59 protein-coding genes and 1 tRNA gene (1 of these 60 running past the window's edge) are annotated in these 55,691 nt (G+C 56.5%); 25 read left to right on the top strand and 35 right to left on the bottom strand.

What is annotated here, in order from left to right:
- On the bottom strand, positions 1-853 hold the 5' portion of the coding sequence (locus B7444_RS11755; RefSeq protein WP_035730018.1) for a deoxyguanosinetriphosphate triphosphohydrolase. The gene continues 311 nt to the left of window position 1, outside the view; 853 of the gene's 1,164 nt are visible here — the first part of the coding sequence; it begins with the start codon at positions 851-853; its stop codon lies beyond the left edge, outside the window.
- A gap of 185 nt (positions 854-1,038) precedes the next feature.
- Here B7444_RS11755 and B7444_RS11750 point away from each other — a divergent pair, with 185 nt between their 5' ends.
- Together B7444_RS11750 and B7444_RS11745 are read left to right on the top strand one after the other, a co-directional pair.
- Positions 1,039-1,383 (top strand): HesB/IscA family protein, encoded by a 345-nt coding sequence (locus B7444_RS11750; protein WP_035730015.1) that lies wholly within the window; start codon positions 1,039-1,041, stop codon positions 1,381-1,383.
- Positions 1,384-1,387: 4 nt separating this feature from the next.
- Positions 1,388-2,158 (top strand): exodeoxyribonuclease III, encoded by a 771-nt coding sequence (locus tag B7444_RS11745; protein ID WP_007283677.1) that lies wholly within the window; start codon positions 1,388-1,390, stop codon positions 2,156-2,158.
- 35 nt (positions 2,159-2,193) lie between these two features.
- Here B7444_RS11745 and B7444_RS11740 read toward each other — a convergent pair whose 3' ends face one another.
- The 6 genes from B7444_RS11740 to ftrA form a co-directional block, all read right to left on the bottom strand.
- Positions 2,194-2,490 (bottom strand): YXWGXW repeat-containing protein, encoded by a 297-nt coding sequence (locus B7444_RS11740; RefSeq protein WP_007283678.1) that lies wholly within the window; start codon positions 2,488-2,490, stop codon positions 2,194-2,196.
- A 423-nt stretch (positions 2,491-2,913) separates the two neighbouring features.
- On the bottom strand, positions 2,914-3,603 hold the full coding sequence (locus B7444_RS11735; protein ID WP_252365384.1) for a CPBP family intramembrane glutamic endopeptidase: 690 nt from the start codon (positions 3,601-3,603) through the stop codon (positions 2,914-2,916).
- Positions 3,604-3,693: 90 nt separating this feature from the next.
- Positions 3,694-5,490: an aspartate--tRNA ligase gene (gene aspS, locus B7444_RS11730; RefSeq protein WP_007283682.1), complete on the bottom strand. Its 1,797-nt coding sequence runs from the start codon at positions 5,488-5,490 to the stop codon at positions 3,694-3,696.
- Between the two features lie 81 nt (positions 5,491-5,571).
- Positions 5,572-7,095, bottom strand: coding sequence for an FAD-dependent oxidoreductase (locus B7444_RS11725; protein WP_007283683.1), 1,524 nt, complete (start codon positions 7,093-7,095; stop codon positions 5,572-5,574).
- Between the two features lie 162 nt (positions 7,096-7,257).
- Positions 7,258-7,998: a DUF2076 domain-containing protein gene (locus B7444_RS11720; protein ID WP_007283684.1), complete on the bottom strand. Its 741-nt coding sequence runs from the start codon at positions 7,996-7,998 to the stop codon at positions 7,258-7,260.
- A 207-nt stretch (positions 7,999-8,205) separates the two neighbouring features.
- Complete coding sequence (ftrA, locus tag B7444_RS11715; RefSeq protein ID WP_007283685.1) at positions 8,206-9,177, bottom strand: transcriptional regulator FtrA; 972 nt, start codon at positions 9,175-9,177, stop codon at positions 8,206-8,208.
- A gap of 97 nt (positions 9,178-9,274) precedes the next feature.
- On the opposite strand from ftrA, the gene B7444_RS11710 reads away from it, so the two are divergent.
- The 5 genes from B7444_RS11710 to B7444_RS11690 all read left to right on the top strand — a co-directional run bounded on the left by B7444_RS11710 (position 9,275) and on the right by B7444_RS11690 (position 16,131).
- On the top strand, positions 9,275-9,889 hold the full coding sequence (locus tag B7444_RS11710; RefSeq protein ID WP_007283686.1) for a glutathione S-transferase family protein: 615 nt from the start codon (positions 9,275-9,277) through the stop codon (positions 9,887-9,889).
- Positions 9,890-10,025: 136 nt separating this feature from the next.
- Positions 10,026-10,904, top strand: a complete 879-nt coding sequence (locus B7444_RS11705; protein WP_007283687.1) for a glycine--tRNA ligase subunit alpha — start codon at positions 10,026-10,028, stop codon at positions 10,902-10,904.
- Entirely contained in the window at positions 10,897-12,951 is a 2,055-nt protein-coding gene (gene glyS / locus B7444_RS11700) for a glycine--tRNA ligase subunit beta (protein ID WP_007283688.1), read from the top strand. The genes B7444_RS11705 and glyS overlap by 8 nt, the downstream gene beginning before the upstream one ends.
- A 5-nt stretch (positions 12,952-12,956) precedes the next feature.
- Entirely contained in the window at positions 12,957-14,978 is a 2,022-nt protein-coding gene (locus B7444_RS11695; RefSeq protein WP_007283689.1) for a DUF2075 domain-containing protein, read from the top strand.
- A gap of 112 nt (positions 14,979-15,090) precedes the next feature.
- The gene (locus B7444_RS11690) at positions 15,091-16,131 is read left to right on the top strand and encodes an L-idonate 5-dehydrogenase (RefSeq protein WP_007283690.1); all 1,041 of its coding nucleotides are present in this window, start codon (positions 15,091-15,093) and stop codon (positions 16,129-16,131) included.
- A 4-nt stretch (positions 16,132-16,135) separates the two neighbouring features.
- Here the strand turns inward: B7444_RS11690 and rodA are convergent, their stop codons facing one another.
- From rodA to B7444_RS11665, 5 genes are all read right to left on the bottom strand, one after another.
- Positions 16,136-17,323: a rod shape-determining protein RodA gene (rodA, locus tag B7444_RS11685; RefSeq protein WP_035730009.1), complete on the bottom strand. Its 1,188-nt coding sequence runs from the start codon at positions 17,321-17,323 to the stop codon at positions 16,136-16,138.
- Entirely contained in the window at positions 17,320-19,245 is a 1,926-nt protein-coding gene (mrdA, locus tag B7444_RS11680; protein WP_007283692.1) for a penicillin-binding protein 2, read from the bottom strand. The genes rodA and mrdA overlap by 4 nt, the downstream gene beginning before the upstream one ends.
- 65 nt (positions 19,246-19,310) lie before the next feature.
- Positions 19,311-19,877 (bottom strand): hypothetical protein, encoded by a 567-nt coding sequence (locus tag B7444_RS11675; protein ID WP_007283693.1) that lies wholly within the window; start codon positions 19,875-19,877, stop codon positions 19,311-19,313.
- A 3-nt stretch (positions 19,878-19,880) separates the two neighbouring features.
- Positions 19,881-20,813 (bottom strand): rod shape-determining protein MreC, encoded by a 933-nt coding sequence (mreC, locus tag B7444_RS11670; protein ID WP_007283694.1) that lies wholly within the window; start codon positions 20,811-20,813, stop codon positions 19,881-19,883.
- 16 nt (positions 20,814-20,829) lie between these two features.
- Positions 20,830-21,879, bottom strand: a complete 1,050-nt coding sequence (locus B7444_RS11665) for a rod shape-determining protein (protein ID WP_007283695.1) — start codon at positions 21,877-21,879, stop codon at positions 20,830-20,832.
- Positions 21,880-22,173: 294 nt separating this feature from the next.
- On the opposite strand from B7444_RS11665, the gene B7444_RS11660 reads away from it, so the two are divergent.
- Both B7444_RS11660 and B7444_RS11655 read left to right on the top strand, forming a co-directional pair.
- The gene (locus B7444_RS11660; protein ID WP_007283697.1) at positions 22,174-22,431 is read left to right on the top strand and encodes a hypothetical protein; all 258 of its coding nucleotides are present in this window, start codon (positions 22,174-22,176) and stop codon (positions 22,429-22,431) included.
- Positions 22,432-22,476: 45 nt separating this feature from the next.
- Entirely contained in the window at positions 22,477-22,932 is a 456-nt protein-coding gene (locus B7444_RS11655) for a hypothetical protein (protein ID WP_007283698.1), read from the top strand.
- Between the two features lie 20 nt (positions 22,933-22,952).
- Here B7444_RS11655 and B7444_RS11650 read toward each other — a convergent pair whose 3' ends face one another.
- From B7444_RS11650 to B7444_RS11640, 3 genes are all read right to left on the bottom strand, one after another.
- A complete protein-coding gene (locus B7444_RS11650; protein WP_081603783.1) occupies positions 22,953-23,720 on the bottom strand; it encodes a sulfite exporter TauE/SafE family protein in 768 nt (255 codons plus the stop codon).
- A 113-nt stretch (positions 23,721-23,833) separates the two neighbouring features.
- Positions 23,834-25,402, bottom strand: coding sequence for a 2-isopropylmalate synthase (locus B7444_RS11645; protein ID WP_007283700.1), 1,569 nt, complete (start codon positions 25,400-25,402; stop codon positions 23,834-23,836).
- Positions 25,403-25,608: 206 nt separating this feature from the next.
- Positions 25,609-26,454 (bottom strand): N-acetylmuramoyl-L-alanine amidase family protein, encoded by an 846-nt coding sequence (locus B7444_RS11640; RefSeq protein WP_231502910.1) that lies wholly within the window; start codon positions 26,452-26,454, stop codon positions 25,609-25,611.
- A 545-nt stretch (positions 26,455-26,999) separates the two neighbouring features.
- Between B7444_RS11640 and B7444_RS11635 the strand changes: the two genes are divergently transcribed.
- The gene (locus B7444_RS11635) at positions 27,000-29,726 is read left to right on the top strand and encodes an Rne/Rng family ribonuclease (RefSeq protein WP_231502909.1); all 2,727 of its coding nucleotides are present in this window, start codon (positions 27,000-27,002) and stop codon (positions 29,724-29,726) included.
- A gap of 142 nt (positions 29,727-29,868) precedes the next feature.
- Here the strand turns inward: B7444_RS11635 and B7444_RS11630 are convergent, their stop codons facing one another.
- From B7444_RS11630 to xseA, 4 genes are all read right to left on the bottom strand, one after another.
- Positions 29,869-30,648 carry an NmrA family NAD(P)-binding protein gene (locus B7444_RS11630; protein ID WP_007283704.1) on the bottom strand — a complete coding sequence of 260 codons (780 nt, stop codon included), beginning with the start codon at positions 30,646-30,648 and terminating at the stop codon, positions 29,869-29,871.
- Positions 30,649-30,747: 99 nt separating this feature from the next.
- Complete coding sequence (locus B7444_RS11625) at positions 30,748-31,101, bottom strand: zinc ribbon domain-containing protein YjdM (RefSeq protein ID WP_035730005.1); 354 nt, start codon at positions 31,099-31,101, stop codon at positions 30,748-30,750.
- Between the two features lie 85 nt (positions 31,102-31,186).
- Positions 31,187-31,549 (bottom strand): hypothetical protein, encoded by a 363-nt coding sequence (locus B7444_RS11620; protein ID WP_007283706.1) that lies wholly within the window; start codon positions 31,547-31,549, stop codon positions 31,187-31,189.
- A 45-nt stretch (positions 31,550-31,594) separates the two neighbouring features.
- On the bottom strand, positions 31,595-33,088 hold the full coding sequence (gene xseA, locus B7444_RS11615; RefSeq protein ID WP_007283707.1) for an exodeoxyribonuclease VII large subunit: 1,494 nt from the start codon (positions 33,086-33,088) through the stop codon (positions 31,595-31,597).
- Between the two features lie 76 nt (positions 33,089-33,164).
- Here xseA and purD point away from each other — a divergent pair, with 76 nt between their 5' ends.
- Positions 33,165-34,394: a phosphoribosylamine--glycine ligase gene (gene purD / locus B7444_RS11610; protein WP_035730003.1), complete on the top strand. Its 1,230-nt coding sequence runs from the start codon at positions 33,165-33,167 to the stop codon at positions 34,392-34,394.
- A gap of 41 nt (positions 34,395-34,435) precedes the next feature.
- On the opposite strand, the gene B7444_RS11605 is transcribed toward purD, so the two are convergent.
- The 4 genes from B7444_RS11605 to polA all read right to left on the bottom strand — a co-directional run bounded on the left by B7444_RS11605 (position 34,436) and on the right by polA (position 40,596).
- Positions 34,436-35,452 (bottom strand): hypothetical protein, encoded by a 1,017-nt coding sequence (locus tag B7444_RS11605; protein ID WP_035730001.1) that lies wholly within the window; start codon positions 35,450-35,452, stop codon positions 34,436-34,438.
- An 81-nt stretch (positions 35,453-35,533) separates the two neighbouring features.
- Positions 35,534-37,177 carry an ABC transporter substrate-binding protein gene (locus tag B7444_RS11600; protein WP_035729999.1) on the bottom strand — a complete coding sequence of 548 codons (1,644 nt, stop codon included), beginning with the start codon at positions 37,175-37,177 and terminating at the stop codon, positions 35,534-35,536.
- A gap of 6 nt (positions 37,178-37,183) precedes the next feature.
- Complete coding sequence (locus B7444_RS11595; protein WP_007283711.1) at positions 37,184-37,792, bottom strand: SCO family protein; 609 nt, start codon at positions 37,790-37,792, stop codon at positions 37,184-37,186.
- A gap of 14 nt (positions 37,793-37,806) precedes the next feature.
- Positions 37,807-40,596 (bottom strand): DNA polymerase I, encoded by a 2,790-nt coding sequence (gene polA, locus B7444_RS11590; RefSeq protein WP_007283712.1) that lies wholly within the window; start codon positions 40,594-40,596, stop codon positions 37,807-37,809.
- Between the two features lie 146 nt (positions 40,597-40,742).
- On the opposite strand from polA, the gene B7444_RS11585 reads away from it, so the two are divergent.
- From B7444_RS11585 to B7444_RS11570, 4 genes are all read left to right on the top strand, one after another.
- Entirely contained in the window at positions 40,743-41,657 is a 915-nt protein-coding gene (locus tag B7444_RS11585; RefSeq protein WP_007283714.1) for an alpha/beta hydrolase, read from the top strand.
- Positions 41,658-41,719: 62 nt separating this feature from the next.
- Positions 41,720-41,796, top strand: a tRNA-Arg gene (locus tag B7444_RS11580).
- Between the two features lie 256 nt (positions 41,797-42,052).
- Entirely contained in the window at positions 42,053-42,934 is an 882-nt protein-coding gene (locus B7444_RS11575) for a sce7726 family protein (RefSeq protein WP_231502908.1), read from the top strand.
- Between the two features lie 3 nt (positions 42,935-42,937).
- Entirely contained in the window at positions 42,938-43,882 is a 945-nt protein-coding gene (locus B7444_RS11570; protein WP_007283715.1) for a sce7725 family protein, read from the top strand.
- On the opposite strand, the gene B7444_RS11565 is transcribed toward B7444_RS11570, so the two are convergent.
- From B7444_RS11565 to B7444_RS11545, 6 genes are all read right to left on the bottom strand, one after another.
- Positions 43,879-44,913, bottom strand: a complete 1,035-nt coding sequence (locus tag B7444_RS11565) for a site-specific integrase (protein WP_007283716.1) — start codon at positions 44,911-44,913, stop codon at positions 43,879-43,881. The two genes, B7444_RS11570 and B7444_RS11565, sit on opposite strands and share 4 nt — an antisense overlap.
- Positions 44,910-45,152, bottom strand: coding sequence for a MerR family transcriptional regulator (locus B7444_RS11560; RefSeq protein ID WP_007283717.1), 243 nt, complete (start codon positions 45,150-45,152; stop codon positions 44,910-44,912). The genes B7444_RS11565 and B7444_RS11560 overlap by 4 nt, the downstream gene beginning before the upstream one ends.
- On the bottom strand, positions 45,149-45,397 hold the full coding sequence (locus tag B7444_RS11555; RefSeq protein ID WP_035729993.1) for a hypothetical protein: 249 nt from the start codon (positions 45,395-45,397) through the stop codon (positions 45,149-45,151). Before B7444_RS11555 ends, B7444_RS11560 begins: the two co-directional genes overlap by 4 nt.
- Positions 45,394-45,531: a hypothetical protein gene (locus tag B7444_RS16630; RefSeq protein WP_007283719.1), complete on the bottom strand. Its 138-nt coding sequence runs from the start codon at positions 45,529-45,531 to the stop codon at positions 45,394-45,396. The genes B7444_RS11555 and B7444_RS16630 overlap by 4 nt, the downstream gene beginning before the upstream one ends.
- Complete coding sequence (locus tag B7444_RS11550) at positions 45,521-45,982, bottom strand: hypothetical protein (RefSeq protein WP_231502906.1); 462 nt, start codon at positions 45,980-45,982, stop codon at positions 45,521-45,523. Before B7444_RS11550 ends, B7444_RS16630 begins: the two co-directional genes overlap by 11 nt.
- Positions 45,983-46,078: 96 nt before the next feature.
- Positions 46,079-46,426, bottom strand: a complete 348-nt coding sequence (locus B7444_RS11545; protein ID WP_007283721.1) for a helix-turn-helix domain-containing protein — start codon at positions 46,424-46,426, stop codon at positions 46,079-46,081.
- Positions 46,427-46,721: 295 nt separating this feature from the next.
- On the opposite strand from B7444_RS11545, the gene B7444_RS11535 reads away from it, so the two are divergent.
- Positions 46,722-47,144: a hypothetical protein gene (locus B7444_RS11535; protein WP_035729989.1), complete on the top strand. Its 423-nt coding sequence runs from the start codon at positions 46,722-46,724 to the stop codon at positions 47,142-47,144.
- A gap of 46 nt (positions 47,145-47,190) precedes the next feature.
- Here B7444_RS11535 and B7444_RS11530 read toward each other — a convergent pair whose 3' ends face one another.
- Entirely contained in the window at positions 47,191-47,454 is a 264-nt protein-coding gene (locus B7444_RS11530; RefSeq protein WP_035729987.1) for a hypothetical protein, read from the bottom strand.
- A gap of 172 nt (positions 47,455-47,626) precedes the next feature.
- Positions 47,627-47,878: a hypothetical protein gene (locus B7444_RS11525; RefSeq protein WP_007283724.1), complete on the bottom strand. Its 252-nt coding sequence runs from the start codon at positions 47,876-47,878 to the stop codon at positions 47,627-47,629.
- Between the two features lie 64 nt (positions 47,879-47,942).
- On the opposite strand from B7444_RS11525, the gene B7444_RS11520 reads away from it, so the two are divergent.
- From B7444_RS11520 to B7444_RS11505, 4 genes are read left to right on the top strand one after another with little or no spacing between them, the layout of a single operon-like run.
- Positions 47,943-48,392: a hypothetical protein gene (locus tag B7444_RS11520; protein WP_099181154.1), complete on the top strand. Its 450-nt coding sequence runs from the start codon at positions 47,943-47,945 to the stop codon at positions 48,390-48,392.
- A complete protein-coding gene (locus tag B7444_RS11515; RefSeq protein WP_007283726.1) occupies positions 48,389-49,591 on the top strand; it encodes a hypothetical protein in 1,203 nt (400 codons plus the stop codon). Before B7444_RS11520 ends, B7444_RS11515 begins: the two co-directional genes overlap by 4 nt.
- Positions 49,592-49,638: 47 nt before the next feature.
- Positions 49,639-49,800, top strand: coding sequence for a hypothetical protein (locus B7444_RS11510; protein ID WP_155830633.1), 162 nt, complete (start codon positions 49,639-49,641; stop codon positions 49,798-49,800).
- Between the two features lie 13 nt (positions 49,801-49,813).
- Positions 49,814-50,305, top strand: a complete 492-nt coding sequence (locus tag B7444_RS11505; protein WP_035730027.1) for a hypothetical protein — start codon at positions 49,814-49,816, stop codon at positions 50,303-50,305.
- Here B7444_RS11505 and B7444_RS16390 read toward each other — a convergent pair.
- Genes B7444_RS16390 through B7444_RS16385 form a run of 3 tightly spaced genes read right to left on the bottom strand, consistent with a single transcriptional unit; the run spans position 50,302 to position 51,618 of the window.
- Complete coding sequence (locus tag B7444_RS16390; RefSeq protein ID WP_146911324.1) at positions 50,302-50,769, bottom strand: hypothetical protein; 468 nt, start codon at positions 50,767-50,769, stop codon at positions 50,302-50,304. The genes B7444_RS11505 and B7444_RS16390 overlap by 4 nt on opposite strands.
- The gene (locus B7444_RS11500) at positions 50,769-51,149 is read right to left on the bottom strand and encodes a helix-turn-helix domain-containing protein (RefSeq protein ID WP_048855176.1); all 381 of its coding nucleotides are present in this window, start codon (positions 51,147-51,149) and stop codon (positions 50,769-50,771) included. The genes B7444_RS16390 and B7444_RS11500 overlap by 1 nt, the downstream gene beginning before the upstream one ends.
- Positions 51,139-51,618 (bottom strand): hypothetical protein, encoded by a 480-nt coding sequence (locus B7444_RS16385; RefSeq protein ID WP_146911319.1) that lies wholly within the window; start codon positions 51,616-51,618, stop codon positions 51,139-51,141. The genes B7444_RS11500 and B7444_RS16385 overlap by 11 nt, the downstream gene beginning before the upstream one ends.
- A gap of 279 nt (positions 51,619-51,897) precedes the next feature.
- Between B7444_RS16385 and B7444_RS11495 the strand changes: the two genes are divergently transcribed.
- The 5 genes from B7444_RS11495 to B7444_RS11475 all read left to right on the top strand — a co-directional run bounded on the left by B7444_RS11495 (position 51,898) and on the right by B7444_RS11475 (position 55,136).
- Positions 51,898-52,311: a hypothetical protein gene (locus tag B7444_RS11495; protein ID WP_231502902.1), complete on the top strand. Its 414-nt coding sequence runs from the start codon at positions 51,898-51,900 to the stop codon at positions 52,309-52,311.
- A gap of 242 nt (positions 52,312-52,553) precedes the next feature.
- The gene (locus B7444_RS11490; RefSeq protein ID WP_007283731.1) at positions 52,554-53,345 is read left to right on the top strand and encodes a tyrosine-type recombinase/integrase; all 792 of its coding nucleotides are present in this window, start codon (positions 52,554-52,556) and stop codon (positions 53,343-53,345) included.
- Positions 53,346-53,387: 42 nt separating this feature from the next.
- The gene (locus B7444_RS11485; protein ID WP_007283732.1) at positions 53,388-53,585 is read left to right on the top strand and encodes a hypothetical protein; all 198 of its coding nucleotides are present in this window, start codon (positions 53,388-53,390) and stop codon (positions 53,583-53,585) included.
- Complete coding sequence (locus tag B7444_RS11480; protein WP_007283733.1) at positions 53,582-54,193, top strand: DUF3164 family protein; 612 nt, start codon at positions 53,582-53,584, stop codon at positions 54,191-54,193. Before B7444_RS11485 ends, B7444_RS11480 begins: the two co-directional genes overlap by 4 nt.
- Before the next feature lie 139 nt (positions 54,194-54,332).
- Positions 54,333-55,136 carry a DNA adenine methylase gene (locus B7444_RS11475; protein WP_007283734.1) on the top strand — a complete coding sequence of 268 codons (804 nt, stop codon included), beginning with the start codon at positions 54,333-54,335 and terminating at the stop codon, positions 55,134-55,136.
- Positions 55,137-55,178: 42 nt separating this feature from the next.
- Here B7444_RS11475 and B7444_RS11470 read toward each other — a convergent pair whose 3' ends face one another.
- Entirely contained in the window at positions 55,179-55,568 is a 390-nt protein-coding gene (locus B7444_RS11470) for a type II toxin-antitoxin system HicB family antitoxin (RefSeq protein WP_035729981.1), read from the bottom strand.
- Positions 55,569-55,691 lie beyond the last annotated feature (123 nt).

Below are 55,691 nucleotides of genomic sequence, written 5' to 3'. Positions count from 1 at the left end.
CGGCATGGCGGATATCATCCGCTGACTGCGGGTTGAGAGCCTCCAGATTCCGGCGCGTCTGCTCTGTCAGATCCGTCGCCAGCGCATTGATGACCACGCGGATGGTTTCATGACGGACACGCTGCGCCTGATCCATCGCTTCACGACCCGTGCGGCGTTCCATTTCGCGCGAGGCCCGGAGCGCATCACCCACGAGCGGCAGATCCTCAATATCTTCAAACGTCAGCAGCCCGGCCCGCAGCCCGTCATCCAGATCATGGCCGTGATAGGCAATATCATCCGACATGGCTGCAACCTGCGCCTCGGCAGAGGCATAACTGCTGAGATCCAGATGATGTCGCGCGTCATATTCGGCCAGATAAAGCGTTGGTCGCTTTACCGGACCATTATGCTTCGCCAGTCCCTCCAGCGTTTCCCATGTCAGGTTCAGGCCATCAAAAGCGTGATACCGCGTCTCCAGAGACGTCACGAGACGAAGGGACTGCGTATTGTGATCGAAGCCGCCCCAGTCCTGCATGGCCAGCGCAAGAGCGTCCTCCCCGGCATGACCAAACGGCGTGTGCCCCAGATCATGCGCCAGAGCCAGCGCTTCCGTCAGATCCTCATTCAGATCAAGACTACGGGCGATCGAACGGGCAATCTGGGCCACTTCGAGGGAATGCGTCAGACGAGTACGAAAGAAATCGCCTTCATGGTTGATGAAAACCTGCGTCTTGTACTGTAGTGTGCGAAAACCGGCGGAGTGCAGGACGCGGTCCCTGTCTCTCTGCCAGGGAGAGCGAACCGGGCTTTCCACCTCGGGATAAAGCCGGCCACGGCTCCCTTTTTCCTGAACCGCATAGATGGCAGCCATCAACACACTCCCCTGATGACCCGCAGGCACGGAACGCACGCTGTTCGTCGGATCACAGGTGTCATTCTACGACAGGCTTGTATCAACGCAACTCTACCCCTTTGCCCTTGGGGGTGGTCAGGCCATATAATCAGGACCAGAACCGTCCTGCCTTGCAGCAGTGCTTCAGAAACCAGGAACGAGCCATGTCCGACACACCCACCTTCACCATGTCTGCCAGCGCTGCTGCGCGGATCCTGGAAATCATCTCCGCCCAGCCGGAACCTGAAGGTCTGGCTCTGCGGGTTGCCGTGCTGGCCGGTGGCTGCAACGGCTTCCAGTACCAGTTCAAGCTGGATCGCACGAAGAATGAGGATGACGTTCTGATCGAACGCGATGGTGCCACCGTGTACGTGGACGAAACCAGCCTCGACCTTCTGGAAGGCGCGGAACTGGAATTTGTCGACAAACTGATGGGTGCGCATTTCACGGTCACGAACCCTAATGCCGCATCAGCCTGCGGCTGCGGTACAAGCTTCTCGCTGGCCTGAGCGCATGTCTTTTACTTTCGCAAGCTGGAACATCAATTCCATCCGCGCCCGCGCCCATCTCGTTCAGGACTGGCTGGAACGCCACCCGGAATGCGATCTGCTCTGCCTTCAGGAAATCAAATGCGAGGACAGCCAGTTCCCGGCTGTTTTCCATGAGGCTGGCCTGCACGTCGCCACGACCGGCCAAAAAGCTTATAATGGTGTTGCCTTGATTGGCCGTCGTCCGTTTGAAGTGACGACCCATCACCTTCCCGGTTTTGAAGACCCGACCGCCCGCTATATTGAAGCAGACATGGATGGGCTCACGATTGGCAATCTGTATCTGCCAAACGGAAATTCAGGCGGTGAAGACGGTTACGCCAAGAAAATGGCGTTCTTTGATGCCCTCGCCAACCGGGCAAAGACATTTCTCGAAAGCGAAAAATCCTTCGCCTTCATCGGCGACTACAACGTCTGCCCGACGGACGAAGACCTTGCGCCCGGTGCCCTTTCCCCGACCGACGCACTGGTACGCCCCGAGACACGGGCCGCGTTCAACCGCCTGCAATGGCTTGGCCTGACAGACGCCCTGCGCGCCGTCCAGCCTACCGGGCGCCACTACACGTTCTGGGATTATCAGGCCGCAGCCTTCCAGCGGAACTCGGGTCTGCGCATCGACCACGCCCTGCTGTCCCCGCGCGTTGCCGAGCGTCTTGTGTCTTTCACAATTGATCGGGATGAACGGGCTGCTGAAAAAACATCCGACCATGTTCCAGTGCTCGTCACCCTTCGCTGAAAAAAGGCCGCTCGATCGTAGCGGCCTTCCAGCGTCTATCGAGGGTAAAACGGGGCGGGCTGCGGCCGAACAGGCCGAATACGGACCATGTGCCCCGGAATCCAGCGATAGCCGTTCCCGACCCACTGCCAGTGCCCCCGCTCCCAACGCATGCCATACCTGTAAGGTGGCACGGGTTCCCGACGCGGATGAGGCGGCGGAGGTGGCATCTGACGGTATGGCCCCTCATAAGGCACAAACTGGGCATGTGCCGTCCCACTGACGGGCGGCAATGCCATGATGGCCGCAAAAAACGCAGAAACCGCGAGCAAGCCCGACAGATATTTCAGCATAGCGTCTTACTCCTTTCACGAGCGGTATGAAGACGCAGACTGTGCGGACCTCACAAGGCGGTGATCGGGCGGCTCTGTGGCAAAAAAAAGTTTCCGTGCTGCGCTCTGTAACACGCCCCGGTTCAGACGGTCAGATCAGGACCTGAAGACATGATTGGGCAATCTCGGTGACAAAATCTGCCATGGCACGCACCTTGGCCCTCATCATCCGTCCCGCAGGAAAAAGAAGCCAGAACTCCACAGGGACCAGTCCGGCAGGCAACGCTGCACCTCTCCCGAGATCAGGTCAGGGGCGAACATCCAGTCTGCCGCAAGGGTCAGCGGTCAGGAGAGTATCGGCTCTCCCTGAAACCTTGCTCTTAGCGATACGGGGCGTTCTTCATGTTCAATATAGACATTATGGAATCATAAGATTTCCATTGATCACGAATGCCATGCAGCACCCGTGTAGAAAAACCGCCCTAATCCCACCGTGAAAATGAGACATCCATAAAGGCTGTGTTCAAAACAGGTCAGGGTGAGCGAGCGATGCCGACTGTAATCGCTGGCAAATAGAGCTCCCCCCACGAGCGTCATGCCCACGGCAATCCAGTTCAGAAACAGAATATGCGCAAAACCGAATGCCACGGCACTGGCCCCGATCGTCACTGGTGCAAGACGGAAAAGAGAGTCGTACCGGGAAAACAGGAACGCCCGATACAGAACTTCCTGCGGCCAGACGGAAAGAATGGGATAAAGTACCATGACAAGCAGCCAGAACAGGGGCCTTTGTTTCGGCAGGCTCAGAAATACATCCGGCCAGACCCACCATGTCAGCAGTATAATCAGCGGAGCGAGTACGGCAAAGCGCAGCGAAATTCTGCGCACTTCTCCCGAGAAATCCTGAACCTCTGACTTCTGATGCCTGAGAGACAGGAAAGCCAGTAGCGCCGCAATCCAGAGCAGACCAAATAACAGCCCGGCCCGACGAACGAACAGAATAAGCAACGGACCACCGCCGTGAAGCGTCAGGAACTCAGCACCCAGATACAGGCGTCTTCCAAGAGGGACGGTCGGGCGAACCGGCATAGACAACACACCTTCCGAATTTGAACCGGAGGGGCAGACTATCATGATGTTCTTGCGTTTTTCGGAGAGCAGACAAAAGAAAAGCCGGTACCCCTTCAGGAGTACCGGCTTCTTCAGACGTCAGGCCAGAATACGTTACTTCGTGACGGCTGGCTTTGGCTTCGGCAGATCCAGCGCCAGATGCAGTTCCTTCAGACGCGCAGGCTCAACCGGGGCCGGAGCTTCCATCATCAGGTCTTCGCCGCTCTGGTTCAGCGGGAAAAGAATGACCTCACGGATGTTCGGCTCATCAGCCAGCAGCATCACGATACGGTCCACACCCGGAGCGGCACCACCATGCGGCGGAGCGCCGTAACGGAAGGCGTTCAGCATGCCACCGAAGCGCTCTTCTACAACTTCCGGGCCATATCCTGCGATCTCGAAGGCGCGCAGCATAACTTCCGGCAGATGGTTCCGGATTGCGCCGGAGGACAGCTCCACGCCGTTGCAGACGATGTCGTACTGGTAGGCGTTGATCGTCAGCGGGTCCTGCGTGTTCAGCGCTTCCAGACCACCCTGCGGCATGGAGAACGGATTGTGGGAGAAGTCCACCTTGCCCGTCTCTTCGTTGAGCTCAAACATCGGGAAGTCCACAACCCAGCAGAACCGGAAAGCGTTCTTCTCGATCAGATCCAGCTCCGTTGCCACCTTGGTGCGGACAACGCCGGAGAACTTGGCAACTTCGTCACCCTTGCCGGCAGCAAAGAACACGGCATCGCCAGCCTTCAGGCCACAGATCTCACGGATGCTCTCGACGCGCTCAGCTTCAAGGTTCTTGGCAATCGGGCCCTTGCCGCCTTCTGTCTCAAAGATGATGTAGCCCAGACCGCCTGCGCCGCTTTCACGAGCCCAGGTGTTCAGCTTGTCAAAGAAACCGCGCGGACGATCGCCTGCACCCGGTGCCGGAATTGCACGGATCTGACCACCGGAAGCCGCAATCTTGGCGAACAGACCGAAACCGGAATCCCGGAAGGCGTCCGTCACGTCCCTGATGATCAGCGGGTTACGCAGATCCGGCTTGTCGGAGCCATAATCGCGCATGGCATCAGCATAGGGAATACGCGGGAATGCGCCGTCCGTGATCTTCCAGCCTTCCGGCGTGAATTCGTTGAAGACGCCAGCCAGAACCGGCTCCAGAACCGTGAAGACATCTTCCTGCGTGACGAAGGACATCTCGAAGTCGAGCTGATAGAACTCGCCCGGGCTACGGTCAGCGCGGGAAGCTTCATCGCGGAAGCACGGAGCAATCTGGAAGTAGCGGTCAAAACCCGCCACCATCGCAAGCTGCTTGAACTGCTGCGGGGCCTGCGGAAGCGCATAGAACTTGCCCGGATGCAGACGTGCCGGCACGAGAAAGTCACGCGCGCCTTCCGGGGAAGACGCCGTCAGGATCGGAGTCTGGAATTCCGTAAAGCCCTGCTCGATCATCCGCTGGCGCAGACTGGTAATGACCCGGCTGCGCAGCATGATGTTCTGGTGCATCTTCTCGCGACGGAGGTCGATGTAACGGTATTTCAGGCGCAGTTCTTCAGGATAGTTCTCCTGACCCGCCACCTGAAACGGTAGAACAGCCGCGTTGGAACGGACTTCCAGCTCTTCAGCAAGAACTTCGATGTCACCCGTCGGCAGGTTCGGGTTCCGTTGGGAACCCTGACGAACCACAACCTTGCCGGTCACAGTGATGACGCTCTCGACACGAAGGCGCTCGGCCTTTTCCAGCAGGTCCGTGCCAGCCGGGATAACAACCTGCGTAACGCCATAATGGTCACGCAGATCGATGAACAGCAGGCCACCATGGTCGCGCTTGCTGTGCACCCAGCCAGACAGGCGGACGGTCTGTCCAGCGTCCTGCTCACGCAGGGCACTACAGTCATGGGTGCGGTATGGATGCATGTCGGGCCTCTTCAACGTCCTGGCGGATAAGTGGGCGCAGGAAGCCGGGACGGCCCGCTCATGTCAAGCTTCGTGCGCGGTTCAGACCTTTTCCTGCACAAATCCTTCAAAATCGACGGCGGCTCTGGCCATGTCATACGCGTGACCCGCCCCGGCCACCGCAACCGGCTTTCCGTCCTTGAGATATGTTGCAAGGAAGCTGAAGCCCTTGATATCCCCCTCAAGGCTGACGTTGTCGAAGCTCTCCCCCCAGCCGAGCAGTTCGATCTTCTTGCCGAACTGTTGGGTCCAGAACCAGGGCGTCGGTAAATGGGTGGTCTCATGTCCCATCATGGTGAGAGCCGCAATGCGCCCCTGTACCTGAGCATGACGCCAGTGCTCGATTCGCCTTGGCTTACCATCACGAAGGATCGCCGAAGCATCGCCAGCCGCATAAACGCCGGGCGCTGCACGCATCAGGTGATCGACGACAATTGCGCCATCTTCATCCCGATCCAGACCATCAATATAATCCGTTACCGGCGTCACACCCACGCCCGCCAGAACGAAAGACGCCGGCAGCCTCATGCCGTCTTCCAGTTCAACACCTTCAGCTTTTTTATCGCCGTAAATTTTCGCGACCTTCACGTCTGATATAAACGCCACACCATTTTCTTCGTGCAACTGCCGCAAACGCGTTCCGACTTCCCGACCGAAATGCTTTTCCATCGGCACATCCGTATCGGCGATGATCGTTACCCCTACCCCGCGCTGACGTAAGCAGGACGCCACTTCCAGACCGATGAATCCACCTCCGATGATGGTAACGGCCTGATCGGGATCAATCACACGGGCAATCTCTTCCGCATCCTTCTCCCGGTGAAGCGTGAAGACCCGCTTCAGATCAGCTCCGGGAATTCCCAAGGACCGGGAACGGCTACCCGTTGCAATGAGAACATGGTCGGCCGTCAAAGTGGTGCCATCAGAGAGCATCGCCGTCTTCGTTGCCGGATTGAAAGACTGGATCGTGGCATGTTTCACGCGGATCCGGTTCTGACCATAAAAGGACTCACTTCGCAGAGAGGGCGCATGTGCTTTCTCAGGCTCACTCAGCAAAACCGTCTTGCTCAGCGCCGTGCGGTCATAGGGGCGATGTTTCTCCTCCGTGACCATCGTAATCTTGCCGGAAAACCCTTCCTGCCGAAGTGTCACGGCCGCCATGATACCGGCTGCACCTGCCCCCAGAATCAGAACGCTCTCGTCTTCCTGCCGGGAAGCAGGAGCGTCCCGTTTCATCGGTTCCGCGCCCACCAGAACGCGGCCGTCAACGATTTCCACGGGGTAACGCGGCAACGGCTCAAGTGCGAGCGGCTCGACAAGGCTCCCATCCACAGCATCGAAAACGGCCTTGTGCCAGGGGCAGACCAGCACGCTGCCTTTTTCAGTCCGGCAGAATGCCCCCTGCTCCATCGGCGCTTCCTTGTGCGGACATTTGCCACCCAGCGCATGAACGTCTTCCCCATCCTTCACCAGCACAACGGATGTTCCATTGATGGAAAAAGACGTGATCTGCCCATCCTCAAGATCCTTGAAGGCTACCAGGTCGCGGAAGTCATGGGTGCTCATCGGGAAACCCTTGAAAATTGAAATATCCGGGGAAACGGAAAATCACGTTACAAAAACCAACGCATCATACGCGTTCTGGCGAGCAAACAACAAAAAACCCGCCGGACGACACCAGACGGGCTTTCTGAAAATCTTCAGTATCAGGCGAAGCGGGGCAGCCTGTCAGAACATATCGTCATCGCCACCGAAGTCTCCGCCACCGCCGAAGTCAGAGTCGGAAAAGCCGCCACCTGCGTCCGTTCCAGCTCCACCAAACGGGTCGGACCCGGCATCACCATAGTTGTTATTGATGATGGTCTCTCCACCGCCAAAACCGCCAGCATCCCCACCAGAATGATGATCGCTGAACAGGCCTTCGAGAGCGTTAGCCGCCATCATGCCACCGGCAACGCCTGCAGCCGTCGTCAGCGCGGAACCCAGGAAGCCCGTTCCGCCACGCTGGAACATGCCCGGCTGATATCCCGGCGGGTAACCATACTGCTGCTGAGGCTGATAGTTCGGCGGCGGCATGGCACCAGCCTGTGCGCCCCATCCTGGAGGCGGGGGCGAGGCCTGCTGACGGTTCCCACCGCCGAACAAACCACCGAACAGACCGCCACCGCTACCGGACGAGCGGTTCTGCTGCGCCTGCTGAAGCTGCTGTTGAGCCTGCTGGAGTTGGAATTCAAGCTGGCGAATACGGTTCTGCGCCTGAGCCAGAGCGGCTTCCTGCACAACGGCCATCTGCGTCACGCGATAGCGGGCTTCCGGATATTTCTGGAAGTTATCGGCAATGAAGCGGTCAGCCTCCGGGTCAATCGGGGGGAGAGCCGGCATCTGCTGCTGGCTGAAGCCACTCCCCTGCTGCGCTCCGCCGACGCGGGCGATGAAGCGGGAGATGACTTCGCGTTCTTCGTTGTTCATCGTCTCTGATCCTTCCAGACGAAGAAGTTACGTTCCCTCATCATATGAGGCACCGATGCTCAATCGACAAGGGATCGACCTGCTGCCCGTCAGGTGCGCCTCAAAATTCAGATTATCGGAAGCTGACGGTTCAAGGGGCTGAGCAACAGGCGTCTCGTACCGTCAAACACCGTGTCTGATCTTTGGTTTCATGGCTGCCTTCAGTCTTCAGCCCGCCGCATCAAACCGTCTGCGATATTCACTCGCCGCGAGCCCACTCAAATGTCGAAACTGCTTTCGAAAACCAGCTTCTGACCGAAAGCCGCTCAGACGGGCGATTTCCGCAATGGGGTTACGCGTCGTTTCCAGCAGTTCCCGGGCAAGAGCGATTCGCTCATTCAGCAACCATGCCAGCGGCGTCACTCCTGTTGCTTCGCGGATGTGGCGATGCAATCCACGCGCACTCATCCCCGCTTCCAATGCCATCCGTTCAACCGGCCAATCCTCATCCAGTCTGGTGCGAACCACATCGAACAGCGTCCCCAGACGACGGCCAGGCCGTTTTGCCACCGGTCGGGGAACAAACTGCGCCTGCCCTCCATCGCGATGCGCTGGGATGACCAGCCTGCGCGCCACCTGATTGGCGATTTTGGCCCCGAAATCCTGCCGCACGACATGCAGACAGAGATCCAGCCCCGCAGCACTTCCGGCGGACGTCAGCAGGCCTTCGTCTTCCGTGTAAAGCACATCCGGCTGCACGAGAATGTTCGGATATTTCCGGGCCAGATGCTCCGTATGGTGCCAGTGGGTCGTGGCGCGACGACCATCAAGCAGACCTGTGGCCGCAAGAACAAATACGCCTGAACAGATCGAAACGAGACGAGCCCCCCGTGCATGTGCCCGCCGCAAGGCAAGCAACAGTCCCTCCGGAACAATCGTATCCACACCCCGCCAGCCGGGAACAACAATCGTGTCCGCCTGATCCAGAAGCGACAGATCACCATCTGGCATGACGCTCAGTCGCGGTCCCGCGCGAAGGGGTCCCTCTTCCAGACCCGCTACGACACAGCGGTACCAGTACGCACCGACTTCCGGTCGATTCAGGCCAAAGACCTCTATGGCGCAGCCAAATTCGAAGGCACAAAGCCCATCATAAGCGAGAATGGCGACAAGAGGACATGCAGGCACAGGCAACAGCATTCTGGCAGGATCGGATCGGAAATGACCGTTCCTGACACTTACATCAGGCGCTCTGCAGCGAGAAGATAACGGCTCCATTTTCAACGGAGCAGCCCCAATGAAACTGATCGGAAAGCTGGACTCACCTTACGTCCGGCGCGTCGCCATCTCCCTGACACTGATGGATATCCCGTTCGAGCACCTTTCTCTTTCCGTGTTTCGGGATAAGGCCGCGTTTGCCGACATCAACCCCATGCTGAAAGCCCCGACCGTCGTGACGCAGGACGGGACAGTTCTCATGGACTCAACACTCATCCTCGATCATCTCGGACATGGATTACCCTCTGAGAAGCGCCTCATGCCGGAAGACCAAAGTGAGCGGACAGGCGCGCTTTACATATTGGGGTTGGCTCTCGCGGCCGCAGATAAGTCAGTTCAACTTGTTTATGAAACAAAACTTCGCCCGATAGAGAGCCAATATGCTCCTTGGGTGGAACGCGTTACCGCACAAGCCCGCATTGCCTTCGCCGAGCTTGAGAAAAGCTACGCCGTGCTGGAGGGCAAATGGCTGCTTGGCACACTCTCGCAGGCCGACATAACGACTGCGATTGCCTGGACGTTCGCGCAAAATGAAATCTCGGACGTCATTCGTGCACCAGAGTATCCGGCCCTTGTGCGCCTTGCCGCTCAGGCGGAAGAGCTTCCTGCGTTCCGAAAGTGGCAACCGGAATAGAAACTGGTTCGGCATCATTCGACAGGGCCAGAAGAGATTTTCCGAAGAACTGTCCGTCCGTTTGCCCCGCTCACTTCCGGTTATGGACCTCAGGCTGTAAGGTAGCGGCCAATTTTGCCAACCGGAGCCTATCGAATTGTCTGCGACCCGGCCGCTCAGCTTTCAGGACCTGATCCTGCGCCTTCATCAATTCTGGTCTGAAAAGGGCTGCGCTATCCTGCAGCCCTATGACACAGAAGTCGGAGCCGGAACGCTCTCCCCTCATACGACCCTGCGCGCCCTGGGCTCAAAGCCATGGGCTGCGGCCTATGTGCAGCCCTGCCGGCGCCCGTCCGACGGTCGTTACGGTGAGAACCCGAACCGCCTCCAGCACTATTATCAGTATCAGGTCCTGCTGAAGCCAACACCGGAAGAGAGCCAGAACCTGCTTCTGGAGAGCTATCGCGCCATCGGGATTGATCCCGAAAAGCACGATATCCGATTCGTGGAAGACGACTGGGAAAACCCGACGATTGGCGCCTGGGGTCTGGGTTGGGAAGTCTGGTGTGATGGCATGGAAGTCACGCAGTTCACCTATTTCCAGCAGGTTGGCGGTATCCCGACCGTCATGCCTTCCACCGAACTGACTTACGGTTTGGAACGGCTGGCCATGTATGTTCAGGGCGTCGAGAACGTTTACGACCTGGACTTCAACGGCAAGGGCCTGAAGTATGGGGACGTGTTCCTGCGGGCAGAGCGTGACTATTCCCGTCACAACTTCGAACTGGCCGATACACAGATGCTGCTCACGCATTTCAACAATGCGGAAAAAGAGTCCATCCGTTTGGCGGAAGCTGGCGTCGCACAGCCTGCGTTCGATCAGTGCCTGAAGGCTTCCCATTATTTCAATCTTCTGGATGCCCGCGGCGTGATTTCCGTCTCTGAACGCGCATCCTATATCGGACGCGTCCGGACGCTGGCGAAAGCCTCCTGTGAAGCGTGGCTTGCTGGCGAGGAGGAGACGTCCAATGGCTGAACTGTTGCTTGAACTGTTCTGCGAGGAAATCCCGGCCGGCATGCAGCCCAAGGCTGCCAGCGAACTCGGTGCCCTTCTGACCAAGGCCCTCGATGGTCTTAACCCGTCCAATGTTCAGCCGTTCTACGGCACCCGCCGCATCGCGACCGTCCTGAATGTTGATGCAGAAATCCCAGCCCGTACCGTCTCCGAGCGTGGACCGCGTGAGGGCGCACCGGTAAAGGCCCTTGAAGGCTTTACCCGCAAGCATGGCGTAACAGCTGATGAACTCACGCTGGAAAATGGCTTCTGGGTTCTCAACAAGCAGCTCGATCCCGTGAGCGCAGAAAGCCGCATCGCCGAAGCTGTGCCGGACCTTCTGTGGAAATTCCCCTGGGCCAAGTCCATGCGCTGGGGTGCTGGCTCAAACTTCTCATGGGTGCGCCCGCTCCGTCGCATTACCTGCCTTCTTGACGGCAAAGTCGTTCCCTTCTCGCTTGCCCGCGATGGCGACGATGCCCACGGCCTGAAGTCCTCCAACCTGTCCGAAGGCCATCGCTTTCTGTCGCCCGGCGGATTTGAAGTCCGTTCGGCAGATCACTGGCTGGAAGAGCTGGAAACACGCTCCGTCATCGTGGACGCGGACAAGCGCCGCGACATGATCCGTACCGGCGTTCACCGTCTGGCTGAACAGCAGGGCATTACGGTTGTGGAAGACGAAGGACTGGTCGATGAAGTCGCCGGTCTGGTCGAATATCCGGTTCCGCTGCTGGGCCGTATCGACGATGCTTTCATGGATCTGCCCGCCGAAGTCATGCAGGTCTCAATGCGCATCAATCAGCGCTACTTCGCTCTGCGCAATGCAGACGGCAAAGCCGCGCCGTTCTTCGCCTTCGTCGCCAACCTGCCGTTCAAGGATGGCGGCAAGCTGACGATCGCCGGAAACGAGCGCGTTCTACGTGCCCGTTTCGCCGATGCCCGCCACTTCTGGGATCTGGATCGCAAGACAAAGCTCGCAGACCGCGTGGCCGCTCTCGATGCCGTGACGTTCCATGCCAAGCTGGGAACGCAGGGCGAGCGCGCCAAGCGGATTTCCGATCTTGCAGGGACTGTCGCTGCGGCGATGGGCTTGAGCGCAGAGCAGATCGAACAGGCAAAGCGCGCAGGCCTGCTCTCCAAAGCCGATCTGACGACCGGCATGGTCGGCGAATTCCCGGAACTTCAAGGCGTCATGGGCGGCTATTACGCAGCACATGATGGCGAAGGCGACGCTGTTTCGAAGGCTGTAGCCGAGCATTACATGCCGCGCGGCCAGTCCGACGATACGGCAAAGGCCCCTGTCTCCGTTGCCGTGGCCCTTGCGGACCGTTTGGATCTGCTCGCTGGCTTCTTCGCCATTGGCGAGACGCCAACCGGCTCGGGCGATCCGTACGGCTTGCGCCGCGCTGCACTAGGCGTGATCCGCACCATTCGTGACAACGGCCTGCGCCTGGACCTGACGGACCTCTTTTCCAAGGCCGCAAATGGTCGCACCGGCGGGGAACTCGCCAAACTGCCGGACTTCATGGCAGACCGTCTGCGCGTTCAGCTTCGCAGCGAAGGCGAACGCCATGACGTTCTGGCCGCTACACTGGCAGGCGGTCTGGATGGCGATCTTGTGCGTCTTCTGGCCCGCACTTCGGCGCTGTCTGACATGATCCAGACGGAAGACGGCAAGAATCTTCTCGCCGCAGCCAAGCGCGCCGCCAACATTCTACGCATCGAAGACAAGAAGGACGGTCCTCACAAAGGAACGCCGGATGCGTCTCTCTACGCACAGGATGAAGAGCGCGCTCTGGCAGACGGCCTGAACAGCGCTGTGCCTGCAATCGAGACGGCCCTGAAAGACGAGCGTTTCACCGATGCGATGCAGGCGATTGCAGCCCTGCGCCCGACATTGGACCGCTTCTTCGATGCTGTTACCGTCAACGCCCCGGAAGCCGACATTCGCGCCAACCGTCTGAAGCTTCTGGCGACTTTCCGCACGACCACAGCCCTGATCGCCGATTTCGGTCAGATCGAGGGCTAAGCCTGATGGGAGCGTGGTGGTCCGGCCCCGTCGCCACGTTCCTCAACACGGACCCGGATCGTATTGGAGAGCGCCTCGCCCACGAAGCCGGGCGCAGGCGTTTCTCCAGCGAACCCCAGCAACTCCGCGCCTGGGCCACCCAGCTTGATATTCTTCGCACCACGCTGACTGCTCTGCCGCAGACGGCAGGCTGGCAGATTCTGTTCGAATTCCCAATTCCCCGTCTGGGTGGTCGGATCGACACGGTCCTCATTTCCCCGGATGCGACGTTCGTTCTGGAATTCAAGGTTGGCGCTTCGCACTTCGATGCGGCTGCTCTCGCCCAGACCGAAGGTTACGCGCTGGATCTTCAGGACTTTCACGCGGGCAGCCGTCATCACCCGATCATTCCCATTCTGATTGCCACAGAAGCCGCACAACCTGCTCAAACATCGCCACTTCTTTTGGGATCTGGTGTCACGCCAGTTCTGAAATGCAATGCTACGCACCTGACTGCGCTGTTGTCAGATCTCGCACACCAAACACAATATTCGATTGCGCCTATGCACCCGTATGAGTGGGAACAGGCACCCTACAATCCCGTCCCAAGCATTGTGGAAGCTGCACGCCTCATTTATTCCACGCACAGCGTCGCAGACATTCACACGGCCAGAGCAGACGCTACCAATCTCACCCTGACGTCTGATCGCATCACGGAACTTCTTGAAAACGCCCGAAGACAACGCCGAAAAACAATCATCTTTGTCTCGGGTATTCCTGGGGCAGGGAAAACACTTTGCGGCCTGAAGGCTGCGTTCGGCACGGCGGAACAAGATAACTCTGCCACATTCCTCACGGGCAACCCAACGCTCGTCCATGTTCTGCGTGAAGCGCTGACCCGCGATGCCGTGGCACAGGGTCAGAAGCGCGCAGCCGTAGAACAGCGCATGGAATCCACCATTCAGTCTCTGCCCAAATTCCGGGATTACTATGTTGGACGCACCGCAGAGTGCCCGCCAGAACGGATCATGGTCATCGACGAAGCCCAGCGTTCCTGGAACGCCGATCAGGCCATTCGCAAAAGCGCCCAGCGGCCCGTTCGCCTCACGCAGTCTGAACCCGCGCATCTCCTCGACATCATGCACCGGCATGACGGATTTGCCGCCATCATCTGCCTTATCGGACAAGGCCAGGAAATTCATGATGGCGAAGGCGGAATGGCCTGCTGGGGAGACGCTCTTGCGAGCCGCGCTGAATGGCAGATCCACGCATCACCGGATGTTGTCAGCTCCACCCCTGGCCTCACCACCTTGCCCCCGTCCCTGCCGGTTCAGAAAGACCCCTGTCTGCACCTCACAGTACCGATGCGCTCTCTTCGGGACATTGCAACGCCGACCTGGGTCAATGCTGTACTGAATGGAAATGCCTCTCTCGCCCGCAGTATTGCTGAAAATACGAGCCTTCCGTTTCGTCTCACCCGCAGTCTTCCGGAATTGCGGAATGCCCTGCGGGAACGATCACGCCTGACCTATCGCTGTGGTCTGATTGCCAGCTCTCAAGCCAAACGATTGCGCGCGGAAGGCCTCGGAGCAGAATTGGCTCACATGGACTCCAACGCGGTCGCTCAATGGTTCCTGAACCGCTGGGTTCCAGACAAAGACGTCCGGGCCTCTGATGCGCTTGAAACCGTTGCCACTCAATTTGCCATTCAGGGCCTGGAACTGGATTTTGTCGGCCTTTGCTGGGATGGAGATTTCATCCGTACAGGCTACCCACAACGTTGGCAGTCCCGGCGCTTTAGCGGAACCACATGGCAGACCGTCAAGTCCGTTGAAAAAGCCCTCTGGTCCCTCAACACCTATCGTGTCCTGCTGACCCGCGCGCGTTATGAGACCATCATCTGGGTGCCGGAAGGCAACCCCGATGATCCGACGCGCTGCCCGGACACACTGAATGGCATTGCGGACTTCTTGCTCGCATGTGGCGTTGAACCACTGGCGCACTCAGAAACTTTACACGTGGTCGAAAACTGTCTTCTAGACGTCTGAATGGATAGCCAAGGCTGCCCGCATCGCCCAAACGTGACTGCTTTTAGCGCACAAGATCGGTCATATCTGAGCCTCTTCATCTCATGTTGTTCAGACGAACGAGGCATAGCCCATGTCCGGCTTTTCCGCCCCTCAGACAACGGAAGCTCTGGTTATTCATAAAAAGGGTGACCTGCGTTTAGAGACCGTTGCAGTCCCGCCACTCAAAGCAGGTCAGGCGCTCATACGCCCTGCCTGGGGCGGTATCTGCGGGTCGGACATGCATTATTTTCTACATGGGGGCGCTGGCGCTTCCGTTCTGCGCGAACCGATGATTCTCGGCCACGAGGTCTCAGGAATTATAGAAGCCGTCAGCCCGGACGAAACGCGTTTCAGGGTCGGGGATGCTGTCGCCATTCATCCGGCTCGCCCCTGTGGGCACTGCCCGGAATGTGAACGTGGCACGAAACATCTGTGTCGGAACATGCGCTTTTTTGGCAGTGCCGCGTTTATTCCCCACACGGATGGCGGTTTCCGGCGGGACATGGTTGTCGAAACATCCCAGCTTCATCCGCTACCATCAGGTCTGGATGTAAAACGCGCCAGCCTTGCCGAACCCTTCTCTGTCGCTCTCCATGCCATCGCCCGCGCTGGCGATGTTACGGGCAAACGCATTATGGTTCAGGGGGCCGGCCCGATTGGCGCCCTGATTGTCGCGGGCCTCAAAGTGGCTGGCGCTTCAGAAATCGTCGCAATCGATCTTCAGGACTTTGCACTTGATATTGCTCGCAAGCTGGGTGCGACCACGACCATCAACACAGGCCGTGACAATCATGACGACGAGTATGAAATCGTTTTTGAGGCCACCGGCGTCATACCTGCCCTCCCGACTGCAATCGCCAGGACACAGAAAGGCGGCACCCTCGTGCAGGTCGGGATTTTCCCACCGGGCGATGTGCCAGCTCCCTTGGGACAGATCATCGCGCGGGAAATCGACTATCGGGGGACATTCCGCTTTGATGAAGAGTTCGCAGAAGCGCTGAAGATCCTCTCGAACAATCCATGGATTGCGGATGGTCTCATCACCCACAGCTTTCCGCTGGCTCAGTACAAAGATGCTTTCGACGCATCGCTGGACCGGAAAAGCTCATCCAAGGTTCTCCTGGAACTCTAAGGCGTCAATCGTCTTCGTCTTCAAATCCTGGGTCACGCTCATTGCGATGGACCCAGGCTGACATCAGCAACCCAAAGCCGAACATCATCGTCAGCATGGCTGAACCACCATAGGATATCAGCGGAAGCGGCACACCACCGACCGGAATAGCGCCCATTACCATCGACAGATTGACGGCACAGTACAGGAAGAAATCCATCGCAATGCCAAGCCCGAGCAGTCGCCCGAACTGATTACGGCTCCGCATGGCAATCAGCGTGGCACCCAACGTCAGGACTATCAGCAAACCAATGACGGCAATGCCGCCCGCAAAACCCCATTCTTCGCCAATCATGGTGAAAATGAAGTCCGTCTGCTTTTCCGGCAGGAAGTTCAACTGCCCCTGACTGCCATGCAGGTATCCTTCGCCCCACATGCCACCAGAGCCCAAAGCGATCTTGGACTGGATGATGTTGTAACCCGCACCGAGCGGATCATGCTCAGGGTGTAGGAAAGTATCGATCCGGGCCTTCTGGTAATCATGCAGATGGCCGTAAATGAACTTCCCCAGAAACGGGATGGGCGCCACAAGAATGACGATCTGCCATAGCCGCATTCCGGCCGCGAAAAACAGCGTGGCCCCGATAACGCCAATAATGGTCGCCGTCCCAAGATTTGGCTCTTTCAGAACCAGAACAACAGGCAGCAGTGTCAGGATGGCAGGAATAACGAGACGAAGCGGATTGCCCATCCGCTCGTTTCCAATCCTGTGAAACCATGTCGCCAGCATCAGAACCAGTCCAATCTTGGCGAATTCAGATGGCTGAAACTGCATTCCCGCCAGGTTGATCCAGCGCTCGGCCCCCTTGCCCACATGCCCCATCCGCAGCACGAGGCCAAGCAGGGCGATGGAAAAAAGATAAATTGGAACAGATACGAGGCGGAGGATCCGCGGGCTGACAAGCGCAACAGCGATCATCATCACAAGCCCAAAGCCGAAACGGACCATCTGCGGCCCCGCAAATGGCTTCGCAGAACCGCCGCCAGCCGAGTAAAGTGCAATATAACCCACTCCCGCGAGCAGACAGACCAGCAGCACATACAGCCAGTTCACCTGAAGCAGCCGCGCCATCGGGCGGAAATCCGGCTCCGCCCGCAACAGGCGTTTGTCAGACTTCAGAAAGCCGAATGCATTCACGACACCGCCCCTCATCCTTGATCTGGCTCTTTCTGCGCCACGGTCTGACCTGGTGGCCGCGACTGGTTTGAAGGGTCTCGCACCAATGTTTCGGTCATGATCTGCTTGGCCAGAGGCGCTGCTTCATCAGCACCCGCATTGCCATGCTCAACCACAACAGAAACTGCATATCGCGGATCATCATAAGGTGCGAAGCAGATGAACAAGGCATGTGGGCGGTATTCCCACGGCAGGTTCATGGAATTGAAGTGCCCGGACTCGCGAAGCGCACGTGACACACGCCGAACCTGTGCCGACCCGGTTTTCCCCGCCATCTGAACATCCGGCAGATCCAGCCGGGCTTTGGGAGCCGATCCGTGCGGTTCATTCACAACCGCGAACATACCTGCCCGAACGACACCCATATGCTCCTGGGGAATATCAAGAGCCGGCGCAGCATCCAGAGATGCCAGACTGGAGATCTGATCATTTGTTGCCCGGATCAGATGCGGCTGAACATTCCTGCCAGATGCGATGCGCGACACATAGGTAGCCAGCGCCAGAGGCGTCACCTGAACAAACCCCTGCCCGATACCGGCATTGACGGTGTCACCACCGTTCCAGTGGAAACCATGCTGCTGCCGCCACTCCGGCGTCGGAATGACACCAGAGCGGACGTGGGGCAGTTCGATGTCCAGCTTGACACCCAGCCCCATGGAATTTCCGACTGTCTGGATCGGGTCCATTCCACAGCGGCGGGCTACTTCGTAGAAATAGACGTCACAGGAATATTTCAGGGCGTCGCGCATGTTGACCATGCCATGGCCCCAGCGATTCCAGCAGTGAAACCGAACCCCGCCCATGTCAAAATAGCCCGGACAGTTGAAGCGGTCCTGCGCGGTAACAGCACCCGCCTTCAAGGCGCCGAGTGCCACTGCAGGCTTAAACGTTGATCCAGGCGGATAGAGACCAGACACCGCCTTGTCGACCAGCGGTGTGCGCGGATCATTCGCCCATTCATTCCACTGGGCATGACTAACACCCGAGTCAAAGAGCGAAGGATCAAAAGAAGGCGTGCTGACCATCGCGAGAACTTCGCCATTCTGGCAGTCCATCACAACAGAACTGGCCACACGGTCTCCAAGATACTCCAGCACCTTCCCTTGAAGGCCCACATCAAGGGTCAGACGGACGTCCTCCCCCTGCTGCCCTTCTACGCGGTCGATTTCGCCAATCACACGCCCCAGCGCGTTGACTTCCATTTCTACGGATCCGGGGTCCCCCCGCAGTACCGACTCCTGCGTCTGCTCGATCCCGGCGCGCCCGACGCGCATACCCGGCAGAGACAGGGTTGTGTCCTTGGCAACGTCGTCCTCATTCGGGGGAGCGACATAACCGACAATATGAGCCGTCAGTTCCTGAAACGGGTACAGCCGAGTGGAGCCAACATCGACCAGAACACCTGGGAGCGACGGTGCATTCAGTTCGATCCGCGCCATGTCGTCCCATGACAGGAACTCATGCAGCGTGACCGGCACATACTTATGGACGTGCTTCAGGTCCCGCTCGATCCGGGCGTGATCATGCTCATCAAGAGGGACAATCTGTGAGAAGCGTTCGATAACAGCGGCAATATCCGTTGTTTCTTCCGGCATCAGCAACGCACGCCAGCTCACCTTGTTATCGGCGAGCGCTGTTCCGAAGCGGTCATGAATTGTCCCGCGTGCCGGTGCCAGAAGGCGCTTGCTGGTCCGGTTGCGCTCTGCGAGCTGCCGCAGATGATCGCCCTCGACCGTCTGAATATTATAGAGTCGCCGTCCCAACGCACCGAGAACACCCGCCTGAACAGCCATCACCATCAGCGCACGGCGCGTGAAAACACCCCGGCCGGAGCGCACGGGCGCGTCCTGGCGTCGTGAGCGCATCAGGGACCGAAAAGGGCGTTTTCTGGAAGGCATCAGGTCTGGCGTTCAAGTCCGGAAAAAAGGCGGCGTTTTGCGCGAAACGCGCGAAAAATGCGCCGTCAGGCCTGGTCGGGATTGGCAAACGTGCGGCGCCCCCAGACAAACAACGCAGTCAGGCTGGGATAGATACCGATAGTCAGCGCAGCCTGAAAGAGGCCTGGTGCCGGAGATAATAGCGCAAATGCATGGACGCAGACGAGAGCCCACTGAAAAAAGGATGCCAGGGCCGCAAAAAAGCTGAAAATCAACCAGCAGGATACGAAGCCCAGCCGTGACAGGCCGTATCGCCAGTGATGGGCGACCCCATAAATGACCAGCAGGGACAAAAGAACTGCCCCCGGCGGACCAAAACTGAAAATTTCGACGCTCAACCCACAGAGAAAGACCGCCCAGGCTGGCATGGATTTCGGACGACTGAATGCCCAGAACCAGACTGTGCACATGGCAATTCCAAACTGCAGCTCAGGCTGGCCCGGAATACCAAAAGGGGCAGAAAGCAGGACCGCAACCAGAATAATAAACAACGAAGGCATGGCAGCCCGCGCGAACATATCCAGCCGCCGCCGTATCGTTTGCCGCGGTTCAACGGCAGAATGCAGATGGGGTGTAGAGTTCTCGGCAACCATGACTTATTGCCCCCCCTTCCCTAAAGTCTCCGGCATTCCGGGCAACCTGGGAAAAGGCAATCCACCCGGCAGGGTGGGTTCTGCCGCGGGACGCCGTACCTTGACCCTGCCTGGAGCATCCGGCGCCTGTCCGCCATCGTCTCCGTAATCAAACACCCGAACGATATCCAACCGCCGCAAATCAGCATCCGGCATCACAACAGGGCGATTGGGTGCCAGATAATGCACGGTTCCAATCGGCAACCCGGCAGGCATGGCGCTTTGGCCACGCGTTTCGACGCGCTCTCCTTCAATCGGATGATGATCCTGCGGATAGTAAATCAGACGCGGAGTATCCGTATCGTCACCCGCCATGATGGCATCGCCACGAGATGCCGCAAGGGTAACGGGAATACGGCTGGCATCATCATTGATCAGCAGAACACGCACGGTATGCGGACCAATTTCCGTTACCCGCCCCAGCAGGCCAGCCGAATCGAGCGCGACATCGCCTGTGTGAATCTGATGACCGCTTCCAACATCCAGCAGAACGGCACGGGAGTAAGGCCCACCATCATCACGCGTCACCCGACCCGTCACATATTGCGGCGCACTTTCCGGAATCCAGTGAAGACTGCTTTTCAGGCGCGCATTCTCCGCCGCAAGCGCCACTGCCACATCGTACCAGTGCCGCAGGGCACGGTTTTCATCTCGCAGGCGTGCATTTTCCTTGGCGAGATCTGTCGCACCCCGGAGATCAACCAGCCATTCCTGAACACGCGCCTGCGGATAAACAAGCGCCTGATAGGCGGGGGCAAGAATATCCGTCGCCCTCAGACGCACCCCATCCACCACCGGTCGCCGGACCAGCCCAAGCAGCACCAGCGCCACAGCCAGTAGGATCAGGATAGGCAGGGCTGCTCTCGCAAGGACCTGCCGGGTGTGGATGGAAAACACCGGGGAAAGTCCGGGTTCAGTACATGCTGCTCAGCACGCTGCGCAGACGACGCATCTCTTCCAGCGCACGACCTGTTCCCAGCGCCACGCAGGAGAGAGCATTTTCAGCAACAGTGACCGGAAGACCCGTATAAAGGCGCAGAACCTCATCAAGACGATACAGGAGCGCTCCGCCACCCGAGAGAACGATACCCTTGTCCACAATATCGGCAGCCAGTTCCGGCGGTGTATTTTCAAGCGCTGTCGTGACTGCGTCTACGATCTGCATAACCGGCTCTGCCAGGCTCTCTGCAATCTGCGCCTGACTGACCATCACTTCCCGCGGAACGCCATTGATCAGGTCACGTCCCTTGATTTCCGTGATCGGGCCGTCCGGGTTGGACGGATCATCCGGCATCATGGCCGCACCAAGCTCAATCTTGATTCGTTCGGCCGAGCTTTCACCGACCAGAAGGTTATAGGTCTTGCGGATATAGGAGATGATGGCTTCATCCATCTTGTCCCCGCCCACACGGGCAGAACGCGCATAGACAATACCACCCAGCGAAATGACCGCCACTTCCGTGGTGCCACCGCCAATATCAACGATCATGCTGCCAGATGGCTCGGTTACAGGAAGACCAGCACCGATCGCGGCGGCCATGGGCTCCTCGATCAGCATCACCTTACGAGCCCCGGCACTTTCCGCGCTTTCCTGAATGGCGCGTCGTTCAACAGCTGTCGCACCGGAAGGAACACAGATGATGATCTGCGGGCTCGCAAAAGCGCGGCGGTTATGCACCTTGCGGATGAAGTGCTTGATCATCTCTTCAGCAACTTCAAAGTCCGCAATCACGCCATCACGCAACGGACGGATCGCCGTGATGTTGCCAGGCGTACGCCCGACCATCTGCTTGGCTTCGTTGCCAACTGCCAGAACCTGTTTCTTTCCACGCACTTCAGCAATGGCGACAACAGACGGCTCGTCGAGCACGATGCCACGGCCTTTGACATAAACAAGCGTGTTGGCAGTGCCGAGGTCGATCGCCATGTCAGCAGACATGAGACCCAGCAGACGAGAAAACATCCAAAACTCCTGGCGCGGCTCTGAGAGCGGAGAGATCACAGAGTATAATATGGGGCGGGCTCCCCGCGGGTGGACTTAACGTTGCAGCGGCCGTTCAGCAAGGGTTCCGTGCAGTATAATGTCGTCAAACAGAAACAACTTTTCATCACGCGCCCGTCAGACACGGAAAAAAATTTTCTGCCGCCTCAATCCTGCCACCCTTCAGTCACGTTTCCCGCGTTACCACTCCATGGATTTATCTGCTCTTCTATCTCATATGACCGAAGAGCAGACGATTAAAAGAGGATAAGACAGATGACCAACACCAAGACCCCTCGCCTTCTCGCAGCTCTGGCCCTTTGCGGCGCCGCTCTTGCTGGGTGTGGCAATCCATACGACAGTGGCGCCCGTGCCGGTTCCGGCGCCCTGATCGGCGCAGGCGCTGGTGCAGCGCTTGGCGCGATTGCAGGCGGTGGTAGCGGTGCAGCTATCGGTGCGCTTGCAGGTGGCGGCACAGGCGCTGCAGTCGGCGCGGCAACCACGCCAAGCCACCGTTCACGAAATGGCTACTGAGTCTGGTATCAGGCCGGTTGACCATGACATCGAAGGATTTGTGACATGAGGTCCGTTATCGCCCGCCCCGCTTTCCGGGGAATTGCTCTGGTTGGAGCCTTTGCGACCGTTCTTTCCCTGGGCGGTTGTCAGGGAAATTATGATCCGGGCTCCCGAGCCCTTGGTGGCGGTCTTCTTGGCGGTGGCACAGGTGCAGCTATTGGCGCACTTGCAGGTGGCGGCCGCGGCGCGGCGATTGGCGCACTTGCGGGCGGTGCTCTTGGTGCCGCCACAGGTGCCGTAACAACGCCGAACCGCCCGAGCTATCAGCAGGGCGGATACCAGAACGGATATCCTCAGCAGGGCGCCTATCCGCAACAGGGATACCCGCAGCAGAATGGTCAATACCCGACCTACCCGCAACAGCAGTATCAGTGCCCACCGAACACGAACTGCCAGAACGGATATCCGCCGCAGGGCTACAACAACGGTTATCCTCAGCAGAGCAACTACGGCTACTAAAGCCTGAGGGCTTCCGGATTTCAGATCATCCGGAAGCCAATGACAGCCAGAAGGATACCCAGCACCCAGCGCTGGGTATCTTCATGAAGCTTGCCCGCGCAAAGCGTTCCCAGAATAATTCCCGGAATAGACCCGAGAAGCAGCGCGATTAGAACGGCCGTATCAACCGCCCCTTCCAGCCAGTGCCCACCACCTGCAATCAGCGTGAGGGGGACGGCATGAGCAATATCGGTTGCAACAAGTGTCCGCATATTCAGACGCGGATAGAGCATTGTCAGAGCCGCCATTCCAACGGCGCCGGCTCCGACTGAAGACAATGTCACCAACGTCCCCAGAAGCACACCCAACAGAACCGTCAGTACCGTTTCCGACGTCTCACTCAAGGGTACACGCCCTTCCGCCCATTTCCTCAGCTTCGGCTTCAGAAGAATGGCCGGTGCTGTCAGAAGAAGCGCGACCCCAAGAACAATCCGGATCAGTCTTGATGCAGAATCTGACATACCTTCATGATGCAGAAACAGCAGGCACAACAGACTGGCAGGAATACTGCCGGCCATCTGCCAGCCGACAATCCGCCAGTTCACAACCCCCATATGACGGTTGAGCCCGGTTCCAACGATTTTCGTGATGGCAGCGTAAAGAAGGTCAGTTCCGACCGCGGATTGTGGTTTTGCACCGAAGAGCAGGATCAGCAGTGGCGTCATGAGGGACCCTCCCCCCACTCCGGTCATGCCTACCAGAAAGCCTACGAATAGACCCGACGCCGTATAAAGCCACGAATGCGGCATAGCTGCCCCTTCCAAGTTCAGAAGGAGACAATATCAATCGTGTTATTTTTGTCCAGAACCTTAAAGAACGATATTTATTCGTCCTTTAAGGTTCGCTCATCAATCGCGAAAACTCAGAGCGCTTCAGGCTCGGTGCGCTCACGCTTGGTCAGCAGCTTGTTCAGAGCATGGATATAGGCACGCACCGCAGACACAACCGTGTCCGCATCGGCACCCTGACCGTCCACAAGCTTGCCGTTTTCCTGCAAACGGACGGTGGTACGGGCCTGTGCATCCGTCCCTTCCGTAACATTCGCCACAGAGAACAGTGCCAGTTCAGCGGAGTGCGGGAAGGCTTCACCAATAGCGCGGAATGCCGCATCAACCGGCCCGTTTCCGCTTACGGCTGCATACTGGATGGCACCATCGACGCTGATTTCCAGCTTGACCTGAGACTTCTGCTTCGTACCCGAAGCAACTTCCAGCGAGATCAGGTGAATGCGCTCATGATCACGGCTTTCATCATCCACCAGCGCACAGATGTCGTCGTCGAACACGACCTTCTTGCTGTCAGCCAGGTCCTTGAAACGCGCGAAAGCAGCGTTCAGCGCCTCTTCTTCCAGCGGCGGGTAACCCAGCTGGGCCAGCTTGTCGCGGAATGCGGCACGGCCGGAATGCTTGCCCATCACCAGTGAGCTCTTGTTCCAGCCCACGCTCTCCGGCGTCATGATCTCATAAGTGGCTGCATTCTTCAGAACACCGTCCTGATGAATACCGCTTTCATGTGCAAACGCGTTCCGGCCAACGATGGCCTTGTTCGGCTGCACGTCGAAGCCCGTGATCGTCGCCAGCATCCGGGACATGCCCAGCAGCTTCGGCGTCTCGATACCAGTCACCTTGCCATACTGGTCGTGACGTGTCCGCAGCGCCATGACGATTTCTTCCAGAGCGGCATTACCAGCGCGCTCGCCGATACCATTGATCGTGCATTCGATCTGACGCGCACCACCTTCAACAGCAGCTAGCGTATTCGCAACGCCCAGCCCCAGATCATTATGGTTATGGGTGGAGAAGATCACCTGATCCGCACCCGGAACACGCTCACGCAGCATGGTAAAGATGCGGCGCATTTCTTCCGGCGTCGCAAAGCCTACGGTATCGGGGATGTTAATGGTGTTCGCACCATTCTTGATGGCGATTTCGACACAGCGGCACAGGAAGTCGGGGTCCGTGCGGGAGCCGTCCTCGGCAGACCATTCCACGTCGTCCGTATACTGACGGGCCTTCTGGTTGCCAGAAGCGATGATGTCCAGAACCGTTTCCGGCTCCATCCGCAGCTTGTACTTCATGTGCAGCGGAGATGTGGAAATAAAGTTATGGATACGGGAGCGTTCAGCGCCCTTCAAAGCTTCACCGCAGGATTCAATATCGCGCTTGCCGCCACTGCGAGCCAGCCCACAAATAACGGAGCCGCGCACCTGCTCCGCAATGCTGCGGACACTCTCGAAGTCATCCTTGGAAGCGACAGGGAAACCCGCTTCGATAACATCCACGCCCAGAGCGCTCAACGCATGCGCCATGCGGAGCTTCTCTTCGAGGTTCATGGAGAAACCGGGGGACTGTTCACCGTCACGCAGCGTCGTATCGAAAATGATAACGCGGTCGTCGGAAATTGTACCGAAGGACGGATGTTGGAAAGTCATGTCTTGATCATCTCGCTGGTCAGGAAAATTTCTGGTCTGTCATCCCCTGAACGCAACGGAACGCTGCCCGCCTAAGATATGGCGTTCAGGGGCCGATAAGTCGAAGCGAGAGGATCGAAAGAAATGTCATGGCGACGGAAAATGTCCGATTCTTTCGTTATGCGCAACCCACATGACCAAAAACTCTGCCCTGCATTCTTTCAGGGTCAGCCCGTCATCAAACCATGCTGCGCGGAAAAGTATCGGTCAACGGCGGTTTTCATCGCACTCGCCACCTGCGTTCGGTGAACGGCCTGACGCAGGGCCGCTTCATCCAGCCGGTTGGACATGAACCCCATCTCAACGAGAACAGACGGAATCTCCGCAGATTTCAAAACAACAAAAGCCGCATGACGGGACGGATGAGTCAGCAGACCGATCCGGTTCCGGAACGCCCCGACCACACTCGATGCCATGTGCGCAGAGCCCCGCCGCGTTTCTTCTGAAACAAGACTGGAGAGGATCTGCTGCACATCCGGGGACATCCCATGAAACGCGGGCCCTCCAAAACGGTCCGCACTATTTTCCTTCTGCGCAAGAGCCGCTGTCTGCGCATCCGAGGCACCACTGGAGAGCGTATAGACGCTGGCACCACGAACATCGCGGTCATGCAATGCATCAGCATGCATGGAAATAAAGAGATGCGCCTGATGATGCTGTGCCAGTTCTACCCGCCCTTCCAGGGGAATGAACCGATCTTCGGAACGCGTCATCGCGACCCGGTACTGCCCTGACGCCAGAAGCTGCCTCTGGAGTTCAGTCGCAGCCGCTTCCGCAATATGTTTCTCATACGTACCAGAAACACCGATCGCTCCCGGATCCTTGCCCCCATGCCCGGGATCCAGCATCACAAGTGGCTTCGGAGGAGCAGCATTCCGGTGAACTGCTGGCGCATGGAGCGTGCTGGCCGCAGGAGAATGATGCGTCGGATGCCTGCTGCGGGCGACTGCATTGAGCGGCGCTGCCGCTGACAGACAGGCAAGACCTTCCAGTACCGTGCGTCGCGTCAGCATCCGTATATCCTGCGTCTTTTCGATCGTTTCATGACCCCAAACAATACAGACACAGGACAATGTCTGAAACAAGGCAAAGCACCTTTTGGAGAGCCTGATAAAGCCACGCTTGCCAGCGGCTCTTCTTTAAGTCATCCTGCGCGCCAAGGACCTGAAGAGAGCGGTCCGATCGTCTGTGGGCTTTTACCCTCTCCCCGCAACGCTCCCGCCTCCATTGTCCGAGCCGTGACGCCCCATCGTTTGACATGTGCCTGACATTTTCTGTGCCATGTCCTGATCGGGCTGCTCCGGCAGGATTAGTTCAGTCCGGCACAGGCTCACACCCTGACCGGAATGCGTTTTCATCCGGTACCAGACCATGGGCCGGACGTCTGTCAGGGGTCGAATGTCACGCGACGTGATCACAGCCAGGAGCCTAGCCGGAACGGGACCAGATGCGTCCCGCGGACTGGCATTCCGGCTGATCCGCCCCCTCCACCCCGTACAATCAGGTGTTCCCTCTGGCCCAAAGCGCCACACTGGAACATCGTGGAGTTCAGTTTTCCATGACCAAGCGTATGCTTATCGACACCACGCACGCGGAAGAAACGCGTGTCGTGGTCATGGACGGTGACCGCGTTGAAGATTACGACGTCGAGACATCGTCCAGAAAACAGCTCAAGGGCAATATCTACCTTGCCAAAGTCATTCGCGTTGAGCCGAGCCTTCAGGCCGCTTTCGTAGAATACGGCGGAAACCGTCACGGTTTTCTCGCCTTCAGCGAAATTCACCCGGATTACTTCCAGATCCCGGTTGCAGACCGTGAGAAACTTCTGGCCATCCAGGAAGAAGACGTCGCGTCCGAACAGCGCACCGACCTTCCGGAAAGCGAAGAAGAAACAGTTTCTGACGAAACCGACGAGACCGAAAACCAGGATCGTCGCACTCCGGAAACCGTAGGCGGAGAACACGACACCGGAGAAGAGAGCGCAGCTTCACGTCGCACGGCCCGCTTCCTGCGCAACTACAAGATCCAGGAAGTTATCCGGCGCCGACAGGTCCTGCTCGTGCAGGTTGTGAAGGAAGAACGTGGCAACAAGGGTGCAGCCCTGACCACTTATGTCTCCCTCGCCGGCCGTTACTGCGTCCTGATGCCGAACGCCCTGCGCGGCGGCGGTGTTTCCCGCAAGATCACGTCCGACACCGATCGTCGTCGTCTGCGTGACATCATTGCGGAGCTGAACCTGCCCAAGTCGATGGCCATGATTGTCCGCACAGCCGGCGCAGGCCGCCCTGGACCGGAAATCATCCGCGACTGCGAATACCTGCTTCAGCTCTGGGATGACATTCGCTCACATGCGCTGTCTTCCGTCGCTCCGACGCTGGTTTATGAGGAAGCAAGCCTCATCAAGCGCGCCATCCGCGATCTGTTCTCCAAAGACATCGAAGACATCATGGTCGACGGTGAAGCTGCTTGGAAGAGCGCCCGCGAGTTCATGCGCCTGCTGATGCCGCACAACGCTGGCAAGGTGAAGCTGTGGCAAAACCGCGGTCAGAGCCTCTTCGCGCGCTACAACGTCGAAGGCCATCTGGATGCGATGTTCTCTCCGACAGCGCGCCTGAAGTCTGGTGGCTACCTTGTCATCAACCAGACCGAAGCGCTGGTCGCCATTGACGTGAACTCCGGCAAGTCCACTTCCCAGCGCAACATTGAGGAAACGGCTCTCCGGACCAACCTTGAAGCGGCTGAAGAAGTGGCTCGCCAGTTGCGTCTGCGTGACCTGGCCGGCCTCGTCGTGATCGATTTCATCGACATGGAGAGCCGTCGTCACAACGCGCAGGTCGAGAAGCGCCTCAAGGAATCCCTGCGCACGGATCGCGCACGCATTCAGGTCGGGCATATCTCTCATTTCGGTCTGCTCGAAATGTCCCGCCAGCGTCTGCGTCCGTCCATTGCAGAGTCCCTGCTGACGGTCTGCCCGCACTGCCAGGGAACCGGATTCATTCGTGGAACGGAAAGCTCTGCCCTGCATGTGCTTCGTGCCATTGACGAAGAAGGCACCCGTCAGCGCGCTGCGGCAATCGAAGTCTATATTGGCCCGAGCATCGCGCTCTACATTCTGAACCACAAGCGCGACTGGCTGTCGGACATCGAGCAGCGTCACCGCATGCGCGTGATCTTCCGGACGGAAGAAGAGCTGCCTGCTTCCGAGATGCGCATCGAACGCCTCAGTCCGCAGACGGCGGCTCCGGCCTATGTCCCTGCTCAGGCTGCAGCACCTCAGACGGTCCGGACGATCGAGATCATTGAAGACGAAGCTCCGGCTCTTCCGCTGGCTATCGCTGCAGAAGCGGCTCCGGCACCTGCCCGTGCAGAAGAAGCCGAAGTGGAAACCAGTGACGAAGAAGAGGGCAACAACGGCAATCGTCGCCGTCGCCGTCGTCGTGGTCGCCGGGATCAGTCTTCCGAGAACGAGACGACGCAGGGCAATGCTTCCGAGACGCAGGTCGAGCAGCCTTCCTATCCGCAGGAACAGGAAAATGGCGAGGTCGGCCTCATTCCAGGACGCCGTCGCACCCGCTTCAAGCGCGTTCAGAAGGACGACGAGACTGAAGTCGAGGCTCAGGCCTCTGCTCCTGCGTGGGAAGAAACGCCTGCTCCACAGCAGTCCCGTCAGGCTCCCGCTCAGAACCAGCGCCGCCGTGAAGAGCGTCCAGCCTCTCAGCAGCGCAACTATGTTGGACCGACACCAGCTGACCCGTTTGGTGGCAGTTTCGATATCTTCGATGTGATCGAACAGGCAGAGATGGAACAGGCAGCACGTCCGGTTCGCACCTCTGCAGCAATGCCTGCTCCGATCACTATTGATGACGCACGTGTTGCAGCTCTCACAGAAGCTGTGGCTTCTCCTGTTGCTGAGCCAAAGGAAACGCCGAAGCGTGGCCGTGGTCGTCGCAGCACGAAGGTAGAAGTGGCAACGCCTGTTGTGGTGGAAGAAGCCGAGGTCGAAGCTCCTGTCCCTACCGTCGCAGAAGACGCCACGGTCAAGCCAAAACGCACGCGCGCCCGTCGTACAACCAAGGCCTCCGCAGCCAAAGTTGAGGATGTGGCTGTTGAAACGGCAGCCCCTTCCGAAGAAGATGCTCCGGCCAAGCCGAAGCGCACGCGTCGCACGACCAAGGCCACAAAAGCCAAGGCTGAGGAAACGGCTGGTGAAGACAGTACTCTTCAGCCGATCAACATTGACGAACTTCCCCCGGCAATACGCCGCGTTGGGTGGTGGAAGCGCTGAAAAGCGTTTCCATAACGTCTAAAGAAAAGCCGACCGGATTATCCTCCGGTCGGCTTTTTTGTTGCTTACTGGCAAGCCTTACAGAAAGCGACGCAGGCAGGTTTCAAGATCCGTCGGTCCGCGGTGCGGATCCACTGGCAACTCATAAGCGCTGATGAACGAAAAGCCCCGTCATCGCAGTATAAGAACGGGCAGCCTCAGCGGAAAAACCATTGGCAAGATACGTCGCATACCACTGATCCTGCGAAACGGATTCTACCTGAACAGACCGCCCCAGAAGGTCACTGAACACGCCCGCGACCTCGTCAGGCGTGTAAGCTTTCGGGCCCTCAATATTATAAATCCCACTCTGCCCCTCATCGGAGAGCAGCATCTGTCCCGCAAAATGGCCGACATCTTCTGGCGCCACCCTCGGGAAAGCCTGAGCAAACGGCAGCAGAGTTTTCATCACCCCCGTCGCCTTGGCACTCTCCAGAAGTCCAGCCCAGTTAGTCATGTAATAGGCCGCCCGCACGATACAGACCGCTACATCCAGGCGGCGTGCACCCTGTTCCAGTTCATAAAGAACACCCAGATCCCCGCAATGTTCACCCGGTTGGGCACCATATGTTGACTGCACCACCAGTTTTTCCAGACGAAGACCCTGAAGCGCCGTCAGGATAGAGCGAACTGTTCTACGCTCTTCAATATCCGTGTTACCCGATACGGCAGCAGGCGGGTGCAGGACGAACACCCTGCGCGCTTTCTGGAACAGTGTGCGCAAGGTGGAAGTATCTGTCACGTCCAGAGCAACAGTCGAAAATTCACCGCCTGAAGCCGAACTGGCACGGCGGCTGACAACAGTCACGTCATGCCCTGCGGCCAGAACGGTCTTTACAACAGCCCGACCCACATGCCCTGTTCCACCAAGAATAACGTCCATGCTGCAAATACACCTTTTTTAAAAGCCGCCAGAACGCATTCAGCCCTCGCATGAGGTTCGCGAGGGCTGAATGAAAACTCAGTAAGATCAGAACGGCAATCAGGACTTCTTGACGAATTCCGACTTGAGATTCATGGCGCCAATCCCCGTGATCTTGCAGGCAATGTTATGCCCGTCCGTCGCATCAACCAGGCGGATGTTCTTGACCTTGGTCCCGCTTTTAACAACGAGTGAAGACCCTTTGACTTTAAGGTCCTTCACAACCGTCACGCTATCACCATCGACAAGAACATTCCCGTTCGCGTCCTTGATCACGGAACTTCCCTCACCCGCATCGTCCTGGCCGTCAGCTTCCGGGTTCCATTCATTGGCACAATCCGGACAGACCCACAGGGTACCGTCCGGATAGACATGCTCAGACCCGCATTTGGGGCATTTCAGATTATCAGTCATCACAAGCCTCACTCTTTTGTGAGACGCATCTTAAAGCACTGTGAATGATAGGGAAATGCAACAGCTCAATCTGTGCTGAAAACTTTTAGCGGCACACGCTTTTGTTGCCATCTGCCGCAATGAACGTCCCCGTCAATGGCTCAAAACAGGCATTCTGAGGGCAGGACGACGCGGTACTTGCCAGCCCCTGTGCATAGACCGCCGCACCAGCCTGATTGGCTTCATGCAGCGCCGCGCCGCAAAGAGGCGTATTGGCAGGCGCAGAAGGGTCATTGAGCAGAACCTTCTGTCCCGAGGGTGGTGCCTCCTCAGCCAGACCCGGCGCGAAATCCTGTGGAGGAATCTTATGTGCGGGAGTCTGCGCAACCGTCTGAGACGGCGCAGCAGGCTGTTCGGCACAGGCTGCCAGCAGGGGCAGGACAACTAGGCTCAACCAGAACGGACGCATGTGAACTCCGGATTACAAACCGGGCAACGGCCCGGAACTTCGCGATTAAAGCCCGAGATCGCCCTGAGACGTCAGAGCATCCAGTTTTGCCCCACGTTCGCCATCTGTGAAAGACAGAACAACGCGGCCGTTGACAGGTTCTGCTCTCGAACTGGTCATCGGGCGACCTTTGCTGTCCTGCACCAGAACGTAACCGCGGCTCAGAATAGCTTTGGGAGACACTGCTTCCAGATAGCTTCCCAACCCTTCAAGCCGTGCCTTCTGAAGACGAATGGCACTCTTGAGCGTCTCAGGAGACAGCCGCTGCCGTTCCACACGAAGGTGAAACTGTTGGTCTGCCCTGTGCCACGCCGTCGCCAGAGCCGTCTGCGCTCTTTGCAGCGCAGCTTCCCGACGTTCAATCATCAGAAGTGGTGATGGAAGCTGTCGGGAGGGGGCAGTTAAAGCAGCACGCGCCCGACTGACAATCAGTTCCAGCGAGGGGAGTTGATGTAGTGGCGCATCCAGGCGGCTCCTGACCCGCAGAACGAAAGCGGGGAGCGCGAGATCAAGACGCTGGCTACGATCATCCAACCGCATCCGTGCCGTCGCCAGAAGAGAAGGCAGATCGGGTAGTCCGGCTGTTGCCTGTTCGAGACGCCCGCGGGACACCTGCATGATCCGGCTGAGACCACCTGCCAGACGCGCCGTACGATGTGCCAGATCAGCCACCAGTTCGGAGCGCAGCGGAACAGCCATTTCCGCCGCCGCTGTTGGCGTTGGCGCACGTCGATCAGAAACAAGGTCGATCAGCGTCGTATCCGTTTCATGCCCGACCGCAGAAATAACCGGGATAGGACATGCCGCAACGGCCCGCAGAACGCGCTCATCATTGAACGCCATAAGATCTTCAAGTGACCCGCCGCCACGCGCGACAATCAGAACATCCGGTCGCCGTGGCCTCTGCGCCATTCCTTCAATCGCTGCCGCAATCTGGGCCGCCGCTCCTTCCCCCTGCACAGCCACAGGCCACAGCAGGACGTCGCGCGGAAAGCGGCGCTCAATCGTCGTGCGAATATCATGCAGCACCGCACCCGCGCGGGACGTCACAACACCGACGAGCGTCGGCAGGAACGGGATCGGCTTTTTGCGGTCGGCCTCGAACAGGCCCTCTTCCAGCAATTTCCGGCGCAGACGTTCGATATTCGCGAGCAATGCCCCCTCGCCCGCAAACTCCATGCGGTCGATGATAAGCTGGTAGCTGGACCGCTCACCGTAGGACGAAACCTTCCCCGTCGCGATGACTTCATTGCCGTTCTCAGGCGCCATCCCCAGACGGGACACCGTTCCACGCCAGATCACGCCGGAAATCTTTCCGCCCTCGTCTTTCAGGGACAGATAAACATGCCCGGACGGGTAGCGCTTGAGCTCCGTGACTTCCCCGCGCACACGAACGCGACCGAATCCGGTCTCAAGCGTGCGCTTGATGGCTCCAGAAATCTCGGAAACTGAATATTGCGGCACATTCCCGCGTGTGGACGCGGCATCACTCTCCATCATGGCGCCAGTCTATGCTACGCACGCCGTCAGACGAAGCCCTGATCTCAGGGACCCACAGATGAAAAGGGAGAGCGGAATGCGCGTTTTGCTGGTCGGTTCCGGAGGGCGCGAACACGCCCTGGCAACATGTCTGGCGCGCTCGCCCAGTCTTTCGGCGCTTTACGCCGCTCCCGGCAACCCGGGCATGACCTCTCTGGCGACACTGGTTCCCCTCAAATCGGATGACGTTGGAGGGCTTGTCGCTTTTGCAAAAGAGCAGAATATCGACCTGATCGTTCCCGGCCCTGAAGCGCCTCTGGTGATCGGTCTGGCAGATGCCTGCGCCGAAGCTGGCATTCCCTGCGCTGGCCCCACCAGGGCTGCGGCCCTTCTGGAAGGCAGCAAAGCGTTCACTAAAGACGTTGCGGATGCCGCTGGCATTCCAACAGCAAAATGGGAACGCTTCGAAAACGAGGCACCAGCCATTGAGTTTGTGCGACGTCGCGGCGCACCGATCGTCGTAAAGGCGGATGGTCTGGCGGCTGGCAAGGGTGTGGTCGTCGCCCAAAGTGTTGAAGAAGCGGAAGACGCCATCCGGAAGCTCGGTATGCCGCTCGTCATCGAAGAATGTCTGGTGGGCGAAGAAGTCTCGCTGTTCGCGTTCTGCTCGGACGACAAGGCCGTTCTGATCGGCGCAGCCCGCGACCACAAGCGCCTCGGCGATGGAGACACAGGGCCGAACACAGGGGGAATGGGCGCTATATCCCCCCCACCCGGCTTTAATCGCGCGGCTCAGGAAAAGGCACTGGACCTCAGCGTCCGCCCGATGCTGGCGGAAATGGTGCGTCGCGGCACACCTTTCCGTGGCGTGATTTTCGCTGGCCTGATGCTGACGAACGAAGGCCCAAAGCTGATTGAATACAATGTCCGCTTTGGTGACCCCGAGGCACAGGCACTCCTGATCCGTCTCAAATCAGACCTGCTTCCTATTCTTGCATCTCTCGCAGACGGCAATCTCGATCATGCCGCTGCCGAGTTCTCCGACGAAGCCTCTATCTCACTGGTGCTGGCTGCCAACGGATACCCGGACGCTCCGAAAAAGGGTGGACGCATTTCGGGCCTCGAACGCGCCGAAGCCGTCCCGGGCGTCTCGGTTTTCCATGCTGGAACAAAACTGGTCGAGGGCGTTCTGGTCGCGGATGGCGGACGTGTTCTGACAGTCTGCGCCAAGGCTGCTACGCCAGAAGACGCACGTCGTCTTGCTTATGAAGGCGCGGCAGCCATTCAGTGGGAAGACAAGATTTTCCGTACAGATATTGGCCTGTAAAAACAGGCTTAGTAGGTGTGAAGTGATCCCTGTCTAACCCTTCACTTCACACCAGTTTCAATACGTCCTGTTTTCTGCGTAACAGTTGTGTGCCCCAAGCGGCTTTCATCAAAATGGAAATGTAGCGTCGGACGAGGCGTGTTTTCTGTTTCGGGAAGGAAAAACGCCTGACCAGCGTCCCTGTCTAGCAAGACAGCCGCTTTCCTAAAGACATCGCCCCCAAGTGCTGCAGTCGAAATATCAGACTGGAACAGCACATTCAGGGGGCCGGGATTATACCCGCCAATATCCAGCACATTGAGAACATACTGGTGCCCGACCGATACCCCGACATACTGGGTCGTCACGATTGGTTCATGCCGAATGTCGTCCGATGTCAGGTTCAGGCCGTCTCCCCAGGATGTCGGTAAAACAGTTTCTGATAAATCCGGGTCAAGAACCATCTCCTGAGATCTTGCATTAGCGCGAACAGCAATCAGTGCTCCACGCCGCAGTTCCACAACATTTGCCTGAGCCCCCATGAGACGATGCGCCGCATCCTTGCAGGCCTTGTCTGTTCGAAACTTCAGAAACGCCAGCTTACCGTTGGGAACGTCAAAAAGAATATCGGTTCCGGAAAAGATTTCGCTCTCTAGCCCCAGCATTCCAATGAGGGGCCGACTTCCCACGTGGCGCTCAGCCTGACCGTCCAGAAGATTGGCACGCATCTCTCCCAGATCCATCGGTCCGATCTGCACATCATCGAGGAGTGTTCGGGAGGTTAACGTCACTGCACCATTCTGGGCTTTCAAGGGCATATCGGCTCCAAGCGGGAACCAGAGCTTTCCAGAATCATGAACCATAACGTGCCCGAACATGGGGCTGACATACATGGCGGCATCCAACCCGTTTACCTTGACTGGAATAATCGGCGAGTCACCTGGACCACCCAGCAAAGGCAATACGACTGCGGCCTTGATGCAGTTTTCAGGAGTTTTCAGAACGTCGTGCGCCTGTACTTTTCCAAGGCTAACAACAACAAGACACGCGCTCATGAGACTGGCGAACAAACCTCTCATGACACTTCTCCTTACACACCACGCAATAAGGAGAAGACACTCTTGAAGACTATTTCTGCAATATTATTCGCCTTTTGAGCGTTATTTCACCCAAACATGCGAAAACAGCATATGGCTCAGAAGCGTCGAACAATAATTCCCCAACCTTTTCGAAACGAAATCGATGGTCTTCATCTGGATCATCGGCGCACCAGGCATTTGGCGCATGATCTCATGTCCCGCCTCCTGCCAGATTGGTGCGGCTTTGGCGGGATCGGTCTGCGCCTTGGCCTGCTCGAACAGGCTCTGAACATGCTGATCACAGAAGCCGGTAAAGTTTGGGGAAATGGCGGAATTCGGATGGTAGTTATCACATCCGAACAGATCATCCAGAAACGTCGACGCGGAAGGATAATCAGCAAACCAGTAGGCCAGAGCAATCTGCACATGGTTCGCCGTATTCTGCTCATAAGAGTCCGCCAGACCAGCCGTGATCGGTCGTAATTGCGCTTTCAGGCCAATCTGCTGGAGCACGTTTCGCAGATACGTCCCCATGCCCAGTTCGATAGCGCGATTGGGGACAACCAATGTAACCGTCTGCCCTTCCGCACCAGCCTCCCGAACCAGTCGCCGTGCTTCTTCAAGATTTTGCGGGCACGACAATCCAAGGTCCGCACCCGGAATACCATGCGGCACCATTTGGCAAAGCGGTTCAGAAATGGCACTTCCACCAAACAGAATGGTCATGGCATGACGGTTCACCGCCAGACTGACCGCCTGCCGGACCCGCTGATCCGTAAACGGCTTTTCATGAACATTCATCGCCAGATAATAGAGACCAAGAAGCGGCTCGATATGCACCTGGGACGTATACTTCGCCCCTAGCTCCCCCAGCCGATCAGAAGGCTTGGCATCCAGCATCCAGTCATACTGTCCCTGCTCAACCGCCGTAATCTGCGCTTCGTCCGACAAGCCAAAACTGTATTCAATACGATCAACAAACCCATCCGTCTGCGCCTGCGGATTCCAGACGTGAAAGTAAGGGTTCCGCTCCAGCAACATGCCGTGTTCAGGATCGTAATGCGTAATCAGGTAAGGCCCCGTCCCCGGCGCTGTCACATTTCCCAGATCATGGGAAGAAATTCCGGCAGGCAGGATGACGGCATGGGGAAATGCCAGCTTGTAGAGAAACTCTCCATCCTGATGCGTCAGATGAAAAATAATTGTGCCATCCGGATGGCCTTCGACACCCGGCAACGTGCAATGATCTGGCGCATCGAGGCACTCTTTTGCCCCGACAATCCCACCATAAAACGACGCGGCCGTCGGGCTACCAACCCGATAGATCCGACGGAAAGACGCGACCACATCCTCAACACGGACAGGCGACCCGTCCGAGAATTTCAGGCCGGATCGCAGATGCAGCGTCCATGTCAAACCATCTGGGCTGATAGTGGGCATGGCCTCTGCCAGATCGGGTACAACATCCAGTCCTGAGGGGCCCCGCGCCTCCCGGAAGGTCAACAGCGGGTCGTACATATTGACGAACACCTGCATGTACTGCGTGCCGTAATTGACCTGCGGATCCAGCGTTCCCCCCGGCCCATCAGCCGTCAGCCGGAGCGTCCCTCCCCGATGCGGGCTGCCGAGCGTCTGCCCATTCCAGTCAGGCGGTGTCTGCTCCTGTGCAAGGGCAGTTCCTGCCACACCCAGAGACAAGGCAAGGAACAGAGCAGACAGCCGCATCGTCACTCAGCGCTTTGCAAGCTGGCGCAGACGCGCAATCAGGGCAGCCGCATCACCCGTCGCATCAATCGTGCCCGCATATCGAGAATTCGGATCCATGATGACAATCCGCGGGGCCGGAACGTAATGATCGCCTTCTTTCTCATCCGGCGCATGATATTCAGCCGTCATGGCCTTGATCATGTTAGGCGTTCCCGTGAACGGCATAACATGAGGCGCAACAGGAATGACGTAGTTCCTGATGGCTTCGTTTTCATCGAACGGGTTCAGGGAAACCGCCAGCGGCGAGACGCGAATACCTTCTGCATGAAGCGTCTGATACGCCTGCTCCATACTCTTCAGTACAGGCTGACACCGGTCTTCCGGGCAGTTCGTGTCAAAGAACCACACCAGCATCCATGTTCCGTGGAAGTCCCCTTCCGTGACTGTACTTTCCCCAAGGGACTCAAGACGGAAGCTGCCACCAACTTCGTTTCCGTTGGACTGTACCAGTAGTCCCGGCCCGCCATGAGAGGCCAACTGGAAGCCAACAGCCCCCAGAACCGCCGCAACTGCCAGCACTCCCCAGATAATGCGATTGCTGACCCGCTTGCGGCGTTCGTGTTGGGTTTCCATGCTCGTTCAGTCTCTCAGTGTGCGTCAGCCCAACTCGGGCCAATACCGGTTTCAACCTCAAGCGCCACATCCAGCTTCGCGGCACTTTCCATTTCCTGACGGACAAAATCCGCCAGTGCCTGTGCATCCTGCTCCTGAACTTCGAAGAGCAGTTCGTCATGCACCTGAAGCAGCATCTGCGCTTTCAGGCCCGTCTCAGGCAGCTTTCTCGCCAGACGCACCATGGCGCGCTTGATAATATCGGCAGCGCCACCCTGCAGCGGAGCGTTGATGGCCTGACGTTCGGCATAGGACCGGCGAGCGCCGTTCTTGTCTTTGATGCCGGGCACATAACAGCGACGACCAAACGGCGTCAGAACATAACCCTGTTCCTTCGCCTCTTCCTTGGTGCGGTCCATATAGGCGCGAATACCGGGATAGCGCGCAAAATACGCATCAATGTAAGAGCGTGCTTCACCCGGCGAAATCTGAAGCTGCCGCCCCAGACCAAAGGCCGAAATCCCGTAAATAATACCGAAGTTGATGGCCTTGGCCCGACGACGGGTCAGCGGGTCCATGCCTTCAATGGGAATACCGAATACTTCGGAAGCCGTGCGGGCATGAATGTCCTGCCCCAGATGGAAGGCCTCCAGCAGAGGCTCGATCTTTGCCACATGGGCCAGAAGCCGCAATTCGATCTGACTGTAATCCGCCGACACCAGAACACGCCCCGGAGCCGCCACGAAAGCCTTACGGATCAGAGCGCCTTCTTCCGTCCGGATTGGAATGTTCTGAAGGTTTGGCTCATTGGAAGACAGACGTCCAGTGGTCGTAATGGCCATCTGGAAGGACGTGTGAACGCGCTGCGTTCCCTGGTCCATCTGCTCAACAAGCGCATCGGCATAAGTGGATTTCAGCTTGGCCAACTGACGCCAGGACAGGATCTTCTGAGGCAGATCGTGCCCCTGCTCCGCCAGTCCTTCCAGAACGGATGAGTCCGTTCCCCATGAGCCGCTCTTGGTGCGTTTCCCGCCCGGAAGCTCCATTTCGTCGAACAGGATCTCACCAAGCTGCTTGGGCGATCCAACATTGAAACTGCGCCCAACCTGCTCGTGAATATCCTTCTCGATCACCGCCATGCGCGTCGCAAAATCGGCGGACATGCGACGCAGTTCAACAGCATCCACCTTGATCCCGACGTCTTCCATATCCGTCAGAACTTCAATCAGAGGCCGCTCGATTTCCTCATACAGAGCCAGCGACTGACGAAGACGTAACTGCGGACGAAGCACCTGCCACAACCGCAGCGTGACATCAGCATCTTCCGCCGCATACGCGGTCGCCTGATCCAGCGGAACTTCGGCAAACGGAATGCGCTTGCGCCCTGTTCCCGTCACGGAATCATACGTGATCGGCGTATGGCCAAGATGAAGCTGCGACAGTTCATCCATGCCCTGCCCGTGCTCACCCGCAGACTGGGCGTAGGAGATGAGCATCGTATCGTCGATTGTCGTAATTTCAGGCAGCCCGGCCTTGCGAAACACCGTCAGATCGTATTTCGCGTTCTGAAAGACCTTCAGAACGGACGGATCTCGCATCAGAGGCTCAAGACGCTTTAGCGTTTCTGCACGATCAAGCTGCTGATCTGTCGGCTGATCCTCCGCCCCCTCCTGCAACAGATCCCGCTTCCCGACATGCAGGAACGGCACGTAACAGGCCTTACCCGGCGCCACAGAGAGCGAAAGCCCAACCATATTGGCCTGACGGGCATTGAGACTGTCCGTCTCCGTATCCACAGCCACAAATCCGGCTGCCCGGGCGTCGGCAATCCAGCGATCCAGTGCCTCGAAATCCGTGACTGTCTCATACGGCCCATAGGACGCTTCAGAGAGCGTCACGGTCTGCGCGTCGTCCTCTGCAGGAGCGGCTTTGGGACGAGGTACAGACTTCGGCTTTGCGGCCAGTCCAAGACCCATCCGCTGGATCGTGGAATGGAAGCCCATCGTGTCGAGCCAGTCCCGGAGCGTTTCCTGAACCGGCTCACGGCACCCCAGTTCATCAATCGGCTGCGGCAATGGCACATCATCCGCCAGCAGAACCAGCTTGCGGGACATCCGGGCGGCATCCGCAAACTCGATCAGATTCTGGCGCCGTTTGGAGGGCTTCATGCCTTCTGCAGCATCCAGAACCTTTTCCAGCGTGCCATATTCATTAATGAGCTGGGCCGCGCCCTTTGCGCCGATACCCGGCACACCCGGTACATTATCGGTAGAGTCTCCCATCAGGGCCTGAACATCGACAACCTGATCTGGACGCACACCGAACTTGGCTTCGACTTCCGCTTCCCGAATCGGCTTCTGCTTCATCGGGTCCATCAGTTCGACGCCAGGACAGATCAACTGCATCAGATCCTTGTCTGATGAGACGATCGTGCACCGTCCACCCTGCGCCACAACAGCTTTGGCATAAGTGGCGATCAGATCGTCCGCTTCCCAGCCAGCCAGTTCGATCGAAGGCACATTGAACGCCGCCGTCGCATCGCGGATCAGTCCGAACTGAGGCCGCAGGTCTTCCGGCGGCTCCGGACGGTGCGCCTTGTATTGCGGGTAAATCTCATTGCGGAACGTCTGACGACCGGCATCGAAAATAACGGCCAGATGCGTGCCAACATGATCGCGCAGCAGGCGCGTCAGCATATTCGTGAAGCCGTAAACCGCGTTGACCGGAACGCCATCCGGGCTGGTCATGGGCGGAAGGGCATGGAAAGCACGGAAAATGAAGCCGGACCCGTCAACCAGAACCAGATGAGGCGTTTCAGACGGCACGAATATCTCCCTTCTCGCCCGGAAGGGGCGGACGTTCTAAAATCCCCGCGATGATAGGCTCATTCCCATCCGTTTCAAACCGCCTGTGGCGTCTTTCCTGCACCTTCGCCTGCACGCTGCTTCTCGGAGCCTGCACACACCGGCCCATGCCTAACCTGCATCCGACAGCAGAAGAAACAGCCCTCATTGCTCCGGACGTGACGCTCGACATGTCAGACGGTGCTCGCATTCCGTTACGGATCTATCCTGCATCCCAGCCTTTGCGCGCCGTCATTCTAGCCCTTCATGGCTTCGGAGACAGCCGGGACGCCTGGGAATTCTTTGCACCGCCCCTGAGCGCTGCCGGTATCGAAATCGTCGCCCCAGACCAGCGGGGCTTCGGAGCGACACAGGACGCAGGCGGCTGGAGCAGCACGGCACGCATGGTGCAGGACACACGGGAAGAGCTTGCGTGGCTGCGCAGGCGTTACCCCGATGTGCCCCTGTATGTCATGGGCGAAAGCATGGGCGGAGCCGTTGCCCTGCTCCTCGCGACCAATCCGCCGCCAGAGCTATCCGGCACTATTCTGCTCGCTCCAGCCATCATGAAAATCGGCGAGCCGTGGCAAACCGTTCTGGATGGCCTCGATACAGTCGCCCCCCACTGGAAACTGGATGGATCAGCCGTCCCCGGAGAACGTGTTGCGAGCGACAACATTCACGCCCTGCGTCGCATGTATTTTGACCCACTGACCCAACACAGTTCGACCATTCATCCCCTCTCTGGCCTGACCCACCTCATGGCCGCAGCCTTCGTTGCCGCACCACGTGTCAGAACACCAATGCTCATGGTATTCGGTGGCCGTGATCAGTTTGTCCTCCCCCCTTACACCGCACGTTTTCTGAAGCGCCTCCCCGCTTCCGTCCGACTGGATGAATTTCCAACAGCGCACCATCTGATAAGCCGCGACAAACGAATTACCGCGCAGGACGTCGCATCCTGGATCCTGACGCCAGACCAAGCTCTGCCTTCTGGCGGGGACATTGCCGCAGTCCTCTGGAAAGCAACCGCTCAACCGTGAATGAACAAAATACCGATAGGGGCTTGGCAAGCCCATCCTGAACCGTCTATTGGAAACCCGACGGACCCGTAGCTCAGCTGGATAGAGCGTTGCCCTCCGAAGGCAAAGGTCACGCGTTCGAATCGCGTCGGGTCCACCACCAATCTCAGAAATCGCTATTTTCCGCCAGTTTTCTGGCAGGTTTGACACCATCTGGGATGGGTTTGACATTCACTTGCCTTTCTAAGGGACGTGATAAAGGCGAACCCCAAAGAAGTTTATGATGGAGTGTTACCCGATTACGCTAGTGGTAAGTTTATTCTTAAAAGTCAGTTTTCCATCAGGATGGCATCTACGCTAACAGAACGCTGCCGGGTAAAATTTAAGTCTGAGAGAGACGGAGCGAAAAATTGACAGTGAGCGTATCTGAATTATCGGCTCTGACCCGATTGTTCTCTTCGGCTGTATTCCAAGAAATGGCCATAAGAGGCTATTCGGAGCTTTTCGCACGTCTTTTACGCCTGACACCAGCACAAGAATGTGATTCCAAGAATACAACTGTGGGCGATGCGTTCGACCGAGCCTTCAAAATTCTTCAGATAGCCGGCCAGCGGGATGAATATATTTATCGGGCTGCCATTACGAAAAAAATCCTCCTTGGAAGACATTCTCTGCGCACCTCGGTGATGCTCAATGAGTTTAAAGCAGGTAAATGCAAAGCTGATACAGCAATACTCAACGGCACTTCTACCGTTTACGAGATAAAGTCAGAACGTGACTCTCTATGCAGACTCGAGAATCAAATAATTAATTACAAGAAAATATTTGCAACCGTAAACGTCATCACAGCGGAATCCCACATTGAAAATATAATAAAATCGGTCCCGGAAGATGTTGGCATTTTATGCCTGTCAAAGCGAAATCAAATTTCTACAATTCGCAACGGAATTAACGATCCTACGCGAATCTGTCCATTGACAACCTTTGATTCTCTTCGCTTTGATGAAATAAAGCTTATTCTAAAGTCTTTAGATATACCCATTCCGGAGGTCCCCAACACAAAAAGATATGAGGTATTTCGAAGACTATTTTCTCAGATAGATTCTGTTACACTACACGACGAGTTTGTGCGAACACTCAAGTTTACTCGTACGCTCACGCCGTTAAGCGAACTCGTTAAGCGGCTTCCAGTGTCGCTGCATGCAGCGGCACTTTCCGTTCCGGTGCGACGCACCGATTATAGTCGCCTTATTAAGGCGATAGAAATGCCGCTTGAAACGGCTATGACGTGGGCATGAGCAATGTATTATCCATATTTCCGTGGCAAACAGTATGAGCTAATAGCAGTTCGAGAAACTGCGCAATTACTAGCAAAATCAAAATTTATTCCAATAATAGAACCAGTAAAAAAATCCCTTTCCCCTTTAAAAACTTGCCTTGATACGGTCTGTAAGGCCAATGGCGAGGCGATCGTCATCGTAAACCCAAAACACGGCGATTATAAAAAGGACGGAGAAGCCATATTCCAGCTTCTAAACAGAGACTATAAAGAAAAAAATAATATTTCTGCCGGAATATACCTAACTGAAAGAAATACTATTCAAGATGCTTTAAAGTTATATACAGATAACATCAATAAAAACCCCTCATTTATATATGATGGATTCTCGGAACATAAATTATTATCGGATTTTATTAAATTATCCTCTCCAAGCATTAAAAGCATATTTTTTGAGAGAAAAAATAGCTCTCGAGATATTAAATACTACGATGGAACCAAGCGTATAATAATTGGTGACGGCTTCGAAAAGCGAAAAAATGCTGAATACCTTGAAATTGAGCGCGAGAAATTTTCAGATCTACACCTTACCTATAAGAAATCCGGCATGGATGGGTTTGGAGATTTTTTAACGGTAGGTGATGGTTACTCAGAAAAAGGTGGACCGGCTTACGCAGTCGCTATCCACATCACCTTTATCGACAAAGATAAAGGTGATGTAATGTATGTATACCACTTTGTGTCATTTACTAATGATACTTCCAGCGATCCTGGGGGTAAATTTTCCCAAGCATTAGATGAATTAATTAAGAAGATAGAAAGAGGTCGGTCTCATATATTGGAGACTTCTGCGATTATTGAGTTTCGCAGATTGCACCAAGAGGAACATTTTCCTGGTCTTGGATATGTTAAAAAACTATCCATGAAACATCATATAGAAACCCTCGCAGATTTCTTTTCCTCTTAATCTTTTTTCAGTAATTGCGACATCGCTGAGCGGGCCAGGTTGACCTGCTCAGCGGCCCGCGTATAACGCGCCACTTCAGCCAAACTACGGTGCCCTGTAATGGCAGCGATCTGGTGCGTTGTGCAGCCAGCTTCTGCCAGCCTCCGGGCCGCAGCTTTGCGCAAACCATGCGGACTGCATCCAGGCGGAAGACCCGCCTCACGGCACCAGTCGACAAACTGATTGTAGAAGTTGTTCACGGACATTGGGCGCCCCTTCTCAGTCGCCAGAAACGTCCCTGCTCCATTCGGCTGCCACTGGTCCAGTTCGACCCGCAACTGCTCATGAATGGGAATAACCAACTCAGTGCCAGTCTTCTGCTGCCGGACATGAATGCCATGACCAGTCAGTGAGCGCGGCCCCATCTTCACAACATCACTGCGGCGCTGCCCCGTGTAGAGCAGAAGAGCCAATGCCAGACGCTCTCTCGTGCCACTTGGCCAGCGCGCCTCATATCGAGCGATCTCATCATCCGTCCAGGAATGGATGCCACCACTCTTGATCTTCATGCGCGGAACACCCGCCGTCGGATTGTTTTCCGCCCACCCCATATGAATGGCGTGCTCCATCAACATTGAGAGCAGCCGCAACATTCGATTGGCCGTCGTGGGCGAGTCATTATGCCGGGCCATGATCATCCGGACATGCCGGCTTTCCATCAGTAAAACCGGGTTCGCAGCATAATCCGCGCCGCGCATACGCTCCAGCAAGCGCCGGTACACAGCCTTGGTACTCTCTTCGAGCGTCTTGAAGTGAGCCGTCGCGTACCAAGACTCAATTACATCCCTCAGACTTCCCGTCGGCGTAACCTTTGCAGCATCGAGCCCTCGTGGCTCAGCACCAGAAACAGCAGCCTGGTACGCAGCAATGAAGCCCGGATCGCGCAGATCTGGCAGCGGAACGCTCTTTTGCCCCTTCTTGCGGAAGTAATACCGAACCTTCCCGTGCCGATCTTTGAAACGCTGAATGTAAGGCAGCCGCAGCGTGGTCAACTCATCGCGTCCCAGGGATTGGCGGAAACAGAGACTGCCACACCTTCCCCACCCGCCTGCCGATCAATCCAGCGATCCAGATCAGACACCAGATAGCCCCGACGCCGCGCTGACAAAGCAATCTGACGCACATGCGGAAGAACATGCGTCCTGAATGTCCCAACTGACATCGCCAGATAGGACGCAGCATCCCCAATATCCAGCACCTTGGGAGCCATCTGGACGATACGGCCACTCATGCGTAACGGCTCCCCAGTTCGGTCAGGTCAACCTTGATTTTTCCGGCCATGGACGGCGCACAGACAGTCGCGACCAGACGCATACCCAAATAGATGTCGTGATCACAGAACGTCGTGCGGACATCTTCCTTGGCCTGACGTTCGGCATCCCGGTATTCCGCGTAACGCTGACCAGCGTATGGACGAGGGCGAACGCCAAGCATGCACACCGTGAACATATCCGGTGACCTTGCTTCCGCCGTCATGGCGCAGGCCTCCGATCAAGAGCCTGAACCCACCTATCGGCAGACTTGATCACCATCCCGGTGACGATCCCTGCCCCGTACACGATAGCCACCAGCCCACACGGCAAAAGCAGATCCAGAAATTCAGTGTACATCGCGCCCTCCTGGCAGAAGGTCGGTGCAAAAGCGCAGGAATCCAGCAAGGCGACCGGACACCTTTGCGGCCTCAGTGCGCATCAGCAGATCTTGCATGGTCTGAGGACCACGCATCGGCGGCTCCGGAAACGGGATGGCCTCTGCCGGCTTCGTGGCGTGCAGCAGGGCAACCAGTTCCGCCTCAACAGCTTCAGCCGTGGCAGCATACGCATTGGCTATACCCGGAATAGACGCATCAGCAGCTCTTGCACGTGCATGCACCAGGCACACGCGCCGCTCCCGTGCTTTCTGTTGAACTGCCAGCGGACGATCAGACAGATATTCCGCAAATGTCTGGTCGGTGTGACCACGCAAGAGTGGATGAAGCGGCCTCAGGATCAACCGAGCTTCCACAACATCAGAATTGGTTGAGCTGTGAGACTTACCGGCCTCACCTATATGCAATGACATAACGATCTCCATCGCGTCGGTGCGATGGAGTAAATGTGAGTTATGCGAACATATCAGTCAACATTAAAGTGAGTTTAACTCACATGAAATAATTTCTTACTGATCCAATCTGTCCTTGTCCGCACGCTGAAGCATGAGCTTTAAATGAGTTTCGGCTTCGTCGGGAGGCAGTGAGCGAAAGGCCATAAGCAAGAGTGCCTCTTGCTCATTTATGGCTCGTGCTGGAACGGCATCTCCAGAACCGGATGTGAGCCAATCAAGCGAAACGTTGAATTCATGTGACATTCTGATGAGCAAATCCCTTCCTGGTTGCTCCTCTCCTGTCTCAAGTTTTGATAAATATGATCTTGAGATATTCAGTCCGGCGACAAAATCCGCCTGCTTCATATTAAGTCTCTTGCGAAGACTTTTGATCCTGTCACTGATTCTGGACGTGTTTTCCATGTGAAAATTTTGCACGTCTTGACGAGCTGATGTGTGCGCCATGCTCACGCACAAACTTGACAGAAATATGTGAGACATGCTCACATTGCTTTATGGATATTGGTGAAGTGATACGGGCCGCAGGTGGCCCCAAGAAGGTAGGTGAGGTCATAAAGCGCTCTCACTCTGCAGTCTGTAAGTGGCGACAGGTGCCCCCAATCCACGTCATCGCGGTCGCACGGCTCGCCAATCTCGATCCCCACGTGATCCGTCCAGACATATTCCCTCAACCGTGTCATGATTTTGGAACAGCAGCATGAGCATCTTTCATACCCTCAAGCGTAAGCTCCGCTCATGCCGCCGTCAGCAAGATGCTGTCTTGGCGAACAGAGCAGTGGATCTGCCTTCGCAGTTTTCCACGTCCATTAAATATGACGAGGACTTCCGAAAGGTCCTAGCTCAACTAGAGAAAATTTCAGCGCGTCAGTCTGTGGAACTGGAGCCGTGGGTGGTCAAAGCTCTGGAGCGGATGGAAAGCATCGGCGGGGCAGAGCGGCTTTGGTCCTCTGAAGTGACGGACGCTGAGAAAGAAGCCTTCAAAAAGAAAATACCAGAGGAACAGGCGATAATCCTAAATTGCCTTTTACGTCGGGTGAATACCCTTCGTTATTTCTCTAACGGGCCATCGAAGTATGTGCTGTCCAGCCCGGACATTACATTAAATGTTACACAACAATGATGGTCGGAATGGAATACCGCACTCCGACCTTTCGGTGGGCGTGGGGTTACATGCCAGTATTCACCGTGATTTCGGTGATCCGACGCCTAATTGCTTCTCCCAGAAGTTTCAAAGTCTCTTTTTCAGTAGTAAAAAAATTCTCATCCAAGGAAAATCGGCCCTTAGGAAGCACAACCGAAATCTTAAACTCAGGTGTACTCACTCTCCCGGCCTCTGCTGAAGCATGCTTTTCAGGGATTGAAAGTCGTATTTTTAGTTCGTCAGATTCTGTCGGCTTTATACTGAGCACACCAGATTTAAAATCGCTCACGGAATCGTCTCCTGTTTGTTGTAACGGACACAGGATGGACGATCGTGGTCGGGGACGCGAGTCCTCGACCACAGCGCAGGGAGTACGGACATGACGTTTCTCCCTCAGGACAAATGTAAGCTTTCGCCTTCTAAGGCGATGACTTGGTCCGAAAAAGTATCGTCGGTTCGCTTTAGTGCATCTCGCCTTCAGGCTTCTGGAGAAGCACCTGCGCAGCATCGAGCAGATCGCGCCCTAGTTCAGCAGCCGTCTGCGGCGAAAGCGAGAATTGCTCCAGCTTATCACCGGCAGGATAGTGCTCGGGTGACGTGGCAGCCTTTACTTGGAGCACCACAGCGCCGTCCTGGATTACGACCGTACGGAAACCCGTTACGCTCGAGATATCGAGGTTTCCGTCTTCCTTCAGTTTCCATTCGTCAGCCATGTGTCGTCGCTCCGTTTTATAGTGAGGCGCGCAAGATGGCCGATGATGGCGCATGGGTGAAGCCATGAATCACGCCCCAGCCCTCAAGACGGCCACGCAATTGGCCGTCCGCGCGATAGGCGGCATTGATGCCGCAGCGGCGGTCACACGCGTAGGCCGTGCGCGGATCTCGGAATACCAGAACCGCAATTCAGCAACTACAGCCCCGGTAGACGTGGCAATTGTGCTGGATGAGTTCGCCCAGGAGCCATTCATCTTGCAGGCGATGGCGCATGAACTGGGCTACCACCTTACACCGGTTCAGCTTGGACACGGCGACGTGGCCGAGATCATGGAAGACGTGGCCGACAAGGCCAACGACACGATGAAGATGACAATCCGCGTCCTGGCGGACGGTATTGTCACGGTCGAAGAAGCCCACAAACTGGGCCACGAGCTAACCAAGCTGCGTCGTGTGGTGGACCATGCTCTGAAGATCGTTCGAGGATTGGAAAAGTCAGGAGCTTCCAAATGACGCTCCAGATCCCTGCCACGTTTGATCGGGACAACATCCCGGCCATGGCGTTCCTTAAGGTGCTCCCTGCAGAACAGCGGGGCGTATTCCACTCCCTCATGGATGCACTGAAAGCCGCTCGTGACGTGGTGTTCCGCGTTGGCGGCCGCGCACTGGATGACGCTCAAGTGGCGCAGATGGCGTGCGAGCATGTCGATGTGCTGCAACGTGTACTGCCGGAACTCGAGTTCACACGCTTCATCCTGCGCGATGAAGACGGCGCGCTCTACAGCCCTCACCTCGTGGAACGTCAAATCCGCCGCGAAGAACGCGCTGCGGCCCGCGCTGAAAAGCAACGCCGCCTGGACGAGTTTCAGGAGCGTCAGGACGCCGGAGAGTTCGCACCAGAAGCCTCGGTGAAAGTGATGACCTCTCGTGCCAATGCCGCCAAAGGTGGACGCCCACGCAAAGGCGAGACATCCGAGCAGGCACGGGAACGCCGTGAGCGCGAAGCCGTCGAGCAGCGTGAAATGCGACTGTTGTCATCAATCAGTGGTGGGGCAGTTTCCGAAACTGAAAACCAAAACCAGTTTTCAAAAACGGTTTTGGTTTCCGGGGTTTCGGTTTCAAAACCGGTTTCTGGGTTTCCCGTAGATCTAGAAGTAGAGAAAGATATATCCCCTTCTGATTCTAATTCTACGAAACCGGCTGAAACCGAAACCGGAAAACCGGCTCTTGAGATTTCAGAAGCCCTGATCTCCCAGACCGTCGCTCGCGTTCTCAAGATTGGACGCCTCCCGGACGGTCAGGCCGGTTTCGCCAAGAGCATTTGTGGTCGCTTCCTTCGGGACGGTATCCCGGCTGATGTTCTGGTCGAGGCTGTAAAGCAGCACACCGAGAAAATGGCTCTGAACGGCGACACAGCCTATAAAATGGGCGCCTTTCGCAAGCCTATCGAACGCTTCTGGGCGGATCATCAAGCCGGTGTTTCGACTACCCCAGTGCCAGAGCCTACCCCTCGTGAAGACTGGGAAGACCGTGCGCTGGAGGCTTATGCCAAGGCGCAGAAAATCTGGAGCGAAGCCTTTCATCTCCAGCGGGACTACTCAGCTGTGAAGCGCGAATGGCCGGAGTTGGCCAAGAAGCATGACCTTCCCGCTTGCCCCGTTGAACGGGCCGCGTATCTGGACTGGTACCGTCCGCAGGCTCAGGCCGCATGAAAGCACTACGGCGCGCCCTCGCCTCATTCACCCATTCTGAATTCCTCATGGTCCGTTCTGAACGTGACCAGGCGCAGCGTGCTGCCCTGGCGCTGGAGCGGACTGTGGCGGATCAAGCCCTGGAGATTGTCACACTCCAGGCCCGTCTGGCTCGGCTCACCTCGAACCGGGATGCCGACGGCCGATTTATGAAGCGCAACCCCACATGAACGTGGAATGCAAATGACTACTGCCGCCAAGGCAACTCGACCAATTGAAGACGCCGTCCCCATGCAGGGGGCTTGGAAAAACCGCATCGCTCTGGCTGAACTGGAGCAAGGAAAAGACAGACCACCCATTGAGGTATTACGCCGTGGAGCTGGCCTCTATGGCTTGCTGCGTTCTGGCACGATCACCCAACGCCATGTTGATGCCGCCCAAAGATGGGCGCGTGATTTTGAGACTGGGATTATGGGTGCTTCAGATCCTGAGCGCCGTGGATCTGGCGGTGGTGACATCCACGACATGCTTATCGCACGTTCTGCCGCCGTGGCGCGGTGTGAGAATGTCCGACGCACATTAGGGCGCTATGCGTCGGATCTACTTGTGCTGTTAGTGCTGGACGGTCTCTCGCTTGGAAAGATCGCCGAGCACTATGGGAAGAACCGCCAAGGACTTACAGGCGCAGCAGAACTGCTGCTGGAGCAGTTGGCGGATTATTACGGGAGGAATTAGACATCTTCAGGTGGAAGCGGGTTGAAACGGCACGGAAGAGCTCCCAATCGAATTTCTTCTGAGCCACCTTCATTATCGAATTGAGCACGCACATAAATTACGCCGTTACTAGGGATATGAAACGGGGCCCATCGGAAGGGTATGACAAACTGTCCAACCTTGTGCTTCCACTCTCCCCCATCTGGATGAGGGACCTTATTTAATTCTTTTGGGCGAACAAAATTTGCTCTGGCTATTTCTTCTTCTTGATCGTCAAAAACAGAATACACTCGCACTAAAATTTTCTTAAATGGGTAGTTTATGGGGAATATTATTTTTACAAAAACAGCAAATGTTGGAAGCTTTAAAGGTGCAGAACCATTTAATAACATCTGCGAACCATAGCATCCAACCAGAGAGAATTTATTGTCTACCTCATGACGGACATCGTCACAAAAAATACTTGTACCAAAAGGCGTGTTCATTATGACTCTCCGAAGCTCAGTTCGCCATAAGCACTGATACTCGCTTGGTCGGCTTCTTTTTGAGGGTAATTTTTTGAATAATGAGGATCTCTAGAATCTAACTCGTAATAATTTCCTCTATTCTTCTCTTCTTTTTTAACTAAATCAAATGAGACTTCCATATTAAGTGCATATGCAAATTCAGATATTGATCTGATCGTTATGTTTGCATCGCTTTTCAATCTTTTATTAATAACAGCCCGGTCAACGTCCAGTTTTTTAGCTATTTCCTGTTGCTTCATCCCGCTCTTGATCAGGGCATACTGTATTTTTCGATGAAACATAGTCATCGTGCGCGTTGTCCGCCGAACTTTTGGGCTTAAAGAGAATTTATAGGACATCACTGCATTTCCTAGATGATAAAAATTTAGGCTCATCAAGAGGGAGAAGGTTTCTAACGTATTGAGTTCGCAATATGTACTGCGAGTATAATGATTTTAGTTTTATTTCATTGGCATCTCCTCCGTAACAACAAATAAAAGAAGACTTACAAGGAAACCAACCAAATATTCTAACGTGAGTTGTTTTCATTTCCCAAACATAATAATCAGGAGAATAGGTTAAGGGCTTGAAACGGCGATCATCAGGGAAACTTTCACCAATTTCATATTCAGAAAAAAGGGAGAACACTTGTTCAATTGGCTTCAAAGAATCGTGTTCAGGAGTATGATTTATTGAGGGTAATCCATTATCCAACCAATCTATAAATTCTGGGGTGCCATAAATGTATCTTACTGGAAGTTCATCATCTTCCAGCACCTCAATCCGTTTAAGTTTACCACCTTCACACAATTCATATATCGTTGCCATATATATCAACACGCATCTCATGTAAATTTTTGCTTCCGCAGCTTGCAGCGTCGAGAAGGGCGGAGCAAGCTTATTTGTTACTATATATTTCATAACTAAGACTGAAATAATTTTTCCTATCAGCGATGGTTAGGTGACCTACGAGTTACTTTTTCGGTTTTCTCACTTGACCTGAAACAGGAACGGATAGTAAACATCTAAGCTCTAAGAAGACGTGTGACTGGAAACGGTCCACGTCTTTTTTATTGGCGTTTTGCCTCCCCCAAAAGTGAATCAGCAATGCGGACACTCGCACCTGCGAGCGCAGGCGACGTGTGCCGTCGCGGCGCGCAGCACTATTTTGTGCTGGCGGTCGATGGTGCGCGAGCACTTTGCGTGCCCGTCATCTTCGATCGTACGTTTATCCATCGCGCCGATGTCTCAGTCTGGGGCGGAAAGCGCGAAAAATTCCTGCGATTGGCAGGATCTACGGTCGTGCGGTGCACAAATCATCGCTGGCACAGTAACACCTGGGACAGCTGCGTCATGCAGGCCAGTCCCGCAACCATACGAAAAATCCTCGCCAGCTTTGGTCGGGATCTCGAAGCCCAAGCGATAGAAGCTGGTGGCTCAGGATTGTATCAATCTGTTCTGGCACGCGGCCCTAAGCTGGGTGATCGTGGTCGAAAGAAAGGCGGATCGCCTTCTGATTGATCAGGGCAAAAGCCGACACAATAACCCGGAGTTATCTGACAAGCCTATCAGGGCAGAGTGTCAGATAACCCTCTGGATGGGTTCATAACCCGTCAGATAATCAGCGTTATCTGACGGTTTTTCAGGGTCTCCGCAGGATCGGAAACCTTTATAATTCAATTACTTGTCGGAGAGTTGGGCCAATGGCGCCAGCGGCGGACGCGAAAAGGCCCCGTATCTCTGATGACGATCGCCTCGTGAATATGTGGCTCCACAACCGGTCTGCGAACACGTCCCGCGCCTATCGTGCGGATGTGGACGCGTTCCGCCAGTGGACAAGCAAGCCGCTTGCGGATGTTGTCCTGGATGACCTGCAGGGCTGGTTTGACAGCCTCACAGGATCAGACGCCACGCGCCGCCGAAAGCTGGCATCCGTCAAATCGGCTCTCTCCTTTGGGGTCCGCGTTGGTTTTCTGGATGTGGACGTCGGCGCAGCGCTTCGCCTGGAGCGCGGGCGCGATCGTCTCAGTGAGCGGATCCTCACGGAAGAGGATGTGAAGCGCATCATCGAGCAGGAGCCCTGCCCGCGAAAGCGGGTCGCGCTTCGCGTTCTGTATTTCATGGGGCTGCGCATCTCAGAGATGTGCGCCCTCAAATGGCGAGACATGACACGGCGTCAACAGGGAGGCGTGGCCTCCGTGTTCGGCAAGGGGAACAAGACACGGCATGTGCTTGTTCCCGCAAAGCTGTGGAAAGAGATCGTGGCTGTGAGAGCAGACGACTGGCGTCCCGATACGCCTGTTGTCCCCGGCCACGATGGGAGCCCGCTTCACTTGAGAGCGGCACATCGCCTCGTGAAGCGGGCGGCGAAGCGTGCCGGATTGCCTGATGCCTCTGCGCACTGGTTCCGGCACGCCCACGCCTCACACGCCCTGGACAATGGCGCGCCTGCGCATGTCGTCCAGCAAACTTTGGGACATTCCGACCTGAAGACCACCACAAGATACGCCCACGTCCGAGAGGGCGATGGCGGCGGCAATTACCTGAAAGACTGACGCCTCACGAAGCGGCGGCGTCGGCCATTATTGGAGAACGCTATGAGCACCCGATACCGACGACGCCCTGAGACGCCTGATGAAATCAGAGCCGAGAACGTGAACTTCTGGACGCGCGCTGCCGAGCGCTACGAACGTATAGCGCAATACGCCCGAATGCCTGGAATGAAGCTCTGGGCCGCTGCCGAGGCGCGCCGTGCCCGTGAGATTGAAGCCAAGCGCAAGCGAGAACAGGCATGAGCCACAATCCCGACAATTACATGAAGGATTCCGCAGGACGCCTTGTCCCGCGTGCGAACGTGAAGCCGGAAGACCTTCTCCAGGACGAACTGGTCAAGAAGCTCTTCGAGCGTGCCCGCGCCATTCGTGAGCTGATGCGCCAGTTTCGTGAGGATGCGGACAGCGATATCCGGGCGTTTCTGGACCTTCTGGCTGAACAGTATGGAGCCAAGAAAGGCGGTGCGAAGGGCAATCTGACGCTGTCGACCTATGACGGCTGCGAGCGCGTGACCATCGCCATCAGTGACACCATCACGTTCGGCCCTGAACTCCAGATCGCCAAGGAATTGGTGGACAGCTGCCTGACACGCTGGACGGAAGGCGGAAACGCCAACATCCGCGCTGTCGTGACCGATGCCTTTGACGTGGGCAAGGAAGGCAAGCTGAACGTCTCAAAGATTCTTGGCTTGCGCCGCCTCTCGATCGACGATGAAGAGTGGAAGCGCGCCATGCAGGCTATTACCGACGCGGTGAAGGTAAATGCCTCTCGCAGCTACATCCGTTTTCATGAACGCGCTTCTCCAGATAGCGCCTTCATCCAGGTACCATTGGATATTGCCAAGGCCTGATCAGCTTCCTGCCATTTGATTGGACGCAGTCTGTGGTGGGGGATAAGCTGCCGTAACAGCTGATCCGGGTGCTACCAACACCCACAGCGAAGCTGCCCCACCGGCCACTGCAGTGGCGGGGCTTTTATCGGGTAAATAAATGAGGGAGTCGAATCAGGGACTTATCCCTGTCGCACCAGTACGTCCTGTTGCGCCCTATCTTGGTGGAAAACGTGGTCTTGCGAAGACCATTAGCGACCGGATCAAGGACATTCCGCACACCACCTATGTTGAGCCGTTTGTTGGCATGGGTGGCGTATTTCTGCGACGTCCATTCAAGTCTAAGGCGGAAGTCATCAACGATCTAAATCGTGATGTTGCCAACCTCTTCCGGATCCTGCAGCGGCACTACGTTCCACTCATGGACATGCTCCGGTGGCAGGTCACCAGTCGTGATGAATTCGAGCGACTCCGGCGTGCTGAAGCGAGTAGTCTGACTGATCTCGAGCGTGCCGTCCGTTTCTTGTATCTCCAGCGCATGGCGTTCGGCGGCAAAACGAAGGTTCAGTCATTCGGGGTCGCGGTTGGCCGCCCTGCTCGCTTTGACGTCGCGACGCTTGGACCCATCCTTGAAGATGTGCATGCGCGCCTATCAAGTGTGGTCATCGAGTGTTTGCCCTGGGCAGATGTCATCACGCGTTATGATCGGCCTGAAACGCTCTTCTATTTGGATCCGCCGTATTGGGGAAATGAAAGCGACTATGCGGCCGAATTTAGTAGGGAACAGTTCGAGCAAATGGCAGAGGCTCTGGCTTCACTTCAGGGACACTTCATTTTGTCTCTGAACGATCGGCCAGAGGTTCGAGAGACCTTCAAGCGTTTCCGGATCGAAAGTGTAGATGTGAACTACTCGATCAATCCAAAAGCTTCTGGCAAGCGTGGAGAAGTACTGATTTCCAAATGATAGCCGCTGCCTGCACGTTTGACGTGCAGGCAATGCTACCGATCAGATTACATGATCACGCTTCAGCTTTTCCCAAGCTGCTGCGACCAGAAAGCGAGAGCGGTTCATGTTTGCACCCGCGATCACCTCAAGCAGCTTCTCATCAAGCATCACATTGACACGGACTGGCTTTGACGGCGTCTCAACGCTTACCAGAAAGGCTACGCCTGAGGCATTGTCAGGATCTGCCATGATCGCTTCAAGCGTGGATGGCTTCGGTAGAGAATAACCGTCTTCAGCCATGCACTTCACATGCCCGTTAAGCGCCTCAGTCCCCATTGCTTTCGCATCGTCAAGTGTGTCCCCGGCTGAAACACAGCCGGGAAAGTCTGGGAATGTAACCCCGAAATCGCTTTCGGGGTCTTTGTGGATTAGTCCAATGTAACTGGTCATCTGAGTTTCACTCCTGATTGCTTTTCTATGCTTCTGATTGTTGGAAGCGCCATTTGCTTCTTCGGGTGCGGTATCGTGACTAGGCTCAGGACCCATTGATTTTTGTAGGGAATTTTGATTCAG

The sequence above is a fragment of the Gluconobacter thailandicus F149-1 = NBRC 100600 genome (assembly GCF_000964465.1).
GTDB classification, from domain to species: domain Bacteria; phylum Pseudomonadota; class Alphaproteobacteria; order Acetobacterales; family Acetobacteraceae; genus Gluconobacter; species Gluconobacter thailandicus.
This window is presented reverse-complemented; position numbering and strand designations above follow the sequence as displayed.

What these genes read in the sequence shown, in the direction of transcription:
- B7444_RS11750 (WP_035730015.1), top strand. Translation starts at nt 1,039, where the DNA reads ATGTCCGACACACCCACCTTCACCATGTCTGCCAGCGCTGCTGCGCGG.
- B7444_RS11745 (WP_007283677.1), top strand. Translation starts at nt 1,388, where the DNA reads ATGTCTTTTACTTTCGCAAGCTGGAACATCAATTCCATCCGCGCCCGC.
- B7444_RS11740 (WP_007283678.1), bottom strand. Translation starts at nt 2,490, where the DNA reads ATGCTGAAATATCTGTCGGGCTTGCTCGCGGTTTCTGCGTTTTTTGCG.
- B7444_RS11735 (WP_252365384.1), bottom strand. Translation starts at nt 3,603, where the DNA reads ATGATAGTCTGCCCCTCCGGTTCAAATTCGGAAGGTGTGTTGTCTATG.
- aspS (WP_007283682.1), bottom strand. Translation starts at nt 5,490, where the DNA reads ATGCATCCATACCGCACCCATGACTGTAGTGCCCTGCGTGAGCAGGAC.
- B7444_RS11725 (WP_007283683.1), bottom strand. Translation starts at nt 7,095, where the DNA reads ATGAGCACCCATGACTTCCGCGACCTGGTAGCCTTCAAGGATCTTGAG.
- B7444_RS11720 (WP_007283684.1), bottom strand. Translation starts at nt 7,998, where the DNA reads ATGAACAACGAAGAACGCGAAGTCATCTCCCGCTTCATCGCCCGCGTC.
- ftrA (WP_007283685.1), bottom strand. Translation starts at nt 9,177, where the DNA reads ATGCTGTTGCCTGTGCCTGCATGTCCTCTTGTCGCCATTCTCGCTTAT.
- B7444_RS11710 (WP_007283686.1), top strand. Translation starts at nt 9,275, where the DNA reads ATGAAACTGATCGGAAAGCTGGACTCACCTTACGTCCGGCGCGTCGCC.
- glyS (WP_007283688.1), top strand. Translation starts at nt 10,897, where the DNA reads ATGGCTGAACTGTTGCTTGAACTGTTCTGCGAGGAAATCCCGGCCGGC.
- B7444_RS11695 (WP_007283689.1), top strand. Translation starts at nt 12,957, where the DNA reads ATGGGAGCGTGGTGGTCCGGCCCCGTCGCCACGTTCCTCAACACGGAC.
- B7444_RS11690 (WP_007283690.1), top strand. Translation starts at nt 15,091, where the DNA reads ATGTCCGGCTTTTCCGCCCCTCAGACAACGGAAGCTCTGGTTATTCAT.
- rodA (WP_035730009.1), bottom strand. Translation starts at nt 17,323, where the DNA reads ATGAGGGGCGGTGTCGTGAATGCATTCGGCTTTCTGAAGTCTGACAAA.
- mrdA (WP_007283692.1), bottom strand. Translation starts at nt 19,245, where the DNA reads ATGCCTTCCAGAAAACGCCCTTTTCGGTCCCTGATGCGCTCACGACGC.
- B7444_RS11675 (WP_007283693.1), bottom strand. Translation starts at nt 19,877, where the DNA reads ATGGTTGCCGAGAACTCTACACCCCATCTGCATTCTGCCGTTGAACCG.
- B7444_RS11665 (WP_007283695.1), bottom strand. Translation starts at nt 21,879, where the DNA reads ATGTTTTCTCGTCTGCTGGGTCTCATGTCTGCTGACATGGCGATCGAC.
- B7444_RS11660 (WP_007283697.1), top strand. Translation starts at nt 22,174, where the DNA reads ATGACCAACACCAAGACCCCTCGCCTTCTCGCAGCTCTGGCCCTTTGC.
- B7444_RS11655 (WP_007283698.1), top strand. Translation starts at nt 22,477, where the DNA reads ATGAGGTCCGTTATCGCCCGCCCCGCTTTCCGGGGAATTGCTCTGGTT.
- B7444_RS11650 (WP_081603783.1), bottom strand. Translation starts at nt 23,720, where the DNA reads ATGCCGCATTCGTGGCTTTATACGGCGTCGGGTCTATTCGTAGGCTTT.
- B7444_RS11645 (WP_007283700.1), bottom strand. Translation starts at nt 25,402, where the DNA reads ATGACTTTCCAACATCCGTCCTTCGGTACAATTTCCGACGACCGCGTT.
- B7444_RS11640 (WP_231502910.1), bottom strand. Translation starts at nt 26,454, where the DNA reads ATGCTGACGCGACGCACGGTACTGGAAGGTCTTGCCTGTCTGTCAGCG.
- B7444_RS11635 (WP_231502909.1), top strand. Translation starts at nt 27,000, where the DNA reads ATGACCAAGCGTATGCTTATCGACACCACGCACGCGGAAGAAACGCGT.
- B7444_RS11630 (WP_007283704.1), bottom strand. Translation starts at nt 30,648, where the DNA reads ATGGACGTTATTCTTGGTGGAACAGGGCATGTGGGTCGGGCTGTTGTA.
- B7444_RS11625 (WP_035730005.1), bottom strand. Translation starts at nt 31,101, where the DNA reads ATGACTGATAATCTGAAATGCCCCAAATGCGGGTCTGAGCATGTCTAT.
- B7444_RS11620 (WP_007283706.1), bottom strand. Translation starts at nt 31,549, where the DNA reads ATGCGTCCGTTCTGGTTGAGCCTAGTTGTCCTGCCCCTGCTGGCAGCC.
- xseA (WP_007283707.1), bottom strand. Translation starts at nt 33,088, where the DNA reads ATGATGGAGAGTGATGCCGCGTCCACACGCGGGAATGTGCCGCAATAT.
- purD (WP_035730003.1), top strand. Translation starts at nt 33,165, where the DNA reads ATGCGCGTTTTGCTGGTCGGTTCCGGAGGGCGCGAACACGCCCTGGCA.
- B7444_RS11605 (WP_035730001.1), bottom strand. Translation starts at nt 35,452, where the DNA reads ATGAGAGGTTTGTTCGCCAGTCTCATGAGCGCGTGTCTTGTTGTTGTT.
- B7444_RS11600 (WP_035729999.1), bottom strand. Translation starts at nt 37,177, where the DNA reads ATGCGGCTGTCTGCTCTGTTCCTTGCCTTGTCTCTGGGTGTGGCAGGA.
- B7444_RS11595 (WP_007283711.1), bottom strand. Translation starts at nt 37,792, where the DNA reads ATGGAAACCCAACACGAACGCCGCAAGCGGGTCAGCAATCGCATTATC.
- B7444_RS11585 (WP_007283714.1), top strand. Translation starts at nt 40,743, where the DNA reads ATGCCTAACCTGCATCCGACAGCAGAAGAAACAGCCCTCATTGCTCCG.
- B7444_RS11570 (WP_007283715.1), top strand. Translation starts at nt 42,938, where the DNA reads ATGTATTATCCATATTTCCGTGGCAAACAGTATGAGCTAATAGCAGTT.
- B7444_RS11560 (WP_007283717.1), bottom strand. Translation starts at nt 45,152, where the DNA reads ATGAGTGGCCGTATCGTCCAGATGGCTCCCAAGGTGCTGGATATTGGG.
- B7444_RS11555 (WP_035729993.1), bottom strand. Translation starts at nt 45,397, where the DNA reads ATGACGGCGGAAGCAAGGTCACCGGATATGTTCACGGTGTGCATGCTT.
- B7444_RS16630 (WP_007283719.1), bottom strand. Translation starts at nt 45,531, where the DNA reads ATGTACACTGAATTTCTGGATCTGCTTTTGCCGTGTGGGCTGGTGGCT.
- B7444_RS11550 (WP_231502906.1), bottom strand. Translation starts at nt 45,982, where the DNA reads ATGTCATTGCATATAGGTGAGGCCGGTAAGTCTCACAGCTCAACCAAT.
- B7444_RS11545 (WP_007283721.1), bottom strand. Translation starts at nt 46,426, where the DNA reads ATGGAAAACACGTCCAGAATCAGTGACAGGATCAAAAGTCTTCGCAAG.
- B7444_RS11535 (WP_035729989.1), top strand. Translation starts at nt 46,722, where the DNA reads ATGAGCATCTTTCATACCCTCAAGCGTAAGCTCCGCTCATGCCGCCGT.
- B7444_RS11525 (WP_007283724.1), bottom strand. Translation starts at nt 47,878, where the DNA reads ATGGCTGACGAATGGAAACTGAAGGAAGACGGAAACCTCGATATCTCG.
- B7444_RS11520 (WP_099181154.1), top strand. Translation starts at nt 47,943, where the DNA reads ATGAATCACGCCCCAGCCCTCAAGACGGCCACGCAATTGGCCGTCCGC.
- B7444_RS11515 (WP_007283726.1), top strand. Translation starts at nt 48,389, where the DNA reads ATGACGCTCCAGATCCCTGCCACGTTTGATCGGGACAACATCCCGGCC.
- B7444_RS11510 (WP_155830633.1), top strand. Translation starts at nt 49,639, where the DNA reads ATGGTCCGTTCTGAACGTGACCAGGCGCAGCGTGCTGCCCTGGCGCTG.
- B7444_RS11505 (WP_035730027.1), top strand. Translation starts at nt 49,814, where the DNA reads ATGACTACTGCCGCCAAGGCAACTCGACCAATTGAAGACGCCGTCCCC.
- B7444_RS16390 (WP_146911324.1), bottom strand. Translation starts at nt 50,769, where the DNA reads ATGAACACGCCTTTTGGTACAAGTATTTTTTGTGACGATGTCCGTCAT.
- B7444_RS11500 (WP_048855176.1), bottom strand. Translation starts at nt 51,149, where the DNA reads ATGTCCTATAAATTCTCTTTAAGCCCAAAAGTTCGGCGGACAACGCGC.
- B7444_RS16385 (WP_146911319.1), bottom strand. Translation starts at nt 51,618, where the DNA reads ATGGCAACGATATATGAATTGTGTGAAGGTGGTAAACTTAAACGGATT.
- B7444_RS11495 (WP_231502902.1), top strand. Translation starts at nt 51,898, where the DNA reads ATGCGGACACTCGCACCTGCGAGCGCAGGCGACGTGTGCCGTCGCGGC.
- B7444_RS11490 (WP_007283731.1), top strand. Translation starts at nt 52,554, where the DNA reads ATGTGGCTCCACAACCGGTCTGCGAACACGTCCCGCGCCTATCGTGCG.
- B7444_RS11485 (WP_007283732.1), top strand. Translation starts at nt 53,388, where the DNA reads ATGAGCACCCGATACCGACGACGCCCTGAGACGCCTGATGAAATCAGA.
- B7444_RS11480 (WP_007283733.1), top strand. Translation starts at nt 53,582, where the DNA reads ATGAGCCACAATCCCGACAATTACATGAAGGATTCCGCAGGACGCCTT.
- B7444_RS11475 (WP_007283734.1), top strand. Translation starts at nt 54,333, where the DNA reads ATGAGGGAGTCGAATCAGGGACTTATCCCTGTCGCACCAGTACGTCCT.
- B7444_RS11470 (WP_035729981.1), bottom strand. Translation starts at nt 55,568, where the DNA reads ATGACCAGTTACATTGGACTAATCCACAAAGACCCCGAAAGCGATTTC.